This window comes from Bacillus cereus (genome assembly GCF_002577405.1).
GTDB lineage: Bacteria > Bacillota > Bacilli > Bacillales > Bacillaceae_G > Bacillus_A > Bacillus_A cereus_AU.
On record NZ_NULR01000003.1, the window covers coordinates 230316 to 287986 of the forward strand.

Genomic DNA, 57671 nt, shown 5'->3' on the forward strand with positions numbered 1-57671 from the left:
TTAAACGTTGAGTCATTAAGCTGGAATGTTCCATTCTTTAGTTTCATAATGATTGTCGCTTTAGGAGTGGATTATAGCATCTTCTTGATGATGCGCTATAACGAGCTAGAAGGGGATTCACTAACAAAAATTATAACTGCATCTCGTCACATAGGCGGAGTCGTATTATCAGCAGCACTCATTTTAGGCGGGACATTTGCAGCTTTAATACCTTCAGGTGTATTAACTCTTATACAAGTTGCATCAGTTGCTGTTATTGGACTTCTATTATTAGCTTTTATTATTATGCCAGTGTTATTACCTGCTTTAATGGGGGTAACAGGTAAAATGAAGGACTATACAAAGAAAATAAGTAATAAAAAATAGTGAAATTGTCCATCACATCTTTATATTTAACGAATTCTTCGTCTTTCATATCGCCATTCATCTGTAAAAGGAAGTTGCCTTTTGCGTATGTATGGGAAAATAACATAGAAGATGGATGAATAGCANNTGCTATTCATCCATCTTCTACTATATAATAGCTATAGTCTACAATAAGTGAATCGTAATTTGCGGTTTTTAAGACAATCGGTGAGAAAACGCTGAAATAAGCGGTATTAGTAGGAGGACACAAATGATTACAGTAAGTAACGTTAGTTTGCGTTTCGCGGATCGCAAATTATTTGAAGATGTTAACATAAAATTCACACCAGGTAATTGCTACGGTTTAATCGGAGCAAACGGTGCTGGTAAATCAACATTTCTAAAGATTTTATCTGGAGAAATTGAGCCATCAACAGGTGACATACATATTACGCCAGGTGAGCGTCTAGCAGTATTAAAACAGAACCACTTCGAATATGAAGAGTTCCCAGTATTAGAAACAGTAATTATGGGTCACACACAACTTTACAAAGTAATGCAAGAGAAAAATGCCATTTACATGAAAGAAGACTTTAGTGATGAAGATGGTATGCGTGCTGCTGAACTTGAAGGTGAGTTCGCTGAGCTTAACGGTTGGGAAGCTGAGTCAGAAGCTGCAATCTTACTAAAAGGACTTGGTATTGGTGAAGATCTTCATGATAAGAAATTGTCAGAATTAACTGGTGCAGAGAAAGTAAAGGTATTACTTGCTCAAGCTTTATTCGGTAAACCTGACATTCTATTACTAGATGAGCCTACCAACCACTTGGACTTAAAAGCGATTCAATGGTTAGAAAACTTCTTAATGAACTTTGAAAATACAGTAATCGTTGTATCCCATGACCGTCACTTCTTAAATAAAGTTTGTACGCACATGGCTGATCTTGATTTCGGTAAAATTCAACTTTATGTTGGTAACTATGACTTCTGGTATGAGTCAAGCCAATTAGCTTTAAAATTAACACAAGATGCTAATAAGAAAAAAGAAGAGAAAGTAAAAGAGTTACAAAACTTCATTGCACGCTTTAGCTCAAACGCATCTAAAGCGAAACAAGCAACTTCTCGTAAAAAATTATTAGATAAAATTACATTAGATGATATTAGACCATCATCACGTCGTTATCCATTCGTTGGCTTTACACCTGAGCGTGAAATAGGAAATGACTTATTAACTGTTGAAGGTCTTTCTAAAACAATTGATGGTGAAAAAGTGTTAGATAATGTGTACTTCACTTTAAATAAAGGTGATAAAGTTGCATTTATCGGTCGTAACGATATTGCGATGACAACATTATTTAAAATCCTTATGGGTGAAATGGAGCCAGATAGCGGTTCATTCAAATGGGGCGTTACAACATCTCAATCTTACTTCCCAAGAGATAACTCTAAATACTTTGAGAACAGTGACTCCAACTTAGTTGATTGGTTACGCCAATTCTCTCCACAAGATGAGTCAGAAAGCTTCTTACGTGGTTTCTTAGGCCGTATGTTATTCTCAGGTGAAGAAGTTAAGAAGAACGTTTCTGTATTATCTGGAGGCGAAAAAGTTCGTTGTATGCTATCTAAAATGATGTTAAGTGGTGCGAACGTAATCACACTTGACGATCCAACGAACCACTTAGACCTTGAGTCTATCACTGCATTAAACAACGGTTTAATCGCATTCAAAGGTACAATGTTATTTACATCTCATGACCATCAGTTTGTACAAACAATTGCAAACCGCATTATCGAAGTAACGCCAAACGGTGTAATCGATAAAGAGGCTACTTACGATGAGTTCTTAGAAAATGAAGAGCTTCAAAAACAAGTAGATGCAATGTATAAAGGTCAATAATATATGAAAAAACCTCGCTCTCGTTTTGAGAGCGAGGTTTTTTATGTATTATGAATAATTATTCAAAACTAACTTTAGTGGAGGTAATTGATTTTGATGTTGCATCCAGTGGAATTACCCGAACGTTAATAAACATCGAATTAATGTATCCTTTTTTATACAATGAAAAAACAAATGTTATGTATAGTGAATTTAAATACATTACAATAATGTTCCAAAACTGGAGACATATTTATTTGCGAAGCAGTGAATATAGGTTTATAGTATGTGGAGTCATAATTAGTTGGATGGACTTTGGGAGAAAACAGGAAATGTTACAAATTAATTTAGTTAAATAGAAACCAAGGTCAAAATGTTTAAAAAGAAATAGTTGAATAAATAAAGGCTTCAAATTATAATTACTAATATTCTTCATATAGTTAAATAAAAAAATCTAGTTGAAGAAGAAAAATTGAATAGAGAGACAGACTTATATCAAAATAAGCCTTGGATGATCAAAAGAGGTGGAGAGATGAAACAATTACTATTAAAGAGTAAACGAGTGTTAAGCAATCACTTTGGATTTTTCGTGTTTGCAGTTATTTTATTATGGTTAAAAACGTATGCAGCATATGTGATAGAATTTAATTTAGGGATATCAAATACAATCCAAAAGTTCTTACTGTTTTTCAACCCGTTAAGTTCAGCAGTTATATTTTTAGGGCTCGCATTATTCGCAAAGGGGAAACGAGCTTACATTTGGTTAATTGTTATTGATTTGCTAATGTCTATACTTTTATACTCAAACGTAGTATATTACCGCTTTTTCAGCGACTTTATTACGTTCCCGACATTAACACAATCGAATAACTTTGGAGATTTAGGTAATAGTATTTTTGCATTGCTACATGTATATGATCCACTATATTTCTTAGATACAATCATTTTAATTGTTTTAGTCGCAACGAAATTTGTAAACCCTAAACCAATCCGTGTTGCGAAGCATAAATTATCACTTGTGTTTATAGCAGGTATTTTATTCTTTAGTATTAACTTAGGACTCGCAGAATCGGATCGTCCTCAGTTATTAACTAGAACGTTTGATCGTAATTATATTGTGAAATATTTAGGAGTGTATAACTTTACGATTTATGATGGTATTCAAAGTGCGAAAGCATCAACAGAACGAGCATTAGCTGATGGAGATAATATGACAGAAGTTAGAAACTATCTTACATCAACATATGCAAGTCCAAATCCTGAGTACTTTGGTAAAGGAAAAGGAATGAACGTAATTTATATTCATTTAGAGTCATTCCAAAACTTTTTACTAAACTACAAATTAAATGGCCAAGAGGTTACACCATTCTTAAACTCATTTATAAAAGATGAGAATACGTTATACTTTGATAACTTCTTCCATCAAACAGGACAAGGTAAAACATCTGATGCGGAGTTTATGTTAGAGAACTCAATGTACGGATTACCACAAGGATCTGTTTTTACAAATAAAGCTCATAACACATATCAATCAGCACCAGCTATTTTAGGGCAACAAGGATACACATCAGCAGTATTCCACGGTAACTACAAAACGTTCTGGAATCGTGATGAAATTTATAAATCATTTGGTTTTAATAAATTCTTTGATGCGTCATACTATGATATGAACGAAAAAGATGTAGTAAACTATGGATTAAAAGATAAACCATTCTTTAATGAATCAATTCCATTATTACAAACGTTAAAACAACCGTTCTATGCGAAGTTCATTACGTTATCGAATCATTTCCCTTATCCTATTGATCAGGCGGAAGCAACGATTGAACCAGCCAAAACAGGTGACTCTTCTGTAGATACGTATTTCCAAACAGCACGTTATTTAGATGAATCTGTAAAAGGATTCATGGATTACTTGAAACAATCTGGTTTATATGATAACTCAATTATCGTTATGTACGGTGACCATTACGGTATTTCAGATAATCATAGCGCAGCAATGTCTCAAATAATGGGTAAAGAAATGAACGCATTTGAAAATGCTCAATTACAACGTGTACCTTTAATTATTCGCGTACCAGGAATGGAAGGCGGCGTACAACATCAATACGGCGGAGAAATTGACGTTCTTCCAACGTTATTACACTTACTAGGGACAGATACAAAAAATTATGTCCAATTCGGATCAGATTTATTATCGCCAGAGCATAAACAAGTCGTTCCGTTCCGTAATGGTAACTACGTAAGCCCAACAGTTACTGCACTGAACGGCAAATATTATGATACAGCGACTGGGAAACCTGTAGAATTTACAGATGAAATAAAACAAAATGAACAAATGGTTCAAAAATCACTAAAATACTCTGACCAAGTTGTTAACGGAGATTTATTACGATTCTACACACCGGAAGGATTTACCCCAGTAGATCCTTCAAAGTACAATTACAACAATCGTGATAAAAATAAGCCGAAGGTAAAGACGACTCCGGAAGAGGAAGCTAAATAAATACTAAAGAACGCTACTCATATGAGTAGCGTTCTTGTTTGTATATAATTCCATCGTTATTATACAGAAGGATCTTTTGTTTTTTGTTTCGCCTTTCCGAAGAATACTACACCTACAATGATAATAATGATGAATCCCCATTTAACTAAAGGGTTTCCCTCGAAAAATCCTACAAACCATTTTTCACTTACAATCATTTTCGCAGCAGTATAGGCTAAAACGGCTGCTCCAATCGTAATGATGATAGGGAAACGGTCCACCCATTTTAAAATCAATGTACTTCCCCATACGACTACAGGAATAGAAACTAATAGCCCGATGATTACTAAAGAAAAATTACCATGTGCAGCTCCTGCAACAGCGAGAACATTATCTATTCCCATTAACGCATCAGCTATAATAATGGTTTTAATAGCAGACCAGAATCCTTCTTCTGCCTTAATATCATGATCTTTGCCTTCAGCAATTAATTTGTAAGCAATCCATATAAGAAGTACACCACCAATTAGAAGTAATCCTGGTATTTTTAATAACCAAACAACAACTAAGGTGGCAGCAGCTCTTATAGCGATTGCTCCGATAGTTCCCCAAATGATGACTTTCTTTTGCTGTTCTTTCGGTAATCGTCTTGCTGCTAATCCAATTACAATAGCATTATCACCAGCTAAAACTAAATCAATTACAATAATGGCAAGCAAGGCGGACAAATATTCAGATGAAAGAAAATCCATTTATATATCACTCCTTAAGAGTAATATGTGCTAAGCTGTTAAACGGTATGAAAAATTACAAGGGTAATCTATTTTGATGCATAATTAAGAAAAGAATAGCTTAAAAAAACAATTGCTTCAAATAGTAATCGAGGATGAATTACACAATTATTATTATGATTATTAGTAATGGACATTCAAAAAGATGGCTCCGGTACAATTCCGGAGCCATCTTTTAAGTATTTAATTTTAAATGTGTAGGTTTTAGTTTTAAGATTTACTTTCATATTTTTGGATTGCTACTTTCTTAGGCATGAAACATGCAATAATCAAAGCAACAAAAGATAATACTAACATAAATACGTAGGCATCACTTGAGCTGAAGATAGAAGATAATTTTGTTACTTGCATAGCAGATATGTTTCCATTTTCACTAGATAACTGTAAAGTATGTGAAGTTGACTGGATCGTATATACGGTGATGATAACCGCTGTTCCAATCGCGCCTGCTAATTGGCGGATAGTATTGTTTACTGCTGAACCGTGTGAACCTAGTTCTCTTGGTAAAGCATTTAGGCCTGCAGTATTTAAAGGCATCGAAATGAAGCTTAACCCAATTCGTAAAAGAATAGTACGAACCATTAAATACATATAAGTTGTAGATTCTGTTAAATCAATTACACCCCACATTGAAATGATTATACATATTAAACCTGTAATAAAGAGTGGCTTTGCTCCGTATTTATCAAACATTTTGCCCGTGATAGGGGATAAGAAGGCATTAATCACAGCTCCAGGCAAAAGAAGTAGACCGGATTCAAATGCGGTAAAACCACGTCCATTTTGCAAGTAAATTGGTAAAAGAATTAAATCAGCATACATAATCATCGTAATGAGAATGTTAATGACTGAAGTAAGAGTGAAAATTTTATATTTAAATACGGATAAATTTAGTAATGGATCATTTGACTTTATTTGACGTAAACAGAATAAAGTTGTAACGAATATACCGGTGATAATGGTAGTAATAACAACCGGATGATCCCAACCTTTGCTTCCTGCACTACTAAATCCGAATATAACACAACCAAAGCCAATCGTTGATAAAATGACACTTACGATATCTAATGTGGCTTTTGTTGTCTCAGCAACATTCATTAAATATTTAAATGCGAGAATTATAACGATAAATACAAATGGAGCCAATCCGATAAATAGCCATCTCCATGATACATATTCAATGATAAAACCAGATAAAGTTGGAGCGATGGCTGGAGCGAAAATGATAGCGAAGCCGATAGTCCCCATTACACTTCCGCGCTTTTCACTAGGGTATAAATATAAAATAACTGTCATCATTAGTGGCATAATAATTCCTGCCCCAACTGCTTGAATCATTCTTCCTGTTAACAGAACGCCAAAGTTCATGGCACATGCACAGAGAACAGTTCCAATAAACAAAGAGAGCATCGAGCTAATAAATAGTTGCCGTGTTGTATAACGTTTCATTAAAAATGCAGTAATTGGTACTAGAACACCATTTATGAGCATAAAGCCTGTTGATAGCCATTGTACTGTTGTAGCTGTTACATCAAATACTTCCATTAAATTACTCATCGCCACATTTAATAAAGTCTGATTGAGTGTTGATAAAAAACAGCCAGTAATGAGGACAGCTAATATAATTTTTTTGTTTCTTTCTGATATTTCATTTTGCATTGGTAAACTCCTTCATTATTCACTTGATTTATCGACATTGTGTCGATAAAATTAATGGTAACAAAATAAATTTTCTTTGACCATGAACAGTTTTTTTGAAAATGTTCACTACTCGGCACTGAAGGTATGCACTGTCGAGTAAGTAAAGAGAAAATATATAAAGGAGTTTTAAAGTGTCTACACATAAAAAAGAAGATCCTCGTACAGTTCGTTCAAGAGAAATGTTTAAAAATGCTGTTTTTTCTCTTCTAAGTGAGAATCCTAGTATTTCAAGCTTAACGGTCCAAAAAGTCGCAACAAAAGCAGGATTAAATCGAACAACATTTTACTTACATTATCAAGACATTCAAGATTTACTAGACCAAATTACGAATGAGATTTTAAATGAACTTTCTAATAAAATTGTTGATTTAATACATGCAAAAGATTTATCAGAAAAACAAAAGCTAATACAACTACTGGATTATTTATATATTCACCGAAACTATTTATTTATTTTATTTAAAATGAATAAATTTGAGGAGCAATTATTTTTATTTATTAAGCAATTAATAGAAACGAGAAGAGAGAATACGAAAAAGGATTTACCAGATGATTATGTTGCAGTTGATATTAAAACAGCCTCATTGGTAGGTATTATCATGTGGTGGATAAGGAATGGACTTCACTTTAGTTCAGATTATATGGCAAATCAAATTTATTTCATGTATAAAGGATAATGGTTTTTAAGTATCGGAATTAATAAAATTCATTAAACAAAAGATTCATAGAAGGAAGGAGAAATTCATGAATTTTCAAAACGAAAAAATATCATTACACTTAGAGGTTGTGAAGTACGAGTTTGAAAATGCAAATGATACATATGATCGTAATTGGCTAATGGTAAAAGCGAAACTTTTAGAAGAGAATAATATTTTTGAAAAGATAGATCCTTTTTTACAAACTTCCGACTTACAGTACATGATAAAATGGTTTCAATCTTTACCAAACCCTACATATAACGAACTAGATTTCATAGAACCAAATTTAGCATTTGAATTTATGGGAGAAAAAGAAGGGGAGTTTCATATTGTTATTCGTTTATCGTTGGAACTTAATCCTTCATGGTGTAGGGAAGAGGAATACGAATTTTCTATTAGAATAACTCAAGATGAAAGAGAGAACATTATTCGTTCTATTGAAGAGCAACAAAGAAAATTCCCAAAACGATAAAAAAAGACTTGATAACCTACTAGAGGGAATCAAGTCTTTTTATTACATGCGATTATCATGCCAGAAGTTTACTGGGAAGTGTTCGTTTTCATGATAGCTTTCTAGTTCATATCCTTTTTCTTTCAGCCCTTTAATAATTCCAGGTACTGCTTTAACTGATTGTGGATGAATATCGTGCATAAGAATAACTTCTGTTGGGTTTGTTGCACCATTTAAAACGTTTTCTACAATTTTAGCTGATGCAGCATCAACAGGCATTTTGTTGTACTTCCAGTCTAATGAATCAATTGTCCAGTCCCAAACTTTTAAACCACTCTCGGCAACTTTGTTACGAAGAGCTTCATTTAAACCTGGCATTGAGCCGTAAGCAGGACGAGTTAATACTGGTGATTTTCCTAGAACACCAGCGATTAAGCCTTGGTCTTCTTTCATTTCATCAACGTAATGACCCTCTGTGTAAAGTTTTTTGTAGTTATGAGTCATGCTGTGCATCCCAACGTAGTGGCCTTCAGCATCTTCACGTTTTACAAGGTCGGGGAAAGCTTTAACGTTTGAACCAATTAGGAAGAATGTTGCTTTTGCATTTTCACTCTTTAACATATCTAAAAGCTCAGCTGTGTATTTTCCAGGACCATCATCAAATGTTAAGTAAGCGACTTTTCTAACTTGCCCATTATATTGCTTTGGAGCTTCTTTTGGTGCAAGAGAAGTTTGAATTTCGCTTACAAGTTGAACTGATTTTGCTTCATCCTCTGTACTTGCTAGAGCAGTATGTACTGATCCAAAAGCGGCTTCGTAAGTAAATAATACCCCAGCGCAAATCAACATAGCCCTTTTCACTAAAGTTGTCATCCGAATTCCATTGTGCATAATTTTCCTACTCTCTATAAAAGTTCTACTCTACTATATTAGCAATTATAGGTAGGGAAATGCAAAAAAACTTTTTTACAAGTACAAGAAAGTTTGTCCGAAAGTATGCAAGATTTTATAACAATGGTGTTTTGAGTAAATGGGACAAAAAATGGATAATTCTAATCCTTAATAGGAAACACTACAAAGGATATTAATTTTAGGAGGTGCTTTAATTGAAGTATAAAAAAATACTTTCTATTTGTATGACAAGTATATTTACAGTAGGGCTGCTTTTTGGGTGTAATACAGCTCCAAAGGATGAACAGGAACCAGATCCAACGGAGGAACCTTCTGAGCAAAGAGAACAGGATAAGAATAAACAGCAAGATCCTACGAATGAAAAAAATAATGAGTTAAATAAAAAGGATGAACAGGAGCCAGATCCAACTGAAGAGCCTTCCGAAGAAAGAAAAGAGAAAAAAGAAAATGAGTAATTATTGATCTGTAAAATTTACAGCATAAAAATGAAAAATAGAAGCAAGTAACTTTAAATTATAAAAGCCATTTCCTACATTTAAGGTAAGTGGCTTTTATATTTTAAGCATTTCTTTTGAAATGATACTCTTATTAATAGGTTTTATTACATCCATCGGTCCAACGATATAGATTGGGACAAATGATATGATATGGTATCGTTTAGGAAGTAAGATGGTTATGGGCAAAAAGATGAAAAGGATTAAAATTTCACATACCGTATTTAAAAAATAAATATAGGAAAATCAAAAAATAATGTAGAATATATCGTACATATATATTAAGTCAACATAAAACATAAATGAGGTGGACATATGTTACTTGAAGAAGTAATGCAGCAACTAGAGGAATATGGGACAGTACAAACGTGTAAGACGTATAAAAACCATGGGGCGAAAGAGCCGTTATTTGGAGTTAGCTTTGCGAATTTAAAATTGTTAAAAAAGAAAATAAAAAAAGATCATGATTTAGCAATCTCGTTATGGGAAACGAAAAATATGGATGCTATGACTTTAGCGACATATATTTTAGACCCGAAGAAAGTAACGCCAGAACAGCTTAATAGTTGGGTGCAGGATGTCGATTATTATTGTTTAATGGACGTTCTTATGACAGCGATATGTACTTCGCCAATCGCAATAGATAGGATGGAAGAATGGACAAAATCTGACGATGAATGGATTGGGAGAGCTGGATGGTCTTTATTAGCGAATATTGCAATTAAAAATAAAACGTTACATGATGATTTCTTCTTACCGTATTTAGCAGAGATTAGAATTCATATACATAATGAAAAAAATAGAAAAAAAGAAGCAATGAATAGTGCTTTAATCGCAATAGGAATTCGTAATGAATACTTAGAACGACAAGCAATTGAAATTGCACGTGAAATTGGAAAAGTAGAAGTTGATCACGGTGCAACGTCATGTAAAACGCCAGACGCAGAACCGTATATAAAAAAGGCGAGAGAAAGAGCTGAAAAAAAGAAAGTGAAATAAAAAAGGAGAATGGCTATGAAACCAATTGAAGCGGCACAAAGCATAATTACATCACAATTTCCGAATTGTGATGTAGCTTTACTCGGAGGAAGCGTCGTACGAGGAGAAGCGACTAAAACATCTGACCTTGATATTGTAATAATAGATCATAGTTTGTCATCTTGTTATAGAGAATCCTTCTATAGTAATGGTTGGCCCGTTGAAGTATTTGTACATAATTTTGAAACGTATAAAAACTTTTTTGAAATGGATTGTGATCGAGGGAGACCTTCGTTACCGCAATTAGTTTCAGAGGGGATTGTATTAAAAGGGGAAAATGAAATTGTTGAGAAATTAAAAAGAGAAGCGAATGATTTATTAAAGCAAGGTCCTGGAAAATGGAATGAAGAAACGATGAAACAGAAACGCTATTTTATTACAGATACTTTGGATGATTTCATTGGTGCAACGAAGAGAGAAGAAGAATTGTTCATTGCTAATTTATTAGCGGATTTAGTACATGAATATGTATTAAGAGTAAATAGTAGGTGGCTTGGAAATTCAAAATGGTTTATAAGAGTGCTGAAAAGATATGATGAGCAATACGCAGAACAGTTTGTAACGGCCTTTGATCATTTTTATAAAACAGGAGAGAAAAATGAATTAATTATTTTTATTGAAAAGACTTTAGAACATTATGGAGGAAGAGTGTTCGAAGGGTTTTCTATTGGCAAATAAAAAGGGGATAGTAAAATGAATGTACCAAACGTTAAATTAAGAGAACTGACACTTGATGATGTAGATGATCGATATCACTGGTCATTAGATACAGAAGTGACCGAATATTTAGTCGTACCAGATCAATATCCACCGTTTACTCGTGACGATACGAAAAAATGGATTGAAGCATGTATAAGTCGAAAGAATGGTTATGAACAAAGAGCTATCGATACAGAGAAAGGTATACATATTGGCTGGGTAGATCTTAAAAACTTTGATAAAACAAATAAAAATGCAGAATTAGGAATTGCGATTGGTAAGAAAGAGTATTGGGGAAAAGGGTTTGGAATGGCTGCTCTAAACAGCATGTTACAAATAGGGTTCTCTCAGTTCGAATTAGAGAAAATTTGGTTACGTGTAGATGAAGATAATACACAAGCAAGAAAGAGTTATGAAAAAGCAGGATTTGTATGTGAAGGATTAATGAGAAATGATCGATTGCGCCATGGTAAGTTCATTCATCGCTATCGTTACAGTTTATTAAAAGAAGAGTATGAATCGAAAGTTAATTGTATATAAAAATATTATGTAAATTAAAAAGGGGATAGATAAAATGATTCGATTACTTACAAAAGTGGATGCAAAGCAATATTGGGAGCTACGTTTACAAGCATTACAAGTAAATCCAGAAGCATTTGTAACGACATATGAAGAAGCAGTGAGTCAAGAAAAGCCACTTGACCGCGTTGCTAGTAATCTTTCGTCTAATAGTAGTTTTACATTTGGTGCTTTTAATAAAGAGAGTCGTTTAGTTGGAGTTGTTACTTTATTAACAGAAGAAAAGGAAGCATATAAGCATAAAGGGCATATCGTTGCGATGTATGTAGATGCAAGTAATCGAAGAAGTGGTCTTGCGCGTAATTTAATACGTAAGGCAATTGAAAGAGCAAGCGAAATGAAATTAGAGCAATTGAATTTAGGTGTGGTATCAACAAACGAACCGGCAAAGAAATTATATGAATCGCTCGGCTTTAAAACGTATGGAATTGAAAAGAGAGCTATAAAGATGAATGGTGTGTATAGTGATGATGAACATATGGTGTTGTTCTTTTAAGAGGGAGTTTATCATACTGCATATAAATTGAAAATTTATAATTTTAATTATATTTTCTTTGTTGTATGATATAGGAAGAAACTTAACAAGGGGTTTTAAGATGAAAGCTATTGCAGTTGGAATATTGGCATCATTTTTCTTTGCCTTTACCTTTGTGTTAAATCGGTCGATGGACTTAGAAGGTGGAAGCTGGATATGGAGTGCATCATTGCGTTATTATTTTATGGTTCCAATGCTTTTACTGATTGTCATGTATAGAGGCAATTTAAAGCAGCTCTTTCAATATATGAAAAACAATCCGAAAGAATGGTTGTTATGGAGTATTATAGGATTCGGTCTTTTTTATGCACCGCTTAGTTTTGCTGGTGCATTTGGGCCCGGTTGGCTTGTTGCGTCAACATGGCAAATTACGATCATCGCTGGTATTTTGTTAACGCCATTTTTTGCGGTAGACCCATTACATAAAAAACTTCCGATGAAGGAATTAGTTATGTCGGGCATTATTTTATTTGGTGTTGTTCTCATGCAAGTAGAACATGCGTCTTCTTTAGGAATTCGTGAAACCATTTTATGTGTAGTTCCTGTTCTCATTGCAGCGTTTGCGTATCCACTTGGAAATAGAAAAATGATGCAAGTTTGTAAAGGGGAATTAGATGTATTCCAGCGGGTTCTCGGTATGACATTAGCAAGTTTACCATTTTGGTTTATTCTATCTGGTTATGAGGTATCTACAAATGGATTACCGTCAAGTAGCCAAGTTTTTCAATGTTTTATTGTAGCAGTTAGTTCTGGTTTAATCGCAACAGTATTATTCTTCTTTGCGACAGATCTTGTAAAAGATGATCCGCAAAAATTAGCAACAGTCGAAGCAACGCAGTCTGGTGAAGTATTATTTGCGCTTGTAGGAGAGCTCATCTGGTTATCTGCCCCAATTCCGTCATCCTTATCTTGGATTGGTATGAGCCTTGTTATTATCGGGATGATACTACATAGCTATGTAGCAGTCGTTGTGAAAAAAGAAGAAAAAATAACGGCGTAAAAAGATTAGCTCTTTAAAAAAGAGTTAATCTTTTTTCATGAAAAAGGATGGATATACAATGTTACAATATGTTTAACATGAAGATATAGTTTCGATTAAAGGAGTATTCATCTTCATCTGCGATTTTAATAAATTCTCTAAGTTGAGGTACATCAATATACATAATCGGGTTTATATCTTTTCTCTTTTTTTTCGATATGTAATACAATACCAGATGTGTTTATTAGCATTTTAATAAAAATGAAAATGATTAAGTTAAATATTAAGAAAAATATGATAATATATTTATGAATAGGTTTAAATTTTAATATATAGTGTTAGTGGGGGAACCGTTATGAAAATAAATGAAATAGTAGCGAATACACGATTTCCTAATACAATTGAATCAATTACAAAAGATTTAAAGATATTAGGAGTCGAAAAAGGAATGACAATTATCGTTCATTCATCATTAAGTTCGATCGGTTGGATTTCTGGTGGAGCGGTTGCGGTAGTAGAAGCGTTAATGAAAGTCGTTACAAAAGAAGGAACGATAATTATGCCAACGCAATCTTCAGATTTATCCGATCCGAAACATTGGTCAAGACCACCTGTACCTGAAGACTGGTGGCAGATTATCCGTGATAATGTCCCAGCATTTGATCCACGCATAACACCAACAAGAGGAATGGGTGAAATAGTTGAATGTTTCCGTACATATCCGAATGTAGTGCGCAGCAATCATCCATTAGGAAGTTTTGCTGCATGGGGAAAATATGCAGAGGCAATAACGATGAATCATTCACTATCAATGAGTTTAGGAGAGGAATCACCATTAAGAAAAATATACGATTTAGATGGATATATATTATTAATTGGCGTTGGATATGATTCCAATACGTCTGTCCATTTATCTGAAATACGCACTGGTGCGCGTGAGCTAATAAAAGTAGGAGCACCAATTTTAGAAAACGGTGAAAGAGTATGGAAAGAGTTTGTTGAAATGGATTATGATTCTGATGTGTTTGTAGAAATCGGTGTAGAGTTTGAGCAAAAAGGAACTGTAACAAACGGAAAAATAGGCAACGCAACGTGCCGTCTTATGAAGCAACGTGATATAGTTGACTTTGGAACAGAATGGTTTCGTAAGAAAAATCAGTAAGGGATGGTTACAATGAAGGGGAAAAAGGTATTAATTACGAGTGGTGGTTGTTTAGAAAAATGGGATCAAGTGCGTGGTCATACGAATATGGCAAAAGGAACAATTGGTAGAATAATTGCAGAAGAACTTATAGCTAAAGAGGCACATGTAATATATTTACACGGTTATTTTGCTGAGAAACCAAGCGATGTAAATAAAGGATTAGAGTTACATCCATTTGAGGGAATTGTTGATTTGCAAGATAAAATGAAAAGTATCATTACACATGAAAAAGTTGATGCCGTCATTATGGCAGCGGCTGGATCAGATTGGATTGTTGAAAAAATTTGTGATCAAGATGGAAATGTTCTTAATATGAATGGGAAAATTTCAAGTGATATCGCACCTATTATTCATTTTCAAAAGGCACCGAAAGTATTAAAGCAAATCAAAGAGTGGGATCCGGAAACAGTACTCGTTGGTTTTAAACTGGAAAGTGATTTAAATGAAGAAGAATTGTTCGATAGAGCGAAAAAGAGAATGAAAGAAGCGAAGGCGAATGTAATGATAGCGAATTCACCACATTCTTTATATTCGCGCGAGGCTGTACACTATGTAATTGGAGAAGATGGTAAAGGGAAGTTATGTCATGGGAAAGATGATACAGCGAAAGAAATTGTCAAAAGCTTAGAAGTATTATGTACTCGTATTACTGCTTTGTAAAATTTAGTTTTTAGATAAGAATGAATCCGCATAGTATATAAATGAGTGAGACTTTAATCGAATGTGAAGCGTAAACCAATCAAGATCTATACAGAGAATAATTGGTGAGGAGTGGGTTCTATGGAACATTTATTAAAGCAAGCTATTAAACTCCGGAACGATAAGAAATATGCGCAGTCCAGAGAAATACTTATAGGATTAACAAATTTTACGAGGGATGCAGAAGTGCTTTATCAATGCGCTTGGATACATGATTTAATGGGTCTTGAAACGGAAGCAGTGCCGTATTATGAACAGGCTATTGCAAACGGTCTTGAAGGTGAATCACTTTGCGGAGCTTATATTGGTCTTGGTAGTACATATCGTTGTATTGGAGAGTATGATAAAGCAATTACTATTTTAGAAGCAGGGATACAGAAGTTCCCAGAGAATGACGCTATGAAAGTTTTTTTATCATTAGCCAAATATAATGTGAACGATCACGAATCCGCGATGAAATTATTACTTGAAACTGTCGTAAAAGTAGATACAGTAAAAGAATTTGAACGTGCCATTTCATTTTATAAAGAACATTTAAACGAGGTTTTTAAATAGAGGAGTGAACGCATGAATGTTGCCATCTCACGGAAGCGAAAAGGTATTTGGATTGGACTCGTATCTTTAATTATGTTATCAAACTATTTATTGTATGCTCTTCCAATTGTACCAGCTGCTCCAAAAGAAGTAGTGCTTGGTTCGTTATTAGATTTTATGTTTGTAATTCCAGTCATCACATATTTCTTTATTATTAGGAAAAGATACTCGTTAACGTATATATTTCCTGTAGTTATAGCTGGATACGTGTTCGCAAGATTTATAATTCCTAGTGACTATTTACAAGCTTTTTCATTCGTTACTTATATAATAGTTGCAGGAGAAATTGTATTTGTAGGCTTAGAATTATTCCTTCTATATAAAATTGTTAGAATGCTTCCTAACATAGTAAAAAGATTTAAAGAATATAGAAGTGAATATTCGTCATTTTCTTATGCAATTGATGCAGCGTTTGATGCTACTATGAAAAGAAGTAAGGCTGTAAGTATCATTCTTACTGAGTGTAAGTTAATCTATTATGCGTTTTTATCGTGGCGTGAAAAAGTACCAGATGGTGAATGCACATATTCCTATCACAAAAAGACCGGTGCAATAGGTGTGTATATCATGATTATTCACGCAACATTAATTGAAAGTATTGGTTTTCATTATTTACTTCATCAATGGAATCCAGTAATAGCTTGGATTTTACTCATATTAAACGTATATGCGATGATTTATTTTTTAGCTGAAATACAAGCGATGCGTAAAAATCCAATTGTCGTAAGAGAAGACAACATAATCATTCAGATCGGATTAGGAAAGAAAATCGTTTTGCCATTTACTCAAATTAACAACATTGTGTTTTATAAAGGTGAACTTTTAAAGAAAGAAGAAAAAGAGGTTCTTGATGCAACTGTTATGGAGTTCATAAAAGAACCTGCTACTTTTGAAATAACGTTAAAAGAGCCAGTGAAAGCGCAGTTGTTGTATGGATTTACTAAAACAGTAAGTCGTGTGCACTTAAATGTTGATGAGAAACGAAAATTTTATGATGCGGTTACTGAAAGGTTAAAACATATGAATGGTGGATAGTGAAAAACTCCTTCTAAATAAGAAGGAGTTTTATTGTGTAATTGTAGGTCATACACTTCTTTATCACTATATAAACGGATATAATTAAGACTAGAAATAGCATAAGGGGAAACAAAAAATGAATAAATTACTAACGCCTAAAAGTGAAATTATAGAAAGAAAAATTCGGTATGACTCAACAATAATAGATCACAATTGCTTAATACTTGAAAAGAAATCTCAAAGTATCATGTTATTTCATGAGGTTCAGTATTCATTTACGATGAATACAAATGATTCGAGTTTAACAATCCCAAAAGGAAGTTACACCATTGCATACTACTGGGAAAATCGTCCGTACAATTTATACATATGGAGAGATAAGAACGGAATGTATTTAGGCGCTTATTTTAATATTGTAAAAAATACGTACATAACAGACGAACTAGTGTTATTTGAAGACTTAATTATTGATATTTTGGTACTTCCAAGTGAAGAATACTATATATTAGATGAAGATGAATTACCTGAGCCCTTAGAGAATTTTGAAGGTGGCTATGTGGATGAAGCTCTGTATGTATTAAAAGAAATAATTCAAAAGTCGCTTCCTCAAATGATTGTAGAGACAGAAATGGTGCAGCTAAAATAAAATTTAATCGATTTGAAAAGAAAATACGTGTTTAATGAGAATGAGTAGTCTCAAATTATATGATCTAACTTTTTTGATAAATCTAGGGTTAGAAGCATATTTTTTTGGATTACTCTTTTTTTGTAGGAGTTTTGTTGCTTAGTTTCTAAATTGATTTTTAAATTTATCAAATAAGATTGACTGAATTAAGTTCAGTCATTTATGATTGAATCAGATTCAGTCGTGGTAAAAAACATAGTAGGAGATGACGTATGAAAAGAATATCAAAAGAACCAGATATAAGACGCCAAGAGTTAATGGATATTGGTTTTGAACTATATATGAAAAATGGTATGGGAGGATTTAGCATAAAAGATGTTGTTAGTCAGGCTGGTGTAGCGACAGGGTTGTTTTACTATTACTTTAAATCTAAAGAAGATTTTGTTGATGAGACTTTAAATAGCTTCATTGTGAAAAATATGGAGTTAATCGAAGGAATACTTATTTCAAATGAACGGTCTGTAATGCAGAAGATGAAAGATTCTCTAGATATATTTTGGACATTTATTGAAAAATTAGCACCATATAAAAATGTGAGTTCGTTTCAGACGGAACAACATTTTCAATTGGAACAGAAATTATTCACAAGAATTCAACCATTAATTCGACAAGTAATTGAAGAAGGAGTGAAAATGGGGATTTTTTATACTGAGAACTCATTATTAGCTTCTGGATTTATTTTATACGGTCTTAGCAGTATTGCTCATTCAGAAGTAAATTTGAATCTAGATACGAAGCAAGAAATGGTTAATTTAGTATTAATTACACTACGATACGATCAAAAAGAAGGTGAATGTATATGAAGATTATTATCGATGGAAACAATATTTCGCAAGAGCAACTTACAAAGTGGAAAAGAGAACGTATTAAAAAAGTATTAAATACATTAGGACATAAAGAGCCGGAATTAAATGATACAGACGTCATGATAAAAAAGCTAACGGAACTAAAGTTAAATTATTCATATAATGAAATGTATGATAAGTTGAAATCTAAACTTAAATTAAGTGAAATGGGTATGCGTATTTGTACTGTTTTATCTGGCGATAGACGAAAATTTTCAAAAACAAGTATTTATTTAGACGGGATTACGGCAGAAGAAGCGATAAATGGAATTGATAGTTTTATGCTTGAACAATCACGTGAAAATGATCAAGTGAATTTATCAGCTTGTCCGGATCACTATGTACTAAGACCCTTTGGGGAAAATGAATTAGAAGTTATTGAAACTACTGGTAATTCTCCGTTTCCGGTTCAATTTTTTATTGTTTTTGGTGACGAAACGGGATTGAAAACACCTAGAGATAAGTCTTATCCATACCAGTCAACAGGTGGTGCACGTATGAAAGACGGTACTATTATTGGTGGAGTCCGGCATCAATTTAAAGATACAGATACTGGTATAAAAGTAAGTCTAGTTGTAGAGTTCCCGGCACTTTGTCCTAATAGCCTTATTAAATCGCATCAAATGCATTTGGCATGTGAGTTTTCTTATTGGTTACAGTGGATTAAGGACCGTAAAAAATAGTTTTCAAATAAACAACAGTCAAGATGTTCAAACAAAAAAACTCGCAAGTTATTAAGCTTACGGGTTTTCATCGTAAACAATTAATAAATATGGTAAAATTAAGAGGTAACTTATGGTACGGTTGGTTGTTCAATTATCACTTCTCCAAAGTAGGAGGGGGGTGATAATACATGAGTGAAATTACGTTGTTACTGCAAGGTGGACTGTTTCTCGTTGCATTGTTAACGTTTATTGTCGTCTTAATTGACAAGCTCAAAAAATAACAACCCACCTATGCCTATAGAATGTGGGTTGTTTTGTTTGTAAGAAACAAATAGGATAAATGAACAATCCAATCTGCTAAGTTACGTGGACTAGTGTGTAGCCGCACACTAGTCTTTTTTATTTATATACAATTTATAATTAGATTATGTGATTGTATTGTTCTTTTCATAATCATTATAACACAGTGTCTTTTCATCAAGAAAGGAGACCGTATGTTCTGATTCTGATTATATAGAAGGTGTTTTTTCTTTAAATAGCCCGTCCATATATTGTTTTAAACTTTGGACATAAAATTCCTGCTTATTTACGTTATTTACGCCAACAATGGGTGATGGAAGTTCATATCGCTTTTCTGATAAATGAACGACAACGTCAAAGATATCAAATAGACGAATGAAGCAGAACAGACCGTCTCTATCGCTTAATAAAATAAAATAATGGTTATCACTCTTTGTATTTAATGTATTCCATAAAGAACTTTTGCTTAAGTCACGTACAATACTCTTTTCTTTTAATTCCATGAAATCTGCATTTAATAGAATGTTAGAAATATCAATTGCATCTTGATCTTCAAAATAGCCATCAATTGTTTGTACAGCGAAAGTATAAGCCATTTTTAATACGCTCATTTTGTATTTACGGTTATCTAGAAGTAATTCACGTTGAATAGAGCTAGCTACTTTCGTTACGCGTTCTTCTTTCCAAATTTCATTATGTAATGAAATATCGTGCTTTTTACATAGTTTCATAATTAATGCATTGGAATAAAGTATTTCATCACTTACTTCAATAACATCTGTCTCAGCCGCCGCAAGTTCCTCGCCATGTTCATTCGTATAAAGAGGGGAGTCGATTTGTTTTTTCATTTGCTCAATCTTAAATTGACTTAATTTATGCCTAATTAAAGGACGATCAATATTTGTTGTCATATGTTCATGACAAGTATCACAAATTGAGTTTGTGAAATAATATCCACATAATATTTCTGGGATGACATATTGTTCACTAAGTTCTTTCGTATCTTTTCTGCAAATGATGCATTGTGTCATATTTATCACCTTTACCTGCAAATTTGTATGTAATCTCATTGTAGTGTATTTATTGGCATTTTGGAATATTGTTAAGGAAAATATTATGTGAAATTCATGTTTATTTTGGTACAATATAGAGAAGTGCTAGTTTAAAGGAGGACGTTTTTTTGAAATCGAAAGTGCACTTTTGGACATTAGAAGTGCTGATGGTTGTAGGGATTATATTTATTTGCACAAAAATATCGTTTCTATTTCAACCAATTGGTATCTTCATATCAACATTATTTTTCCCAATTTTAATCGCGTTATTTTTATACTTTGTATTTAACCCTTTGTTAGTTTTTTTAGAGAATAAAAAAGTTCCTAGAAATTTAGCGATTTTGCTACTATACCTTTTTATTATCACATTAGGTGGGGTTGCTATTGGAGTAGTCGTTCCAACTATCTCACAACAGTTAATGGATTTAGTAAAAAATATGCCAACTTACATAAAAGAGGGGAAAATATACATACAAGAGTTATCCCATCATAGATTTTTTGAATGGATATCTACACAAAACTACGTTTCCATTGAAACAATTGAAAAAAATGTGGTTGAATCTTTAAAGGAAATACCAAACACAATTACGTCGAGTGCAACGGCTGTATTTGGTATCATCACGAATGTTGCGTTAGTTATATTTACAGTACCGTTCATATTATTTTATATGTTTAAAGATGGACATGCCTTTCCAGGGAAAGCAGTTAGCCTATTACCTGAGTCTTACCGAGAAGAAGGACTTCGTATCATAAAGGAAACGAACGAAACATTATCTGCATATATTCAAGGCCAAGCGCTCGTTTGTTTATTTATAGGTGCCTTTACATTTACTGGTTATTTAATTATCGGTTTACCGTATGCTTTCGTTTTAGGGATTATCGCAGCATTTACAAATATAATTCCGAACTTAGGTCCATTTATCGGTGCAGCACCGGCTGTCATTGTAGGTCTGTTCGTATCTCCGATGCAAGCATTGTACGTAATAATTATCGTAACAATTGTACAGCAGTTTGAAAGTAACATTATTTCACCGCGTATTATGAGTTCAAAATTAAATATCCACCCGTTAACAATTATTATTTTAATTTTAGGGGTAGGTAACTTTGCGGGAATTATCGGGATGATTTTAGCAGTGCCAGTTTATGCAGTAACAAAAACGGTTGTTTCGAACTTAGTGAGATTGTTTAAGACGAAACGAAATAATCGAAAATAGTAATTGTTGACAAAGATACACCGCTTTTTAAGTGGTGTATCTTTGTTTGTAAATTAATATTTAAAAGTGTACTAATATAGTTTTAATATATATTTTTTACATATCAAATTCAACGGTAAGCCTGTGTGATATGATCCCTATAAAACTATGTGGAATCCCTCTGAACTATCCAAATCATTTCTTTACACCGTGCTATCAACATCATAATCGACTCCTTTCAATTTGTTATATTTAAACGATTATAGGTGAGTGTAGTATTTGCTTCTACGATCACGAATTTCATCAATAATTTGTTTATATTGTTGCTCTTGTTTTAATTCATTTTGAGACATCGTTTCTTTTTGAATCGTAATAGTTAAAAAGAAAAGGTGAAACTTCATAAGTGAATTCCTCCTTTCAAATCGGAATTACAGATGACTACAGTAATGACTTTGTCTTTCTTTTACATGATCCATAGCCTGATTAATTTGTCGTTCATGAAGTATTTCAGACCCAGAAAATTTATTTTTTTGAATGGTAATGGTTAAGAAGAATACTTTAAATTTCATTAGATAATGGCCCCTTTAAGAATTATTTAGAAAAGACGGTTGTAAAAAGAGGATTGCAGCTCTTTTACTTCGTCCATAGTATTTTGAACGTGTTGATCGTGTAAAACCTCATTTTGTGAAAGCTTACGTTTTTGAATAGTAATGGTTAAAAAGAATGCTTTGAATTTCATTAAGATATTGCCCCTTTAAAATATATTTTTAACACATTTGTGTATAGTACGTACTTCTAATGTCAGTTAATTTATCAGTTGTTTGTTTTAATTGTTGTTTACGAATAATTTCATCTTCAGATAATGTTTTTTTCTGAAGTGCAGTCGTAAAAAAGAAAATATGGAAAGTCATAGACGAATTCCTCCTTTCGAAAAGGAATTACAGGTGATCACAATACAGCACTTGGCGCTCCTTAACATCATTCATAGCTTTTTCAATCTGCTCATTATGAAAAATTTCAGCTTTGGAAATTGTATTTCTTTGAATCGTAATACTTAAAAACAATACGCTAATAGTCATCGAATGTTGCTCCTTTCTTTAAAAAATAATGTAAGAGACTAAAAAATCGCACAAAAAAGCCACAGGAAGATATAGTTCTCCTATGGCTAGGCGTGAAAAAGCCACAGGAAAGTATACGACCTCCTGTGGCGAATTTATGAATTAATAGAAATAAAGTACGATTTTCAATTCTCCGTTAGGGTGGTCGAATTCATATTTAATTGTCCGAAAAACACAGGTGCAGTTAACGCTAAAGTTAAAGCATGTAAATGTAATTTCATCATTTCCTTCGACCTCCTTTTAGAATATTTTTCTTACGTTAGTAAGTATATACAATTAATGGATAATTGTAAACATAAAAATTGAAAATTTTTAATTTTGATTAAAATGCGTATATATTAAAGGGGATTATAAGGATACATTGTATTGATTGGATAATAAATAGAACTTTGGGGTGTCTAATGAAGTATATGAATGGATTAGCAGGTGTTATGCTAACATTTTTTTTATTTGTTACCGCTTGTTCTAATGGGGAACAAGTAAAAGAAATATCACATATCGAACTTGGGGCTATTAAAAAATATACCGGGACATACGTTGGAAATAATACCGATGTGTTAGCGATTGTTAAAAATTTATCTGGTGGTGAAATCGTGAAACCTACTCTAGAACAAAATAAATTAATATACATACAAATTGCAGAAACAATTGAATCTGATATTTCAAGATATGGTTCAAGACAATATATTGTTGATTTAGATCAACAAACGATTGGTTTATTATTTTAGGTCTTTGCAGTAACGTATATCATTCGGTGGAGAATTGCTTGTTATATAAAGTTTCACTTTATATAACAAGCAAAATAATTTGTTGAAGTGCAAACTGCGATACAATATGATAAATATAAAAAATGAGGGGAAGTAGGGTGGATAAAAATGCGTACAATTTTACTTTTTCTAAATAACATGTCCATCAATGAAATAGAGAGTATTAGACAAAAACATGATCCTTTATTCGGACTAATCCCACCGCATATTACAATTGTATTTCCATTTGAAAGTTCGATTTCAAATGATGAGCTGAAATTACATATTTTGTATGTGTCAAAAGGGATACAGAGTATTGAAATTGAATTTGCGAATCAAATTACGAGTGAAGGAGAATATTTGTTTTTACGAGTTGAAAAGGGAAAAGAACAAATAGAAGAACTACATGATATCCTGTATACAGGACTATTATCACAATTTTTGGAAGGGGACATTCCGTACATACCGCATATAACAGTAGGGAGAAAAGAATGTGCCGAGCGAGCTGTGGAAGTAGTTAATGATATTCCTAGTTTTCATGAGAAGTTAACGTGTGTAATTAATAGAATTAGTGTAGAACGTATTGGGGAGAACGGAGAGTCAATTATTGAATTTGAAGTACCATTGCAAAAAAGCTGACACAAGTCAGCTTTTTTAATTCGTGACATGAAGCAAAGCACCAATTGCACCGCTGTAACCATCATCTTGTAGGAAGACTGGTATTTTGTTTTGATATTCTGTATAGCTACTTATAATTCTTTGAAGATGTCCGTTATTACATAGAGTAGAACCGATGTAAATAATATGGTCAATATTTTTAGCTTCGGCGAATTGAAGGCTTAATGCAGTAACAACTTCACCTACAAGTCCTTGAATGGTAGCAAGTATATCTGAGCTATTAAAATGTGACTCTGTAATGGCTACTTTCCCGAAATTGCTAGCTGTTAAGCTATTATCAATGGGGGAAAGAATACCGTCATAAATATCTCCAACTGTAATATCTAAATCTTTTCTAGATCCTACTCTTGTTAGAGGGATTACATCTTCAAACTGATCAATATTTGTTAACAGTTTTGAAAGCCCCATAATTGTACCGCCGCCAACACCAGTTCCACCGGCACGAACATATCGCTTGTCATGAACGTAGTGAATCGATGTACCTGTACCGATATTTGTTAATACAAAATTATTGATAGTTTGCTTTTCTTTGTTTAGGATATAGTGCACACCTGTTATAGTAGCATCGAATTCATTTAATGTTACTGTCTCATATGAATCCGAAAGTAAATCTTGCAATTGGGCCGCTTTACCACCTGTAATGCATAATTTTGTAATGAATTTGTTTTGATGAAGCCATTCTTTAATCTTTTGATGGTCATATGAATAAAATTTCTCAAAAGATATTTTATTCTCTACGTTATAGTAAACAATTTTCGTTAATGTTCCTCCAGCATCAATCCCGATAGCACGCTGCATTTTTCTACTCCTAACTATGTGTTGTTTAATCAGCTTGATAAATTAATAGTTTCTCCACTGTAACAATTAGTTGATCGTTAACAGTTGCAGTTCCTTTGCCGAGAATAAAACCTCGTCGGTTACGTGTTAGCTCATAATGTAAATCAAGTTTATCACCAGGATACGCATTTTTATGAAATTTTACCCCATCTAAAGAGGAGAGGAAGCCAAGCCCTACAGATTCACCTGTACTTACAAAGGCACTAAGTTGAGCCAGTGCTTCTACAATTAGCATATGAGGCATACATCTTTGATTGTCATTAATAAACCACTCGTTATTTGTGATCAGTTTGTATCCTGTAGCTGATTGTGATTCTTTAACGTTTGTAATTTTATCAATCATTAAAAATGGATAGCGATGGGGAAGAGTATCTTTAATATTCATAGCGTACCTCCAGGAATAATAATACCCCTGCTAAAGTTAAGCAGGGGAGTTATTATTAATTTTTAACTAGTTCCTCTACTTTTCCAAGAGAGAAAATACCACTGTTTTTAATGTTTTCAACTGCTTCTTGTAATACTGCTTTATCTTGAACAAGTGCAATACGTACAAAGCCTTCACCATGAGGGCCGAAAGCATGACCTGGTGTGACAACGACATTTGCGCGATCCATTAATGCATAAGCGAATTCTAGAGAAGTCCACCCTTTTGGAATTTCAGCCCAGACGAACATACTGCCAGCTGGTCTATCGACGTTCCAGCCAAATGTTCGGAATCCATCGACTAAAGTATCTCTACGTTCTTGATAAATACCGCGGTTTTTTTCACAAAATGCAGCGCCATTTCTAAGTGCAGTACATGCTGCTTTTTGAATTGGTAAAAACACACCGTAATCTGTATTAGACTTAAATTGCGTAAGCGCGCCGACAATTTCTTCGTTACCAATCATATACCCAATACGGCTACCTGCTAAACTATAACTTTTAGATAAAGAGTTAATTTCAACGCCAACTTCTTTTGCGCCAGGTACAGATAAGAAGCTAATTGGTTTTTGGCCATCAAAATAAAATTCAGCATAAGCAAAATCATGAACAACGATAATATTATGTTTTTTCGCGAATGCGATTACTTCTTTAAAGAAATCTTCATGAGCCATTGCTGGAACTGGGTTCCCTGGGAAGTTCAAAATCATCATCTTCGCTTTATCGGCGATTTCTTTAGGAATAACTTCTAAATTAGGTAAGAAATCATTTTCTTTTTTTAATGGCATGTAGTAAGATGTTGCACCGGCCATTTGAATACCTGTTTCATAAGCTGTATATCCTGGATCAGGAACTAATATTATATCTCTAGGATTTGCATAAACCATAGGTAAATGAACGAGTCCGTCTTGTGAACCCATTAATAATAAAACTTCTTTTTCAGCGTTTAATATAACGTTATGAGTGTTGTTGTAATATTCAGTTACAGATTCGTGAAATTCTTGTATACCTGCTAATGTATATCCATAGCTTTCTTTTTCACTCGCTGTATGTACCAGTGCTTCTCTTACGAAGTCAGCAGGAGGCATATCAGGATTCCCGATACTTAAATCAATCATTTTATGCCCTGCTGCAATTTTCTCTTTTTTATAGGCCCCTAATTCACTAAAAATAGAAGATTGGAATGCTTTCATTCTAGTTGCTAACGTGTAAGTCATCAAAACCCCTCCTAAAAACTGTGTTTTCTTTCTGCGTTTTTAATTATTCTGAAAACACATGTTTATATTTTATCATTTTTTTATGAAAATTAAAACGATTGACAAATTTAGAGGAAGGATTAGAGTATTATATATTTCTTCTAAAACAGTTAAGATGTTTTATAGTTTTTGTTTATAATATCTCGGATATTTTGTATTAAAAAGAATACGAACACCACACCTATTATGCCGCTAAGCCAATAGTATGAATTCCCTGTAGTGAATTTTTCATAGAATAAAATAGCACTCCATAGAATAAGGATTACGGAACAAACTGTTGATATAATTAAAGAACTTAAGCTCCTCAAAAAAACACCTCACAATAAAAATTGTTTATTAATTAATTCTATATTATAATTAGAGGATTTAAAAGGGGAAATATTTTTAGCATCTATAGTACAAAACCGCAAAAATATATTTTGCGGTTTTGTAAAATCCCTATAGTTAATCACTTGTTTTTTTATATGTACATATTTTTTCAGCATTAGTAAAATATACAATTAATTTATTATCGACAATTTTTAAAGATTGATCCGATGTAAAGGAGTTACCATAATCAATGTGGTATAAGCTAGAGTTATTTACAAACGAACCTTTATATAAATCTTCTTTTTTATTTGTCGTTTGCATTTCCACTAAATTTTGTACAATTTCTACTTTCTTTTCCTCTTTTACAATTGTTTCAAATTTATAAGATACAGGACATTCCCCATTTTTATTGTCAACGATTTCCCAAGAACCGTATATATCATTATTGCTGCACCCACTAAGAAGAATGGCGAGTATAGGAGATATTAATAGAAATTTTTTCATTTTGTTCTCCTTTCGTATGTAATGCTTATAAAACGTACGATATGAATATTGTAAAAAATAAAGTTTAAATTTTTATAAAGAATTACTAAATTTCACATAAAAATTGGGAAAAGCGGTGGGGAAAATAATAGGCATGAATCTAGCGTGATACTAGAATTCATGCCTAACAGTATACTTTTTGTTATGATTTTATGGGGATTAATGTAGAGGAAAGAAGGATGATTATTCCATTTAAAATATATATACCTGAAATAATGAAGGCCAAGGTAGCTGATCCAAATCCACCTTTATCAAATATAGAAGCGAAGGTCAAAGTGCTGAAAAAGACTAAAGGAGTTAATAGTAAGAATACAAAACCTGCCACAATTCTTCTTTTAAAGCTATGTTGAGATAGGGAAATAGCTAAAAAATTAATGATGCCAAACATAATAATATCAAAAAGAAAAATAATAAATAACTGCATACCATCAGACATCTTTACCCCCCCTTTTTTATAGATAATATGCTATATAATGTATTCGCAAGTAAGATGGTTTACTCCTTTAAACATTTTCGATAAACGTAATAAATGGGATTATTATAAAACAAAAAGGCATGGTCCAGTATAAAACTAAATCCATGCCTAAGGTGTTTATACTATAAATTCGCAGATTGCGAAGGCTGTTTTTCATATTGTTTCTGTTTTGATAAAGAAATAAAAATAATTAACAAGGAAATGACCCCGAAAATTAAGACCATGTACTGTAATCCAATCGTGTCTAAGAAGAAGCCAGTGCCGAGTAAAACGATTTGGAACATAACCCTCTCAAACATATTACGAAACGAGAAGAGACGTCCGTGATAACTTTTTTCTACTTTCGTTTGGAAGATTGTCGACATTATTGGGAAGAAACAGCCAACACTAAATCCAAATAAACCAAATGATACAAGAGCCATCCATTTTACATCGCTAAAGAATAGCGAAAGGTGTGCGAACGCAGTACAAACTGCGAAGAAATATAGTAACTTTTCAGGTTTGAAATGATCAGATAGACGTTTAATAACGAAGGCACCTAGCATAAATGCGACACCTTCAATTGTATATATGAATCCTTTAATCGTTGGATCATGTTGCATTTCGCTAATATTAATAACCATTAAATTAAATCCAGCTATAAATAACAGAGGAATAATACTTAATATAAGTGCTGTAAAAGCAATAGGAATTCCTTTTAAAATACGAAATACTTCCATAAAGCTATTGTCTTTTGCGGCTTGTTTACTTGGTTTTGTTGATTTCTTGTCTTCAAATTGTAGGAAGAAAGTTGAGAGGAATAATAAAGCGTATGCTGCCATAGAGAAAGCATACATATACTGTAAACTCATTACAACTAAAAGAATTCCACCTAGTGAAGTACCTGCAATACGAGCGATTGTACCAACATTCATATGTACACCATTCATCTGTAATAACTCATGTTCACTAACAATTAGAGGGATTACAGATTGTAGTGCGGGAAAATAAAATGCTGCTGAAATTTGAAGTGCAACCATAAATGCAACCATAAAGGCGATACTTTCATATTGAATAGCGAAAAACATAAAAATAACACTTAAAACCCGACCAAAGCCAGCATATAGAAGAATTTTCTTCTTTTCATACTGATCGATGACACGGCCAGCCATAGGACCAACTAGAACACCTGCTAATAGTCCGATAAATAATATAACTGATTTCATGAAATCAGAAGGGACATATTTTTGCATGAATTCAAGGTTACCAAGTATACCAAGCCATAATCCTAGACCAGCAATAAATTCCCCAATTAGAACAATCCAAACGTTTTTATTACGCCACATAATATAAAACCTCTCCGTCTTTTAAAATGAAAAACTCGTATATAAAATCTCCTTATTTATGTATTATTTTTTTACGCCCTTTTTTAGAGTCAGAGTCTATAATACGTGTTTCATTAGTGGATTTCAATTTTTTTGATTTGTCGAAATGTTAGCAGGTTTATATATTGAAATAGTGTAAAAATATGAATGTGTAATCCAATTGTAAATTCTTATATAATACTATTTTTATTTAAATATCGGGATGTTGAAATGTGATTATTGATAGGAGGTGAATAGTATAGAAACGCATCTATATGAAGTAAATCCATGTAGCACATATTTGATTAGTGTAAAGTTTGAAGAGGAAGTATACAAATTTCTCCTTCGTAAAGATGAAATAGTTGGAGAAACGTTATGTTTATTAGAGAATGAAAGAGAATATATTTTATTACATGAAGAACAAGCTATGAAAACAGGAGTTTATATAACAGGTCAATTAAAAAAAGACTTGTTTAAAGCTTGGTTATGGATAATTTTTAATGAATCTGGTATATATAGAAAAAAGTGACAGAATTAGAATTAGAAACGTATCAATTTATAAAAGAATCGATAAACATCGATATAGGAAATAAAAAAGGTCAAACCCCTCTCATGTGAGAGGGGTTTGACCTTTCAATGTAAATTAGGCAGAAAATTCTTCTTTACGTACTTCGAAGAATTCATTTCGGCGTAAGTAATTATACGTCTTTTCCGAAACTTCTTCTTCTTGAGATACTAAAAAACGACGATTAAAAGCATAAAAGGATTGACCTTTAATTAATTTTACGTAATATATTTTAAACGCCTCCTCTAACTTGGTTATATCTTGCTTCATATTATGATAGCCGATATCCCTATTAAAAATACTTGGAGTTTGAAAGAGGATAAGCGGGAAGATGAAAGAGCTTACAAATTTGTAAGGTTTGTGTCACCTTTTCCGATAGTTTCAATTAATCAATTGCTACTATAATACAAATAAGTTCCATAAAATAAGGGGGTAAAAAGATGGATGAAGTAATTGGAGAAGTTGTAGCTGGAATTTGTGAATTTGTAGTAGAAGTAACAGCAGATGCTATAGGAAGTTTAGTTTCCGGAAATGATGATGAAAAAGAAACATTATAATAATTTGTAAAAGTATAAAGTTGATCAAATTATAAAGGCTGATTTCTAAAGGGAAGTCAGCTTTTTTATTTTTTACATTACATTAACTTAATCTGAATATTCATCTGTTATTATATTTAAGAAACCTATATAAGGAGGTGAATAAACAAATATGTCGAATTCGGGCTCGGATTTATCTGTTTCTCGTTTGATTGTGGCAAATGTAGAAGAAAAGGAGTATCATTTTATTGTTCGTGAACATCCGATTGTAGGGAATTGTATATCGCTATTTGAAAATGGAAAAGAATATGGTTTAATAGATAAACAAATCGCTAATAAAGATAAATTTATTACATCGGAGCTTACTAAATTAGATTATTTTAACGTAGATGTTTTATATCATACACCTGGGTGGATATGGATTGGCATGGATCAATTTGGTTTACATGCTCGTGAGGCTACTTATAACGAAGTAGATGTTATTATGAAGTTGAAAGAGGATTTATACTATATAGATATAAATAAATAAAAATTCAATAAAGATTTAGTCAGGTTATGGGACAAGTTCCCGTAGCCTTTTTTGTTTAATGATAAAACGTAAAATTATATTATTTTGATGATAGGAAATTATGATAAGAAGTGAGATGAAAAGAGGATTTGAAAATACATTAAGAGAATTGTAATAATTATATGAATCGAATATGTAAATAACAATAGAAAGAAGATGAAAAAATGAGCAAAGAAGAGCTTGTAAAGAAGCAGTTTGGTAGTAATGCAGAAAAGTATGTGAAAAGTAAAATACATGCTCAAGGACCGGATTTACAACATGTAGTTCAACAAGTTGAAACTCGCCATAATACTCGTCTTCTTGATATTGCTACTGGTGGTGGACATGTTGCAAATATATTAGCACCTATGTTTGAAGAGGTAGTTGCACTTGATTTAACAGAAAAGATGTTGGAAAAAGCGAAAGGTTTTATAAAGCAAAATGGCCATGAAAATGTGTCTTTTGTAGCTGGAAACGCAGAAAATTTACCATTTGCAGACCATTCTTTTGATACAATTACATGCCGTATTGCAGCACATCATTTTACGAATCCGGTGCAATTTATTTTTGAGGTAAATCGTACGTTACAAGATAAGGGGCTATTTATATTAATAGATAATGTATCACCAGAAAATAATGAATTTGATACTTTCTATAACTTTATAGAAAAGAAACGAGATCCGAGTCATGAGCGAGCTTTGAAAAAAACAGAATGGATTACGTTATTGGAAAAAAACAGTTTACAAATGCAGTCATGTTTCACCTTTGATAAAAAGTTCGATTTCGACTGGTGGTGTGACATGATGGACGTACCGATGCAAAAACGTGAAAAGTTAACAGAGTGTATGATGAAAACACCAAACGAAATGAAAGAATACTTTCATATTCAATTTGAAAATCATAAAGTAGAGTCGTTCTATACTGAAATGGCAATGTTTATATGTAAAAAAAGTACAACACTAAAAAGATAAAGTGAAACTTTAGTCCGTGGGAGGGTGTTCACTCCTACCGATTATCAGCCTCACCAATCGAGCTGCCCGGCAAATAGCAGAATAAATATGTTGCAGTCTTTCCGAAGTACGATATACTTAGTACAGAGAAAATGAGAATTGAGGAATAGTAATAATGATTCGTGTACGTATTGAAGGAACTGAGGAAGAAATGCTTGAATTTATGGAGAAAATGCCGGACATTCCTGGTTTTGAAAAAACACATATGAGAGAACCCAGAAGAGGCAATAATCCAAAATATGATTCCAGTAAAAATGTATTAGCATATTTATCTTATAAAAAGATAGAAGTCGCCAATAAATAGGCGGCTTTTATTATTTTGTGCGGTTTCACCACCTTGTCTTTTTCGCATAATAATGATAGTAGATTATGCTGAAGAGGGGTGAAGACACATACCCATCAAGCTAAGGGGGACAAGAGGGTATATGTGAATGTGTTTTTTGAAATTTCTACGACTACACTAAAGATTTGCATAACAAATAAACCTATTAAATAGGTGTTTTTAAAAATATTATGCAACTTGGAAACTTTGTGACAGCGTACAATCATACACAACACCTAAGATATCAAAGACTGTTTTGAATATGATTATAGTAAAGATTTTGATATTGACTTAACAGGTTATCGACTTTATGGATTTGGTGATTTTAATCAGCTGGGTTATAAAATTACACCACTTGCCCAAGCATATGAAACGAAAGAATAATGTAGGGACTTCTTTGCAGATATGTTGATGTAAGATTTCAATATAAAAAAATTGTTTTATTATGTGTTTTTTATATAATTAACAAGCGTTTTATTCGTATGAAAAATAATAGAAAAGTGGTTTAAGGTTTATGATAAAAAAATACATTCAATCAAAAGTACTTTAGTAGTTAAGTTTAGTGACAGCTTGTAATTTAGGGGTTACACTTGGAATAGATACATAAGTACGTGCGATTGGCTCTGTCAGTGGAGGGAGCAAATCCCCCGATGATTAATAGATGAAGCAAACGAATTTTTAAAATTAGATATCTAATGTCTATTTTTGAGGTGAGAGTCTTACTGTTTAATTTGGGGTTTTATGAAAATAAAAGAGCCTGTTTATGGTAGAAAAACAGGCTTTAAAACCTTAAATAAGAAGGAAAGAACATAAAAAGTATGAATATATTTTTGGTGTAACGAGGTGAGGGAATTGGGATATTTAATTTTAGCATTTATGTTTGCAGTTAGTGTATATTTCCTAGTTTTCGATAACCCTTATATAACTATATTTATTATATTTCTCATCATGGTAGGGAAGTCGTTATATGACAGCAGAAAGAAGAAGCAGTAATCAAGAATACAGGGACAATATGCGAGTAAGATAGTGGATTATTGATATAATATAAATTATAAAGTAGGTGGTTTTCGAAAATGATCCTTGAGAATGTTAGTAAGATAGGAGCACTCGCTTTTCTGTTCTTAATGGGGTACCGTCAGCTTTTTGTAAAAATCCTACGATAAGAGCCTGGTCTTCAGAAAAAGGCTTATTTTAAATACGCTAAGTCCCATTGATGTCATGGGGTGTATTTGGAAATTTAAAAATGCTGTTTACTTATAGCAGTATTTTTTATGAATGCAAAAATAGCCAAAATACGCAAGCAGTTATGCATAAAAACTTGCATATTTTAGGCTGTTTAATTGTATTCCTTATTTTGTTAAAGTTACCCGTTAGTTCAATTCCAAAGGCCTCAGCCGACGATTAACTCAAGTACCGATTTCGGATGACCTTCATGTGATGAAGTTCGTGTCCTGCGATGCCGTACGCGAGGCCGCGCGCCGTAATGCTTAGGTTGTTGGCTATGCCCTTGCGGGTCCACGCCTCCGCCGGTAGCCCGCGCAGCAATGTGATTGTTGCTTGCCGTACGGCCCGGTAGTCTTCGGCCAATTGCGCGGTTGTCCAGCTTCCGAAAGGAGGGATGAATAATTCCTGATCGAAACCGGTCAGAGGCGTCTGGTCCCCTCTTGCGAACCGGAGCAGGCGGTAGGTCATGACGCGTTCCGCGTCTACGATGTGGCCCACGACTTCTTTCAGCGTCCATTTTCCTTCCGCATACCGATATGCGGCCTGGCTTTCGGTCAACGATGCCAGGAGCTCGGTCATTTGCTTTTCCTGGGCGAGTAGAATGTCGATGATGTTACCGTCCGGCACCAAACGGATATATTCGCCGGAGCCCCCAGCGTATTCTTCTTCTGACGGTCTTTGATTCATGCGTAGTCACCTCTTTATGGAGATATAGAAAATTATAGCACTCGTCTATGTCTAATAAATTCGCGAAATGATAGAACTTTCCTTTTAATAATTGAGGATAAGCAACCATTTAGTTGGTCGCCATACTATCCTGATTCGTTAGCACAATAAGCAATGCTAATCAATAATGCATAAAAATTAGTTGTTATACAATATTTCGAAGTTATTAATATATATTGGGTTATTCCGAAACATACATAAATTAATTGCCAGTTACATCATAGGATCAAGTTAATTTGTCTATTTTACAGTCCACCATTTCGCATATGCTTATAGGCTTTCTCTCTCCTTTCTGAAAGAAAGGGCAAAGGAGGGTCTCCCCAGTTCCAGACACTACTTTCTCAACATACCGTCCTCCGTACCCCAAGGGATTCTTCGATGCTGTATTTCCAAGTTCTTCACATCTTCCATGGTTTTCGCCTATATTCACCAGGATCAACTTCCCTTTGTCCTATTGCTAGGTTCCTTTTAACGAGGTGGAAAGGTTCACTTTATGTTACGGTCTGTTGATTCGCTCGCACTATAAAATCCTGTATAAGAGATACATAGACAAAAAAACAAGAATCCCTGTACATACAAGGATTCTATGAAATTATTTGCTACCGATAATGGGACGTTATGTTAACCAAACATGTATAGAATATACAGCAGAAAATGTATCGAGGGAAATTGTTACGGAAAATGTATATTTTTTAGAAAGATATTATGCGACAGAAGTGAAAATTATTGAGGGCGCTAGTAGGCCTATGATAGCTGAAGAACCTTTATTTTTCCCTGAAATTCATGGTGATCACGGTTTAAGACCAATAATCCCTCCTGAAATGAGGATTTGTAAAAGGAAAAATTTTTGTGAATTGATTACATTAATTGAGCCGTGTCCAGAAGAGATTATTATTGTGGAGACGGGACGTTTGACAACACTTGCAACGTTATTTTTATTGTATCCAAATGTAATGAATCGTATTTCTTCATATTATATAATGGGAGGCGCTTTCCTATTTCCTAGTAATGTTACACCAGTGTCTGAAGCGAATTTTTACGGCGACCTAATTGCGGCGAATATTGTTATGAAGTATGCGCAGAACGCTACTATATATCCGTTTAATGTAACGCAAGTAGCACTTATTACACCTGAAATGGTCGATATTATAGATAAACAAGGAACCGGACAGGCGAAATTAATTAAGCCAATGATTGATTTTTACTATGAGAACTTTTATAAAAAAGAGTATCCGGGTATTGGTGGGAGTCAGATTCACGATTTACTTCCGTTCATTTCATTTATAAATGATGATATTTTTGAATATAAAGAATCAGCAATTTGGATAAGTACGACAAATGATGTAACGAGGGGGCAAAGTGTTGCGGATTTTAGAGAAGAGTTTATGAAGACGATATTAAAGCCAGATTGTCCTTAAATTTTGCAAGTACAATCTGATTGATTTGTAAAGGACGAATAACTTATGAGAAATGAAACATAACTAATGGTAAGCAATTGTTTCTGATTATAATTTTTTGTTTCTATATAAAGGAGGCTTTCATATGATTTGGTCTTTAATTGTCGGTGGTATATTAGGATGGTTTGCAGGCTTACTTACTGGAAGGGATGTACCTGGTGGTGTAATTGGTAATATTATTGCTGGTATTGTCGGTTCTTGGCTTGGTACGACGCTATTTGGTAATTTTGGACCTGTTATAGGTGGATATGCGATTGTTCCGGCTTTAATAGGTGCGATTATTTTGATTTTCATCGTAAGCTTTATATTCCGAGCAATGCGAAAATGAATAAAAGGGACTGCTTATGTTTGTAAGCAGTCCCTTTGAATTATATTGTCTAATCTGTTATGCTACTGTTATACAATCAGGAGGTGTCAGCATTGAAAACATTTACAGTAAATTTCCATCAAGAAGATAATGCAAAAGCGACAACAGTACATAAACTAAGTGAAGAGGACTTCAATAAAGCAACAGAAAAAGGTACTCGTCATTTATTTGATTTAGATACAAACGTTGGCTTCTTCGTATTCTTTGATGCAGAAGATGCAGAAGGAAATGATCAATACTTAATGTTACAATATGAAGGAGATCATGAAGAGCCAAGTGCTTGCTACGGATTTGATTTAAAACTATACTATCAATTTTTAGCACTATACTTAAATGATCTTGAATTCCACGGAGAAACAGATGAGGAAGAGGAAGAATATGGTCCGATTCATCATTTAGCACATTTACTTTATCATATTGTTGAAGATGGTAAATCAATCGAAGTGTAAAAATACATATTTGAAGCTGTCCTTAAATAGGACAGCTTTTTTAATTATACAAATAGGCAATCTTAATAGATTTCTGATGGCGACAAACAGTTTGAATAAGAATTAGAAAGCAAAAAATATTCACTTCTAGTTGGTTTTTGTAGCAGTTTATTTTAAGTTATAAAAAAGGATATAACAAGTATGGAGAGAAGGTGTATATGAAGCACTAACTTTTTGGAGCAAAATTAATTTGAAAAGTAGTGTTATGGTATGGTTACAAAAGTGAATATGATAAAGTGGGAGGTTGAAAAGTATGAAAGTACAAATGAAAACACTTATACTTTTCTTAACTTTAATATGTGTAATGGCTTTGACTGCTTGTACTAGTGCTGAGGAAAAGAAACAAACAAATCCAGCATCAGAAAATAGTACGAAAAAAAAGAATGAGGACACCGCTTCGAAAAAAGAGAAAGAGTCTGTGGAGAAACCACAAAGTCAAGATTCGGTAAAATCTTCAACGGATTCTAATTCGAAAAATACAACACTTAATCAAAAATCAATTAACCATGTTAAAGAGTTATTTGAGCAAGCAAAAGAAGGGAAAGTACCTAACGTACCATACGCAGCACATACAGGTGACATCGAGGAAATCGAAAAAGCGTGGGGAAAAGCAGATAAGACTGAGCAAGCAGGGAACGGAATGTATGCGACTTTTACAAATAAAAATGTTGCATTCGGATTTAATAAAGGATCGCAAGTATTTGATGTTCATTCTTACCATGCTGAGCTTAAATCAATTACGTTACAAGAAATCGAAAAAGCTTTAGGAAAACCGGCATCGGTTAAAGTAAATGGTAATGATAAAATATACGTTTATAAAGTAAATGACCAATTTGAATTAAAGTTTGTTATTCCAAATTCAACTGGTAAAGTACATCATATTTCGGTTTTCTCACCGGAGGATAGTATTAATAAAATGGCAGGTTAAAAGAAAGGGCTGTTCCTATAGGGACAGCTCTTTTGTTTTTGTGCGCTCTAATGATTGAACGAAAATTGCTTGAATGATCCCGCCAATTGTTAAGAAGAAGGCACAAATATAAAATAGAGTACTACCGCTAAATGTGCTTACTAATAATGCCCCTACAAACGGCCCGCAAGTTCTTGAAATATCCCAGTGTATACCGTAAATCGAAAAGTAAAATCCACGTCTATGACTTGGAGCAATTTGTGAAACGAATCGCAGTAAATGATTTAAAGCAATACTTTCCCCAATTACAAAAAAGAGTAATGTAAAGAATAATGACCATATTGTTGTAGAATAACCGTATCCAATCGCAGCTAACGTATAGCAAGTATAGGAAATCGCAATGATTTTAGGCATAGAAAATCGTTCAGACCATTTTACAAGAAATATTTGGAGAATGACTTCCATAATAGCTTTACAAGGCGAGATAAATACGAGTACGAATAAAAAATTTGGAAATACATTTTCGGCATATATTCGATAATTCGATTCTGTTTGAGCGTAGAAAAAACTAATAGGCAGTGTAGAAACCATAAGGCCAAATACTGCATAATGTTTTGAAATAAATTGTTTTGGTGAATATACTTCTTTTGTTGTTTCGGCGTTTTTCATAAGTGGAGCCGTTTCAGGAAGCTGCGTCCAAATTAGAATGGCATATAGCGCAAGGGCTACACCTTGCAGTATAAATAAATATTCAGGGTGGCTATTATAGAAAAAGGCGCCAATTAATGGGCCGATGACAGATCCAATCGCTCCCATTGTTTGCAAAACAGCAAATATTTCAGCCTGTTGTTCTTTCTTTGTTAAGTCAGCAATTTGAGCGCGCTGTGCCGGAATATATAAGGAGCGTCCAATACCATTTACGATATACAGTAAGGCGAAAAATATGACTGATTCAGCAAAAATGAACCCACTTACGGCGAAAGCTTGTAAAAATAACCCGATTAACATGATTTTCTTTCGGCCGTATTTATCTGTTACACCACCAGCAATTAATGTAAACACAATATCAGATAGCGGCTGTAATCCGAAAAGAAGCATCGTTACGATGATATTACCATTTAACGCTTTATTAACGTGAACAATAAAAATGATGGCTAACATCGCTTCTGTCGTTCGGACTAATAATTCACCAAAAAATCGAATGAGAATGGGCTTGTTATAACGTGTTATCAGTTGATTCATTTCTATGTCCTCCTCTCTATATTGAAATGATAAGATGGAAGCAAGAAATGAAAAAGGGTAGAATGAAAGTGGGAGATTTTTCATCTTTTAGGGGGCGTTTTATGACGATTTTGGAGCAATATATGCACCTATGGCTTCAGTACGGAAAAGGAAGAGCAGAGGGGGAAAAAATAGAAATAACAATACAAAATATATCTGAAACATTATTTTGTACAGAGAGAAATAGTAAACTAATCATAAAAAAATTGGAAGAACTTCATTGGATTATGTGGTTTCCTGGTAGAGGAAGAGGAAATCGTTCAAAGTTGTCCTTTGAAAAACAACCAGTATTTTTAATTTTAGAAAGAGGAAAAGAAATAACGAGACAAGGTGATGTAAAAAGCGGAAATGTCTTTATTGAAAGGTATAGCTCGTATTTTCCATCGCTTCAAACGCAATTTAAAACTTGGGTCGATTCGATATTTGGTTATCAAGTTGAACGTACATCTCAAGGGAGAAGAGATGTACTCCGTTTGCAAGTACAAATGAATTTAGATATTGCATTAGATCCTGTATACGCTACAATGCGCTCGGAATGTCATATGGTAAAACATATATTCGACACACTAGTATATGTAGACGGTAATACAAACAGTATAGAACCAAGGCTTGCATTTCACTGGGAATATAATGAGGCTGAAAAGATATGGGCGTTTTATTTACGAAAAGGAGTCCACTTTCATAACGGAAAACAACTTACTGCACATGAAGTTGTATATTCACTGAATCGATTTAAGAAAGCTGATAACAACCCACACGCATGGATGTTACAACATGTTGCAAGTGTCCGTTCAGTAGATGATTATATTGTTGAAATTCAATTACATACGGAAAATAGAATGTTTTTACATATGCTTAGTGCAGAACAGTGTTCTATAGTAAATGAAGATGAAGCAGGAAGCTTAATTGGGACAGGGCCTTTTAGGTTATATAAAAGGAATGAAAATGTATTTATACTAGAAGCTCATCATTTGTATTTTCGAGAGAGACCTTTTCTAGATCGCGTTGAATTATGGAATGTAGAACAAAGTGTAAATACATATGATGTTTTAGTAAAAGCGCAGTATAAAGATAGAGAGAAACATAATAAAGAATTGACTCGACTTGAGTCGAATGTGACATATATAACATGTAATCTTGTAAAAGAGGGACCAATGCAAAATGAGTTATTCCGGAAAGCGCTATATAAAATTATTCATGGCGATACAATCGTTCAACAACTCGGCGGAGAACGTGGAGAAGTGGCAAAGAAATTAATATTAACAAATGGCAGCGTAATAGAGAGTGAAGAAAGTATAAAGGAGTTAATTAAGCAAAGTACTTACCGCAATGAAGTACTGCAACTTTATACATTTAAAGGAAGGGACCATGTTGAAGATGCACATTGGATACAAAAAGTGTGTGCAAAATATGGCGTGAATATTGAAGTCAATTTTCTTGAAACAGAAGAGTTATTGCAAATAAATACGATACAAAAAGCCGATATTATGCACGATAGTGCAACGATTAGTGAACGGTTAGAAGATAGTCTGTTGTACATGTTTCTTACAAAAAACAGTTTCGTTCATCAGCATAGTAATATAAATTTTAATGAAGTAGTACAGCCGTATTTTACCGAAAATCAATTAAAGAAACGGATCACACGGTTGCGCGATATTGAGGACACATTGTTACGTGGAATTCACATTATTCCTTTATATCGTAACAAACAAGAGATAAGTACACATGAAAAAGTACAAAATATAATGATTAATTCACAAGGGTGGATCGATTTTTATGAAATATGGTTTAAGTCTTGATATATATGGGCTGCTGCGCATTCTTATAAGGTGTGTAAGAGCCTTTTTTTGTGTGTAAAACAAACCTTTTTTACACATTGTTACGCTATTTGTTATAAAAGTATATTTACAGCGTAACAGTGTTATGTTACATTGTTATCAGGAAGGAGTGTTATACAGTTGAGTACAGATTTAATTTCAAAAAAAGATTTATTAGAGCTTACTGGTATTTCATACGGACAGTTATATAGGTGGAAAAGAAAAAATTTAATACCGGAAGATTGGTTTGTACGGAAGTCAACGTTCACAGGTCAGGAAACATTTTTTCCGAAAGAAAAGATATTAGAGCGTATTGATAAAATCCAAACGATGAAAGAGGATTTATCACTAGATGAATTAGCAAATATGTTTTCGCCAAGTGTAACAGAGATTCTTTTAACGAAAGAAGATCTCATTCATAAAGGGATTACATCAGAACCTGTTTTACAATTCTTCATAGAGCAAACGAACAAAACGGCAGACTTTCGATTTGTAGATATTCTTTATGTGTATATGTTAGAAGAACTACTGCAATCGGGAGATGTTAGTTTAGAAGAAGGAAAAATGGTTCTGCAAGTTTTACGAGAAAATTATGAAGCAATTAAGCATAAAAATTGTGAATTAGTTATTATTCGAAAAATAGGAATTTCTACATGCTTCTTACTATCAAACGTTGAGGATTTAATTTTTGAAAAGGGAACGAAGATTGTTTTACGTGAAGCAATTATGAAGTATACCGAAGCAGTAAAAACTAAACTGTTGTAGTGGAGGAGAAGTAATGCGTACAGAAAATTTAATTATAAACGGTTATGGTACATCGAATGGTGGCGAGTTTCACAAGGTACAACTAAATGGAAAAGGGACTGTAAATGGAAATGTTGAATGCGATGAATTTCAATGTAATGGTTACGGTGCAGTTACTGGTGATTTGAAAAGTAATAATGCAAGAATTAGCGGGTCAGGTAAAATCGATGGTACGGTTCATGCAGAAATGATGCGAATTGATGGGAAAGCGACAATTACACAAGATGTAAAGGCGAATAGTTTAAAGATTGCAGGAAAAGGAACGATAGGTGGAAATATAACTGGTGAAGAACTTAAAATCAACGGTCAAGCGACGATTGATGGTAATTGTGAAGTTGATATGTTTTCTTCAGAAGGACAATTTACAGTTGGTGGATTATTAAGCGCAGATGAGATTAATATAAATATTCACGGTACATGTAGAGCGAAAGAAATTGGCGGTCAAACGATTAAAGTAAGACATAGGTTGAGTACTTTTAGTAGACTATTTAAATCAGTGTTTGGCTTGCAGTTAGAAGCTGATCTGTTAGAAGGTGACAATATCGATATTGATTATGCTCACATAAAAACGGTCAGAGGAAACAATGTTACAGTAGGACCGAACTGTGAGATTGAACTCATTGAGTATACTGGTGTTCTTACTGTTGATAAAAGTGCAAATGTAAAAGAAATTAAGCAGGTGTAAGGAAGGAGGGAATTAGTATGGAACATCAACATAGTCTTACAGTGAATGGTTCTGGTAGTTCGGCGGGTGGAGATTATAACAAAGTGAAGATTCGCGGTGAAGGAACAATTTCTAATGATATGAGTTGTAATGAATTTAAAACGTACGGCACGAGTGATGTACGCGGTAATATGAAAGTTAAAAACTATGTCGTGTATGGAGATAGTGAGGTACAAGGAAATGTAGATGCGGAATATGTCAAAGTATACGGTAATACACAAATGCATAGTGATGCTCAGATTGAAAAAACAAAAGTTAGAGGTATGATTGAAGTGAAAGGAAAGTTTTCGGGTAATTTTATAGATGTGAAAGGTGCTTTAAATGTGAAGGGAGATATTGAAGTAGAAAAATTATCACTAACTGGTGGTCTTGAAAGTGATGGCTTACTTAATGCGGAAAATATTGAAATTTCACTTCGTTATGAAGGAAGTAAAGTAAGAGAAATCGGGGGCAAAAAGATTACCGTTCGTAAAAAAGCGAGATTTATACCTTTTACAAGTCATGCCGGAAACCTTCAAACAACTATCATTGAAGGGGATGATATTTATTTAGAACATACAATAGCAGACGTAGTAAGAGGAAATCATGTTATAATTGGCCCTGGCTGTGAAATTAGTGTTGTAGAATATCATACTAGTTTTAATCAGAAAGGCAATGCAGTCGTCAAAGAACATAAACAAATATAAGTAGTTTGAGGGAGAGCAAGAGATATGGTTGAGAAGAATAATAAACTTGGCTTCGTTGTTGCCGGTTTATTGCTAGGTATTTTAATGGCATCAATGGATAATACCATTGTCGTAACAGCGATGGGAACGATTGTTGGTGACTTAGGAGGCCTTGAAAATTTTGTATGGGTTGTTTCTGCTTATATGGTCGCAGAAATGGCAGGTATGCCGATTTTCGGTAAACTATCAGATATGTATGGTAGAAAGAGATTCTTTATTTTCGGTTTAATCGTCTTTATGATTGGTTCGGCACTTTGTGGTACTGCTGAAAATATTACGCAGTTAGGTATTTATCGTGCCATTCAAGGTATTGGGGGCGGGGCATTAGTGCCAATCGCGTTTACGATCGTTTTTGATATTTTCCCTCCTGAAAAGCGCGGGAAAATGGGAGGTTTATTCGGAGCAGTATTTGGTTTATCAAGTATTTTTGGACCATTACTAGGTGCATACATTACGGATTATATTAGTTGGCACTGGGTATTTTATATTAACTTACCACTTGGCATTTTAGCACTTATTTTTATTACATTCTTTTATAAAGAGTCACGAGTTCATAGAAAACAAAAAATTGATTGGTTTGGCGCAATTACTTTAGTTGGTGCAGTAGTTTGTTTAATGTTCGCCTTAGAGCTAGGTGGCCAAAAATATGATTGGGATTCTAATTTTATTTTAAGTTTATTTGCTGGATTTGCTATTTTAATCATCGCTTTTATTGTTATTGAGCGAAAAGTAGAAGAACCAATTATTTCATTTGAGATGTTTAAACAGCGCTTGTTCGGAATGAGTACAATTATTGCATTATGTTACGGGGCTGCATTTATGTCAGCAACTGTGTACATTCCGTTATTTATTCAAGGTGTATACGGTGGTACCGCAACGAACTCAGGATTATTACTTTTACCGATGATGTTAGGATCAGTAGTTACAGCGCAGTTAGGCGGATTATTAACGACAAAGCTTAGCTACCGAAACATTATGTTTATTTCTGCTGTAATTATGCTCATCGGATTATTCTTATTAAGCACTTTAACACCAGAAACTAGTCGTATATTATTAACGGTTTATATGATTATTATCGGATTTGGAGTTGGTTTCTCATTCTCTGTACTAAGTATGGCAGCTATTCACAACTTCGGTATGGAGCAACGCGGGTCTGCGACTTCAACGAGTAACTTCATTCGTTCATTAGGAATGACACTTGGTATTACAATCTTCGGAATGATCCAAAGAACAGGTTTCCAAGGTCAATTAGAAGAAGCGTTTAAAGGTATGAGCGGGGGAATGAATACAAACGCATTAGGAGATTCAAGAGCTATTTTATCAGAATCGGCTAGATCTCAAATTCCGCCGCAAATATTAGATAAAATTATTGAAGCTCTTTCTAGTTCAATTGTTCAAACATTTATGTGGGCATTAGTCCCAGCAATTTTAGCGTTCGTATTCATTTTCTTTATGGGAAATGAGCGCATGGTAATTAAGAAAGAACAAACGAATAAAAAGAGTGAAGCATCAAAAGCATAAAAAAGCTCCTTTCAATTTGAAAGGAGCTTTTTTCGTATGTACGGTGTTAGATTAGCCTTCGATAATTTCGTATTCTTCGTCTGCTAATAATAAAATTTGTGTTTTCTTACCTTTGTTTTGAACTTCGATTACATCGTAAGCACCTAAGTCTCTTACTTTGTTTTGAGAAGCGTTAACCATAACTTCCATAGAATCAATTAAGATATCTTCTTCAATGTATGATTCAGGCAATGCCATATCTTCAGTATCTAATACACATGTGTATAGATTTTGTAAGTTTTCAGCAGTTGGATTTTGTTCTTCAACATCAATAATATTTTTTACTGCTTCCATATTTTCTTCTTTTGCTTGGTACACTTTAATTTTAGCCATTGTTTTAATCTCCTTTATAACGTAATCGTAGAGGCTACACTTCATTATAACGTTTTTTTCATGAAAGATGAAATTGTTATATGTATTTATAGTAAAAATTATGTGTTATTACTCAATATTGTTTTAATTTCCTTACTAATGTTATGAGTAGATAACTATATCCCTACGTTAAACTTATATTGTCCAAGCTTTTCTTATATTCCACTCATATTATATGTAGTAGATAAAACATATATAGGGAAGGGATTGAATGTAAGTGGACTGTGAGCCGAAACGCGATTGTGCGTGTTGCCAAAATAATATATGTGAATTTTTACAAAGTCTAGAACCCTTTACTAAAGTTGAGGGTATCGTTATAGCTGGAAAGGAAATTGTTGTAACCTATTTCCTTTCATTTAACAAGATGAAAGGTATCGTATCATTTTTACAAGAGGACAATGAAGTTATATTTGTAGATTGTTCAAGGATTGATGCGATCCGAATAGGGAAAGTGTGTAGTTGTAAAACGAAAGTTAAATTTATTGAAGAGGATTTTAGTCTACTTGGAAATATTTGTCCGCAATGTTTAACAGAGGGCAGTACACTCTTTTTTGACTTTCATAATCCAGAATTAAATTTATCTTTACAAGCAAAAACAATTGATGCACCTAGATGTATTGAATTTACAGATGAACTTGGGAATGTAGTAAAGCAAATTACTATTGTAGGTGAAGCGATTGTTTCTAAAGACTTTGTTCAAGTGCCTGAACTATTAAATTTCCGATTAGTATTATCAGATACGGCTACGAATCCTTTAAAGTTTGGAGTACTGTTCATTAATTTCCCTGATGTTACGTTTATTATTCTTTTCGCATCAAGCGGATACCTCAAAATTTCGAACTGTTTAAAAATAGAGAGCGGGACTGGTAATGCCGAAATAGAAGAGATGAAAAAAATAATAATCGATGATAATACAATGTACAAGTCAATCATTAAGTTGACTAAAATATATAAAAATGGTGCCACAGAGTCATATACTTTTAAAAATGAATTATAATATATGTATTTCAATGAACCCTCAAATTATTGTTGAGGGTTGTTACATAATAGAATAAGTAAACGGATTCTAGATTATATGTACCGTTTAGTTTGTTTGTTAATTAGTAAGAAATAAATAAGCTGTTAACCTATTTTTATAGGTCAATCATTTCATAGGCAATAGATGTTATAATCATTTTATATTCATATAAAATTTATGATAATTCAAAGTTTTAGTTTAATAGATGTATGCTTTTATGAGAAAAAATTGAATGTACATAAGAATATGAATGTTGATTGATTAATTTATGTAACTGTAAAGGCTAGTTGATTTTATAGAAAGCGGGAATGTAAATGATATATGAAGCGAATATACATACAAGAAAAAAATTAGTTTCTATGTTCGAGGATTTCAATAATGTTGTTTTACTTTCTTATTTACAAGGGCATATGGGAAAAGCTTGGGTGAACGATCTTGAAAACCCGACAGTAGCACAAATTACGGTAGGGATTTTTACATTTTACGCTGGAGATTCAAATGTGAAAGAAACAGAAGAGTTATTACGTAATATTCCCGAAAGAATGTTAGTAATCGTAAATAGTGAAGAATGGAAAAAGCGTTTAGAAACATTTTATGAAAGAAAAATAGATAAGTTTTTACGCTATAAATTCAAACGTAATTCGGAAGTTTTTGATCGTTCAAAATTACAATCTTTTATATCAACTTTTCCAAAAGGATACGAGTTACGAAGAATAGATGAACATATCGCAAACAATCCTAAACTACACAAGCTTTCTGAAGATTTCACAAGTCAATTTCAATCAATAGAAGATTATATAAAACGAGGTATAGGTTATAGTATTTTGTATAAAGGAGAAGTTGTATGTGGTGCATCGTCGTATAGTATTTATGATGATGGAATTGAAATTGAAGTTGCAACTGTTCAAAACCATAGAAGAAAAGGGTTGGCGACTGTAGTAAGTGCGGCGTTAATATTGGATTGTTTAGAAAAGGGTAAATATCCAAACTGGGATGCAGCGAATACTACATCTGCCAAACTAGCAGAAAAGCTAGGTTATGTTTTTGATAAGGCGTATGATACTTATTTTGTGGATAATAGGTAAATGAACGGAGATTTGTAAGAATTGTATAACGTAAAAAAACTAGTAAATCTTATTAAATTAATATTAATTAGTTCCTTTTTAAAATTACAAATTGGGTATAAAAACCGACTTAAAAAAGTCGGTTTTTATTTTTTTACAATAAGGTAAGGTGCTTCCAATATTAATTTGCTGGTGCATGGATATTTTGAAAGTTTCTTCGGAAATATTGTTATCTTTTTACTATTGAACTTACTCAACATATTATGGTATTTTTCCGCGATGATAGTTAAGAAATTTCATTTTTAATAGGTAAATATTCATGAAAACAAGTATATTAAATTTGCATATTTGACTATTAAAGAGAGAATACTCTTTATATTTGTAAATGATAAAAGTGACTATGATACAAGCCCGCGCATTAATAGAAAAAGTACATATACAGTAAAGAGAGTTAAAAAACTCTAAATTCTTTTAAAGGAGATTATAAAATATGAGTGAACAATGCCCAATTAATGTACCATGTCAAGTAGAAGGACAAACTCAAACACCATTAAGTGATGCAGCTGCAACACCAATTACTACTCCGGGAGCACCGATTGTAAAAATACCAGTTGTATTAGCAGAAAGAACGATTCAAATTGTTGTAGAATCTGATGTTTCATTAGATCCTCCAGCAGTTGAAATTAAACGTATCTTAAAAAATGCATTTTTAACACAATGTAAGTTAGTTCCTGTAGCATTTACTCCAGTACCAGGTACAAATTATCGCCGAGTTACAAGAGCGAAATTATTTGTACAAGGATTTATTCGTAAAAACATTGAATATGCAAATGACGAGTGTAATGGAGTGCTATATGACCGTATTGCTAATGTTCCATTTTCTGGTTTTGCTGATTTAACAGCTGGTGATTTTCTATCACAAGCTATAGTAGCTGCTTCCTCAGATACTACTTCTCACTTTATTAATCCTAAAAATGGTGATCTACCACGTTTAGATAAATACTTCTTCGAAAATACAGTTTTTTATAATGAACAACCGTATTGTGAATTAGTCAGCGCTCAATTTTTCGAATTAGACTTTTCACCTTGTCCAACAGCCCTAAACGAACCATTTGATACTCTTCGTGAAAAAATTGTACTAGATCTTACTTTAAAAGTGTTGCAAGTACAACAAGTACAAGTATAAAAATAAAAAAGGCATTGTCTTTAATGAAAAGACAATGTCTTTTTTATTATTATAAAACATATATAATGATGAAATGCTCGCGTGCAAAAAACATATTTTTTGAATTTCATCAGATGGGGGGATGGTGATGAAAAATCCATGGATGGGTAAGGGGAAATGGAACAAAGTTTACAAAGGGAAAGTGCTGGATGTTCAAGATGATTCACATGAAAAAAGAGAAAAGAAGATAAGTGTAGAAACAGAATCAGAGAAAGAAGGTATAGCAATTGAATTAGAGAAGATAAGTGAAGAAACAGAGTCCCAAAAAGAAGAAGCAATTGAATTAGAGAAGGAAAGTGAAGAAACAGAGTTCCAAAAAGAAGAAGCAATTAAATTAGAGAAAAAAAGTCAAGAAACAGAGTCAAAGAAAGAAAGTATAGATTCAGGATCGAAAATAGAGACTTCAGTGCGTTCAATAGTAGTGAAAACCCCATTTTCTATTATTTCAGATGTGACTAGTTTTATAAGATTTCCTAATATTAATGTGAAAAATCAAGAAGTATTTGTATTTCGGAATCAAAAAGATGAAAGAGGTCGTGAATTGGATGCTAAGTTATTAACTACAGTGCAACATTATCATGGAGAAGTTAATTGTAATTTAGTTTCTTCAAACCTTTATGAAAAGAGAGTGCTTTTAGAACTTTCAAATCAAAAAATAAAAGGGAATACGGAAGAGAATTGGGTAGGCACATCTTCGTGGATTCCTATCCACGGTATAATATTAGAGAAGGAAGATGAAGTAGGAGTAAATAATTATATACCTGCGAAATTCCCAATAGAAATAGGGAAGTATAAAGGTGAAATTAATTTACGAGAAAAAGTGGTATTTAAAGAAAAAGTTATAGAAATAAAAGAGATGTCACAGGAAATTATTTTAACAAAAAAAGAATTCTCATTGCCAAAAATAATAAAGAAAGGAAATAATCTATCTATAATTGAAAAAGGGAGCTTACTTGTAGAAGGTTATATTTCTCAATGTATTGAATTTATATCGGAACGAAGTACGCCGCATGATAACGCGTATCAATTAATGCAAAACATTGTATTGGAATTAACTGTACAATTATTACAAGAACAGGAAGTTTGGGTTCGGATTAAATAAATGATCATCTCTCCATTTATTAGCTGAAAATTTCTTCAGGAATATGTAATAGAGAAACTTAAAAATAGTGCTAGAAAATTTGTAAACGAGCTTACAAATAAAGGATGGCAAAGATGCGAAATACAACTGATGGATTGATTGAAACAATTATTTGATAGATGAAACTGATAAATTTTCGTTAAAACATGATGTGTATTAGAGGTGTGTTCTCTACAAGTAAAGAAAACTCACAACTTAAATAGTAATACATGTTTATCGTAAGTTTTTAAACACCAATTATACTTTTTTAGAATAATTGGATGGACAACCTCTTGTGTAGTATCTATTTCAGTAAAACCATATTTTTTATAAAAGTTTTTTAATTCCTCGAAAGGGAGACAGAATACATTTTGAATATGTGATTCCAGCGCTGTTTGCACTAAAAATGAAACGAGTGCTCCTGCTAATTGTAACCCTCTAAATTTAGGTACTATGAAAATACCACCCATTTCCATAGTCTCTCCATCAATTTGGACTAAACGACCTACACCTGCATACTCACCCTTATATGTAATAATCGCAACTTTATCCCGCTTTAAATCACTTGGTACAAATCCTATTGATTCGTATTGTTTATTAATCCATTCTAAATCTTTAGATGTAGCTAGTTGTATACTCATGAGTAACCTCCTTTGGAAGAGTATTAATATTCTCATTATATATAGCTCAATAACTGGTGAAAAGAGGATAAATCGAAATGATTTTTTTCTGTGGTTCAAGTTTTGAAGAGTAGTGCATACAATATAAAGTCTTTTCCTTTCTTCATTTAAGTTTTACGTATATAATTTAAAAGTACTATTATTTATTTTTATTTTATTTTTTTATATTTTTAACAGAATAGAGGTTTAAAAATGGATGTTAAAATCATTACGGATAGTGCGGCGGATTTACCGGTAGAATTGCTGCAGGCATATGATATTGATTTAATTCCACTCCGTGTATATGATGAAGCAGAAACAGAGTATTTAGATGGAGTTACATTAAATTCAGTTACATTATTGCAAAACATGAGAGAAGGCGCTGCTTATAGAACGTCATTGCCTTCACTTGAAACATTCCAAGAAAAATTTGTTTCTTATGCAAAAGAAGGTAATCCTTGTATATATTTAGCTTTCTCATCTGAACTATCAGGTACATATCAATCGTCAGTTCTTATTAAAGAAGAAGTGAAAGAAACATATGCTGACTTAGATTTAGAAATTATCGATACGAAATGCGCTTCGCTAGGTCAAGGGCTTGTCGTATTAGAAGCTGCTAAAATGGCAAAAGAAGGCGCAACAAAAGAAGATATCTTAAGCCGTGTCGCTTTTCTAATGAAGCATATGGAACACATCTTCACTGTAGCTGACTTACAGTACCTAGTAAGAGGTGGACGTTTAAGTAAAGTAGCGGGATTCATCGGTGGTTTATTAAACATTAAGCCGATCTTAAATGTGGAAGAAGGAAAACTTGTACCACTTGAAAAGGTAAGAGGGAAAAAGAAAGTATTAAGCCGAATTGTTGATATTATGGAAGAGCGTGGGAAAGACCTTAAAGGTCAAACAATCGGTATTACTCATGGTGATGATTTAGAAACAGCCGAGGCATTAAAAGTATTAATTACTGAAAGATTTGGCTGTGAAGTATTCATTGTAAATACAATTGGAGCAGCAATCGGGGCACATACTGGACCTGGTGTTATCACGTTATTTTTCTTAAATGAAGTAGAGTAAAGGATTGATCTTTTGATCAATCCTTTTTGTTTTTAGTCTATGATAATCGATCGATACGGTATTCGTGAAGATTATATCATCGAAGTTTTAACTGTACCAAATGGAATGATAATATTGATTAATTATTCTGATTATTAGCTCTGAAAACGAGAATACAATCCGATAACGACAGTAGCGTCCAGTTCCTCATCTCTAGCCACTTTCGTAGTGAGACCAGCACGAGCAAAAATTTCAAAGGTCTGAGGTGCCTGCATTTCACTTGTCTCCATCAAAAGATGTCCTCCTGGTGCTAGCCAGAGAAATGCTTCTTCTGCTACTCGTCGCTGAATGTCAAGTCCATCCATTCCTCCGTCAAGCGCCACCTTTGATTCATGTAGGCGAGCCTCCTGTGGAAGTAGCTTAATTGCTTCGGTAGGTACGTAAGGTACATTCGCAACTAAGGTGTTCACATGACCTTTAAGTGAGAGGGGAAGAGAGTTATACAAATCACCTTCAAAAACATGGCCACCGAAATCTGTTACGTTGCGGCTAGCGCATTGTACTGCGATAGGGTCAATGTCAACAGAATACAATTCAACTCGTCCTAAAGTTGCCGCCAGTGCTACACCGACAGCACCCGACCCGCAACATAGGTCAATGACGATATCATTAGAACGTGATAGGGCTTTTGCCTGGTGAACAAGAAACTCGGTACGTTGGCGAGGCACGAAAACACCTCGATCCACTTCTATCCTCAAACCACAGAACTCAGCGTATCCAACAACATATTCCAAAGGCAAACCATCGACTCGCATTTCCACCATTTTTTTTAGTTCCTCTGGAGTTCGTGCCTCTGAGATAAGTAAGCGAGTCTCTTCTGCTGCGAAAACACAACCCGCGCTCCAAAGCTTGTTAATTATACATTTTTCCGTTTTATCGTCTAAAAAGATATTAAATTGTTTTCCTATTTATCTCACCACTTTTGATTAGCTTATTTATAATCCTGTATTCGTTAAAGGTTGAAGATATCCTTCTGTTGAATTGGTTAAATAATGAATAAGGAAACGTTAAAATAAATTTTAAAAGAAGGAGTAGGTGGCAAAGCTGAAAGAAATACAAATGAAGAAATTTGAAGATGTATTAAAATATGAGATTAATCACCTTGTCCAAGAAAGTAAAGAAGAAGGTTTTAACTTCCTAACCAAATTAGTAAATGAATATGAAACCGAAATAAATACATTTAATAAAACTGGTGAATGTTTATATGGCATTTTTCAAGGAGAAAATTTAATTGGAATTGGAGGGTTCAATGAGAATCCATACACAGAAAATAATAAGATTGGCCGATTAAGGAGATTTTATATTTTAAAGGATTATCGTCGTATAGGGTTAGGGAACTTGTTATTAAACCGACTATTATCTCATGCAGAAAAGTATTTTGAAGTTGTTGTTTTACATACAGATACAAAGCAAGGTGATGCGTTTTATACTGCAAATGGGTTTGTGAAAGGGGAATTATATAAAAAATCTAGTCACTATAAAGTATTATAGAAGTAGCTGTCCAAAAAAAAAAAATTGGGCAGCTATTTTAATTGTCGATTTTTGTTGGTAAATCGATATATTTTGACAATCGCTGATATATTTCAAGTGGGGCTCCTGTATTTGAAAAATACAAATATAATTTCATTTACCGAATTGTTAGTACAAAAAAGAGACCTCAGCTTCTACAAATAAGCTTATGAGATTACTCTTCTTCAGTCAACTAGGTTTTTACATTCATTTGTTTTAATAAAATTTTCGGATCACCTTTTACATAATAAAAATGCGGATTATTTTCATCATCGTAAAGCATAATATAAGGTTTTTCATTCAGAGGAAGTAAAATAAGTACTTCATCAATCGTTGAATGTAACCATTGATTTACAATAGAAACGGGTTTAGTTAAAGGGATTTTTATCATATGACCATCTTTCGGAACGACGTTTAAGTTTTTAAATGGGCCAGTGATTGCTTTAGCGTATTGGACAGCTTCTTTTTCAATCGCTAGATCTAAAGATTGTTTTTGAACGACCATTTCTTTTTGACAATCAAATACTTCGATTTGTTTATTTGTATTTGCGAACGCATTTGTTGATAATAAGAAGAAAAGAAGAGTAATGACCCCGATTTTTTTTATCATAATAAAACACCTCATCATTACTATACCCTCAAATGTTATAAATATTTTTCTGTCACATTCATGTAACAAAGAAGTCGTATGATACAATTGGTTTTTTGTTTAAAAGTAATGGAGGAATAAGCATGAAAGTATTAATCGCAGATGATGAACAAGATATGTTAAAGATTTTAAAAGCTTATTTTGAAAAGGAAGGCTTCGAAGTTTTGTTAGCGAAAGACGGAGAGGAAGCACTTCAAATTTTTTATGATGAGAAAATAGATTTAGCTATTTTAGATTGGATGATGCCTGTATGTAACGGTATTACTGTCTGTCAGGAAATAAAAAAGAATTCAAGTGTAAAAGTGTTAATGCTTACGGCGAAAAGTGAAAGTGAAGATGAATTAGCTGCTTTTCAAAGCGGAGCTGATGAATATGTGAAAAAGCCGTTTCATCCCGGGGTATTACTTACACGTGCAAAAAAACTAGTACAGCATGATGATGTAATTCAAGTACAAGATGTAAAGATAAATTTCGCGAAAAATAAAGTATATAAAAATGATATAGAGTTAGATATTACAAAAACAGAGCTAGAGTTAATAAAGTGTTTTTTGCAACATAAAGGAATGATTTTAACTCGTAAAAAATTGTTAGATATCGCATGGGGATTTGACTATTTTGGAGAAGAGAGAACTGTTGATACACATGTAAGAAGACTGCGTCAAAAAATTGGAGAGAATATTATAAAGACGCACCGGGGGCTAGGATATAGTTTGGAGGAACGAAGTGAATAAACTTGGAAAAAAGCTATTTCTCAGCATTTCTTTAACTGTTGTTCTCATCTTTACGATTTCATTATTATTAATTAACTATCTACTACCAAAATATAACATTTATAAAACACGTGAAAATTTAAATGAATTAACAACGCAAATAAAAAAAACACCGGTTAAAGATTTAGAAGATGTTATTCATACAATCGAAAGTGACAATAACGTTACAATTGCGTATACGCCAATCAATCAGTCAGAAGATGATATGAACGAAGCGTTACGGATGCAACTAGTGAAAAAGAAAGTAACGTTAAATAAACTGTGGATTACGAAAGATGAAGTCATGAAAGTGAGTACGGAAGGGCAATCGAATAAACTGTATGATCAAGGGAAGTTAAAAGCGAGTTTTTTTACTAAATATATTGCGAAAGATGATATATTAATTTTAATAGGTTCTTCTATTGCACATTCAAATGAAATTATAAAAACGTTAAATACATTTTATTTATACATTTTATGTTTCTCACTCCTACTTATTATTTTACTTGTTTGGGTACTTTCAAAAATAATAACGACTCCACTGAAAGAGCTAAGTGATGTAGCTCAAGATATTTCACGTTTGAAGTTTAAACGAACGAAAGTGAAAACGAATGATGAAATAGGCGACTTAGCCAATAGTATCAATATTATGAGTGATAAGTTAAATGAGGCACATCAAGATTTAACAGATCGGAATGAACATTTAAAACGATTTATGGGTGATGTAACTCATGAATTAAAAACACCAATCGCATTAGTGAAAGCATATTCTATAGGAATAAAAGATGGTTTAGATGATGGTACATTCGTGGATACAATTATTAAACAAACAGATCAAATATCCAACTTAATTGAAGAGTTATTGCGATTTTCTAAACTAGAAAGAGATATTTTACAAAAAGAAGAATTCCCTATTAAACCACTTGTCCAAAGTATTATAGATAAGTATAAGATCGAACTAGAATCGAAAGAAATTAACTTGCAGGTGAATAGTAATATTAAAAATCAGGTCATTTATGCAGATTTGAATAAAATGGGAATGGTGTTTCAAAACTTTATTTCTAATGCGATTAAATATACAACGAATCAAAATATAAAAATTAATTTAGAAGAGAGAATTGACGGTATATACTTTAAAATTCAAAACGGCATTGATGCTGAAAGAATTAAAAATATCGATAAAATTTGGGAGCCTTTTTACGTATTAGAATCTTCTCGTAGTAAAGAAAAGTCAGGGACTGGATTAGGACTAGCGATAGTAAAAAGCATATTAGAAAGGCATGAATTTGAATATGAAGTCTCTATTATAGATGGAGAAATACAATTTTATATTTATATGAAAAAGGGCTAATAGAAATATTAGTCCTTTAAATCATATAAAAGTATTAGTGTGAAATTTTATTTTAGTTTCGTGAAATCCTTCTCTAACCTCCAAGTTAGTTGTACAATCTTACCGTTTTGTTCATATGAAATTCAAGGCAATCGATAGAAATATTGATTGTCTTTTCTCGATTGTACAAGCAAAGAGTGAATGAAAAAACACTTTTACATTTGCAGTGAACTTTACATAATAAGAAATCTCTAAGTTTCTCAACTTTTATATAAGATTAAAACTGAATTTTCAGTTATTTTGTTATATAGTAAAAGAGAGCAATTAAGGGGAGGGGACATTTTGAGTAAAAAGAAAATAGCAATTACACTTTCGGCAATGTTATCTGCAACATGTATACCTAGCTTTACAATGGACGTGCATGCAGAGAAGAAGGAAGAGACAAATAATACGAAATTCGAATTAGAAAATGGGATGACAAAACCAATTTATTCTCTTGATGAAGCAATTATTGAAAATTTATTTGTAGAGACAGAAGTCGATAGTGATCGCGATGGTAAAAAAGACCGTGTATCGATAAAAGTAATGCGTCCAAAGACAGATTCAAATGTGAAGGTTCCTGTTATTTATGAAATGAGCCCATATCGAGCAGGGTTAAAAGATGTTCCAGTTTATAATGTAGATGAAGAATTGTATGCGTATGAAGGAAAGCCGTATGGAGCGGTTAATCTTGGCTCATACGGAAACTATTACGTGCCAAGAGGTTATGCAGTGATTTTAGGAGAAAGTATCGGTACTGGAAAGTCAGATGGATGCCCTACAACTGGAGATGAACAAGAAATACTTGGGACGAAGTCTGTCATTGACTGGGTAAATGGTCGTGCGAAAGCATATACAGAAAATGGTGAGGAAGTTAGGGCTGATTGGTCTACAGGAAATGTAGGTATGACAGGGGTTTCTTACAATGGTACATTACCAAATGCTGTTGCAACGACTGGAGTAGAAGGTTTAAAAACAATTATTCCAATTGCAGCAATTAGTAGTTGGTATGACTATTATCGTGCAAATGGTGCAGTCATTGCTCCAGGTGGATATCAAGGGGAAGATACAGATAATATGGCAGAAGCAGTACTGACAAGAAAGAACCCAGAAGTTTGTGGTCCGATAATTAAAGAACTTACTGCTGGACAAGATCGGAAAACAGGTAATTATAATGATTTTTGGGATAAACGAAATTATGTAAAAGATGCTAAAAATATAAAAGCAAGCGTATTTGTCGTTCATGGTTTAAACGATTGGAACGTTAAAACGAAGCAATTTTCACAATGGTGGGATGCGCTTGGAGAAAATGATGTACCTCGTAAAATGTGGTTACATCAAGGTGGACACGGCGGAACATCAAGTAATAACTGGCAGCAAACACAAAATAAATGGTTAGATTATTGGTTGTACGGAATTGAAAATGGAATTATGGATGAACCAATGGTTGATGTACAACGAGAAAATAAAACATGGGAAAAGTTGAAAAATTGGCCAGATCCAGCAGCTGTGCCATCAAAAATCCGTATGTATTTAAGTAATAAAGCAGTTAATTTACCATTAAGTATGGGATCTGTTAATAAGGTTTTCTCATTCGTAGATGATGCAAAACTTAAATCAAATCAATTAGTAGCAAACCCAGAATTAGAAGTTGCAAATCGATTAGTGTATACAATGCCTGTACTGCAAAAAGATATGCGTATAAGTGGTACACCGAAGATTTCATTTAAAGGAAATATTGACCGTTCTGTATCGAATTTAACAGCATTACTTGTAGATTACGGCGGAGCAAAGCCTGAAATCGTAACGAGAGGTTGGATGGATCCGCAAAACTTGAATAGTATAAAAGACTCAACAGCACTTCAACCTGGAAAAGATTATACATTTACATGGGACATGCAGCCAGATGATTATGTATTTAAAGCGGGGCATCAAATTGGAGTCGTTTTAATCGCAAGTGACTACGACTATACAATTAGACCGAAAGCCGGCACGAAGCTTACGGTGAAATTGAGTGAAGTGACTTTGCCAATTGTGAAGTAGGGTTTATGAGAGAAATGAGTTAGGGGAGCTTACTAAGGTAAGCTCTTTTATATTGAGTTGTTTTGTTATGTAATAAATAGTTATATCATTTTATGCTTCATTTTGCATGTTCTTCATACCTAGCCCAAGATTTTGCACGTCCAACATAATATTTCC

Annotated in this window: 66 protein-coding genes and 2 pseudogenes (1 of these 68 only partly in view); 45 read left to right on the forward strand and 23 right to left on the reverse strand. The window is 33.2% G+C overall.

The window, feature by feature from the left end; translation table 11 throughout:
* A protein-coding gene (locus COC96_RS05985) for an MMPL family transporter (RefSeq protein ID WP_098768486.1) crosses the window boundary here: on the forward strand, positions 1–366 show its final stretch. 2751 nt of this gene lie to the left of the window's left edge; only the last 366 of its 3117 coding nucleotides appear in the window; its start codon lies off the left edge, out of view; its stop codon occupies positions 364–366.
* Between the two features lie 7 nt (positions 367–373).
* Here the strand turns inward: COC96_RS05985 and COC96_RS28445 are convergent.
* Positions 374–472 (reverse strand): annotated as a pseudogene (locus COC96_RS28445) (stress protein); the annotation flags it as partial.
* Positions 473–616: 144 nt separating this feature from the next.
* On the opposite strand from COC96_RS28445, the gene COC96_RS05995 reads away from it, so the two are divergent.
* Both COC96_RS05995 and COC96_RS06005 read left to right on the forward strand, forming a co-directional pair.
* Positions 617–2242, forward strand: coding sequence for an ABC-F family ATP-binding cassette domain-containing protein (locus COC96_RS05995; protein ID WP_098266388.1), 1626 nt, complete (start codon positions 617–619; stop codon positions 2240–2242).
* Positions 2243–2753: 511 nt separating this feature from the next.
* Positions 2754–4727, forward strand: a complete 1974-nt coding sequence (locus COC96_RS06005; RefSeq protein ID WP_098266390.1) for an LTA synthase family protein — start codon at positions 2754–2756, stop codon at positions 4725–4727.
* Between the two features lie 59 nt (positions 4728–4786).
* Here COC96_RS06005 and COC96_RS06010 read toward each other — a convergent pair whose 3' ends face one another.
* Together COC96_RS06010 and COC96_RS06015 are read right to left on the reverse strand one after the other, a co-directional pair.
* Positions 4787–5458, reverse strand: a complete 672-nt coding sequence (locus tag COC96_RS06010) for a TerC family protein (protein ID WP_098266391.1) — start codon at positions 5456–5458, stop codon at positions 4787–4789.
* A gap of 249 nt (positions 5459–5707) precedes the next feature.
* Positions 5708–7156: a DHA2 family efflux MFS transporter permease subunit gene (locus tag COC96_RS06015; RefSeq protein ID WP_098768487.1), complete on the reverse strand. Its 1449-nt coding sequence runs from the start codon at positions 7154–7156 to the stop codon at positions 5708–5710.
* A gap of 173 nt (positions 7157–7329) precedes the next feature.
* On the opposite strand from COC96_RS06015, the gene COC96_RS06020 reads away from it, so the two are divergent.
* Positions 7330–7875, forward strand: a complete 546-nt coding sequence (locus COC96_RS06020) for a TetR/AcrR family transcriptional regulator (protein ID WP_098768488.1) — start codon at positions 7330–7332, stop codon at positions 7873–7875.
* A gap of 67 nt (positions 7876–7942) precedes the next feature.
* Positions 7943–8368: a WapI family immunity protein gene (locus COC96_RS06025; protein WP_098266397.1), complete on the forward strand. Its 426-nt coding sequence runs from the start codon at positions 7943–7945 to the stop codon at positions 8366–8368.
* Between the two features lie 42 nt (positions 8369–8410).
* On the opposite strand, the gene COC96_RS06030 is transcribed toward COC96_RS06025, so the two are convergent.
* On the reverse strand, positions 8411–9238 hold the full coding sequence (locus tag COC96_RS06030; RefSeq protein WP_098768489.1) for a peptidoglycan-N-acetylglucosamine deacetylase: 828 nt from the start codon (positions 9236–9238) through the stop codon (positions 8411–8413).
* 215 nt (positions 9239–9453) lie between these two features.
* Between COC96_RS06030 and COC96_RS06035 the strand changes: the two genes are divergently transcribed.
* The 14 genes from COC96_RS06035 (at position 9454) to COC96_RS27925 (ending at position 19573) form a co-directional block, all read left to right on the forward strand.
* Positions 9454–9714 (forward strand): hypothetical protein, encoded by a 261-nt coding sequence (locus COC96_RS06035; protein WP_098266399.1) that lies wholly within the window; start codon positions 9454–9456, stop codon positions 9712–9714.
* Between the two features lie 354 nt (positions 9715–10068).
* Positions 10069–10752 carry a DNA alkylation repair protein gene (locus COC96_RS06040; protein ID WP_098768490.1) on the forward strand — a complete coding sequence of 228 codons (684 nt, stop codon included), beginning with the start codon at positions 10069–10071 and terminating at the stop codon, positions 10750–10752.
* A 15-nt stretch (positions 10753–10767) separates the two neighbouring features.
* The gene (locus tag COC96_RS06045; protein WP_098768491.1) at positions 10768–11469 is read left to right on the forward strand and encodes a nucleotidyltransferase domain-containing protein; all 702 of its coding nucleotides are present in this window, start codon (positions 10768–10770) and stop codon (positions 11467–11469) included.
* 15 nt (positions 11470–11484) lie between these two features.
* A complete protein-coding gene (locus COC96_RS06050) occupies positions 11485–12030 on the forward strand; it encodes a GNAT family N-acetyltransferase (protein WP_098768492.1) in 546 nt (181 codons plus the stop codon).
* A 34-nt stretch (positions 12031–12064) separates the two neighbouring features.
* Positions 12065–12565, forward strand: coding sequence for a GNAT family N-acetyltransferase (locus COC96_RS06055; protein WP_098768493.1), 501 nt, complete (start codon positions 12065–12067; stop codon positions 12563–12565).
* Positions 12566–12665: 100 nt separating this feature from the next.
* Positions 12666–13604 (forward strand): DMT family transporter, encoded by a 939-nt coding sequence (locus COC96_RS06060; RefSeq protein WP_098768494.1) that lies wholly within the window; start codon positions 12666–12668, stop codon positions 13602–13604.
* Positions 13605–13944: 340 nt separating this feature from the next.
* Positions 13945–14745: an aminoglycoside N(3)-acetyltransferase gene (locus tag COC96_RS06065; RefSeq protein ID WP_141436353.1), complete on the forward strand. Its 801-nt coding sequence runs from the start codon at positions 13945–13947 to the stop codon at positions 14743–14745.
* 12 nt (positions 14746–14757) lie between these two features.
* Positions 14758–15447, forward strand: a complete 690-nt coding sequence (locus tag COC96_RS06070) for a phosphopantothenoylcysteine decarboxylase domain-containing protein (RefSeq protein ID WP_098768495.1) — start codon at positions 14758–14760, stop codon at positions 15445–15447.
* A gap of 120 nt (positions 15448–15567) precedes the next feature.
* Positions 15568–16041 carry a tetratricopeptide repeat protein gene (locus tag COC96_RS06075; RefSeq protein ID WP_141535988.1) on the forward strand — a complete coding sequence of 158 codons (474 nt, stop codon included), beginning with the start codon at positions 15568–15570 and terminating at the stop codon, positions 16039–16041.
* 12 nt (positions 16042–16053) lie between these two features.
* A complete protein-coding gene (locus tag COC96_RS06080) occupies positions 16054–17115 on the forward strand; it encodes a hypothetical protein (RefSeq protein ID WP_098768496.1) in 1062 nt (353 codons plus the stop codon).
* Between the two features lie 118 nt (positions 17116–17233).
* The gene (locus COC96_RS06085; protein ID WP_098768497.1) at positions 17234–17743 is read left to right on the forward strand and encodes a DUF402 domain-containing protein; all 510 of its coding nucleotides are present in this window, start codon (positions 17234–17236) and stop codon (positions 17741–17743) included.
* 251 nt (positions 17744–17994) lie between these two features.
* The gene (locus COC96_RS06090; protein WP_098266409.1) at positions 17995–18585 is read left to right on the forward strand and encodes a TetR/AcrR family transcriptional regulator; all 591 of its coding nucleotides are present in this window, start codon (positions 17995–17997) and stop codon (positions 18583–18585) included.
* A complete protein-coding gene (locus COC96_RS06095) occupies positions 18582–19310 on the forward strand; it encodes a hypothetical protein (RefSeq protein WP_098266410.1) in 729 nt (242 codons plus the stop codon). The genes COC96_RS06090 and COC96_RS06095 overlap by 4 nt, the downstream gene beginning before the upstream one ends.
* Before the next feature lie 170 nt (positions 19311–19480).
* Positions 19481–19573, forward strand: coding sequence for a putative holin-like toxin (locus COC96_RS27925; protein WP_001290205.1), 93 nt, complete (start codon positions 19481–19483; stop codon positions 19571–19573).
* Positions 19574–19801: 228 nt separating this feature from the next.
* Here COC96_RS27925 and COC96_RS06105 read toward each other — a convergent pair whose 3' ends face one another.
* Positions 19802–20623, reverse strand: a complete 822-nt coding sequence (locus COC96_RS06105; protein ID WP_098266411.1) for an HNH endonuclease — start codon at positions 20621–20623, stop codon at positions 19802–19804.
* A gap of 149 nt (positions 20624–20772) precedes the next feature.
* Here COC96_RS06105 and COC96_RS06110 point away from each other — a divergent pair, with 149 nt between their 5' ends.
* Positions 20773–21858 carry an AI-2E family transporter gene (locus COC96_RS06110; protein WP_098768498.1) on the forward strand — a complete coding sequence of 362 codons (1086 nt, stop codon included), beginning with the start codon at positions 20773–20775 and terminating at the stop codon, positions 21856–21858.
* Positions 21859–22097: 239 nt separating this feature from the next.
* Here COC96_RS06110 and COC96_RS06115 read toward each other — a convergent pair whose 3' ends face one another.
* The 5 genes from COC96_RS06115 to COC96_RS06135 are packed head-to-tail and all read right to left on the reverse strand — an operon-like array spanning position 22098 to position 22916.
* The gene (locus COC96_RS06115) at positions 22098–22238 is read right to left on the reverse strand and encodes a YrzI family small protein (RefSeq protein WP_088229391.1); all 141 of its coding nucleotides are present in this window, start codon (positions 22236–22238) and stop codon (positions 22098–22100) included.
* Between the two features lie 27 nt (positions 22239–22265).
* Positions 22266–22406 carry a YrzI family small protein gene (locus COC96_RS06120; protein ID WP_098266412.1) on the reverse strand — a complete coding sequence of 47 codons (141 nt, stop codon included), beginning with the start codon at positions 22404–22406 and terminating at the stop codon, positions 22266–22268.
* A 26-nt stretch (positions 22407–22432) separates the two neighbouring features.
* Positions 22433–22576 carry a YrzI family small protein gene (locus COC96_RS06125; protein WP_088229388.1) on the reverse strand — a complete coding sequence of 48 codons (144 nt, stop codon included), beginning with the start codon at positions 22574–22576 and terminating at the stop codon, positions 22433–22435.
* A gap of 28 nt (positions 22577–22604) precedes the next feature.
* Positions 22605–22748 carry a YrzI family small protein gene (locus COC96_RS06130; protein ID WP_000142705.1) on the reverse strand — a complete coding sequence of 48 codons (144 nt, stop codon included), beginning with the start codon at positions 22746–22748 and terminating at the stop codon, positions 22605–22607.
* A gap of 27 nt (positions 22749–22775) precedes the next feature.
* On the reverse strand, positions 22776–22916 hold the full coding sequence (locus COC96_RS06135) for a YrzI family small protein (RefSeq protein ID WP_000156185.1): 141 nt from the start codon (positions 22914–22916) through the stop codon (positions 22776–22778).
* Between the two features lie 440 nt (positions 22917–23356).
* Here COC96_RS06135 and COC96_RS27930 point away from each other — a divergent pair, with 440 nt between their 5' ends.
* Positions 23357–23683 (forward strand): hypothetical protein, encoded by a 327-nt coding sequence (locus COC96_RS27930; protein ID WP_225316025.1) that lies wholly within the window; start codon positions 23357–23359, stop codon positions 23681–23683.
* Between the two features lie 147 nt (positions 23684–23830).
* Positions 23831–24340 carry a 2'-5' RNA ligase family protein gene (locus COC96_RS06150; protein WP_098266415.1) on the forward strand — a complete coding sequence of 170 codons (510 nt, stop codon included), beginning with the start codon at positions 23831–23833 and terminating at the stop codon, positions 24338–24340.
* A gap of 15 nt (positions 24341–24355) precedes the next feature.
* On the opposite strand, the gene coaW is transcribed toward COC96_RS06150, so the two are convergent.
* From coaW to COC96_RS06185, 6 genes are all read right to left on the reverse strand, one after another.
* Positions 24356–25177: a type II pantothenate kinase gene (gene coaW / locus COC96_RS06155; protein ID WP_098266416.1), complete on the reverse strand. Its 822-nt coding sequence runs from the start codon at positions 25175–25177 to the stop codon at positions 24356–24358.
* Positions 25178–25202: 25 nt separating this feature from the next.
* The gene (locus COC96_RS06160) at positions 25203–25601 is read right to left on the reverse strand and encodes a 3-hydroxyacyl-ACP dehydratase FabZ family protein (RefSeq protein ID WP_098768499.1); all 399 of its coding nucleotides are present in this window, start codon (positions 25599–25601) and stop codon (positions 25203–25205) included.
* A 55-nt stretch (positions 25602–25656) separates the two neighbouring features.
* The gene (locus tag COC96_RS06165; RefSeq protein WP_142339960.1) at positions 25657–26856 is read right to left on the reverse strand and encodes an LL-diaminopimelate aminotransferase; all 1200 of its coding nucleotides are present in this window, start codon (positions 26854–26856) and stop codon (positions 25657–25659) included.
* A gap of 483 nt (positions 26857–27339) precedes the next feature.
* Entirely contained in the window at positions 27340–27708 is a 369-nt protein-coding gene (locus COC96_RS06175) for a hypothetical protein (RefSeq protein WP_098768501.1), read from the reverse strand.
* Positions 27709–27889: 181 nt separating this feature from the next.
* Positions 27890–28183, reverse strand: coding sequence for a hypothetical protein (locus tag COC96_RS06180; RefSeq protein WP_098266420.1), 294 nt, complete (start codon positions 28181–28183; stop codon positions 27890–27892).
* 161 nt (positions 28184–28344) lie between these two features.
* Positions 28345–29547 carry an MFS transporter gene (locus COC96_RS06185; RefSeq protein WP_098768502.1) on the reverse strand — a complete coding sequence of 401 codons (1203 nt, stop codon included), beginning with the start codon at positions 29545–29547 and terminating at the stop codon, positions 28345–28347.
* Between the two features lie 319 nt (positions 29548–29866).
* Here COC96_RS06185 and COC96_RS27935 point away from each other — a divergent pair, with 319 nt between their 5' ends.
* Positions 29867–30094 carry a hypothetical protein gene (locus COC96_RS27935; protein WP_225316026.1) on the forward strand — a complete coding sequence of 76 codons (228 nt, stop codon included), beginning with the start codon at positions 29867–29869 and terminating at the stop codon, positions 30092–30094.
* 114 nt (positions 30095–30208) lie between these two features.
* On the opposite strand, the gene COC96_RS06195 is transcribed toward COC96_RS27935, so the two are convergent.
* Positions 30209–30361, reverse strand: a complete 153-nt coding sequence (locus COC96_RS06195) for a YqbF domain-containing protein (protein ID WP_071712142.1) — start codon at positions 30359–30361, stop codon at positions 30209–30211.
* A gap of 477 nt (positions 30362–30838) precedes the next feature.
* Here COC96_RS06195 and COC96_RS06205 point away from each other — a divergent pair, with 477 nt between their 5' ends.
* The 4 genes and pseudogenes from COC96_RS06205 to COC96_RS28675 all read left to right on the forward strand — a co-directional run.
* Positions 30839–31195 carry a hypothetical protein gene (locus COC96_RS06205; RefSeq protein WP_098266423.1) on the forward strand — a complete coding sequence of 119 codons (357 nt, stop codon included), beginning with the start codon at positions 30839–30841 and terminating at the stop codon, positions 31193–31195.
* 203 nt (positions 31196–31398) lie between these two features.
* The gene (locus tag COC96_RS06210; protein ID WP_098266424.1) at positions 31399–32184 is read left to right on the forward strand and encodes a class I SAM-dependent methyltransferase; all 786 of its coding nucleotides are present in this window, start codon (positions 31399–31401) and stop codon (positions 32182–32184) included.
* A 154-nt stretch (positions 32185–32338) separates the two neighbouring features.
* A complete protein-coding gene (locus tag COC96_RS06215) occupies positions 32339–32527 on the forward strand; it encodes a DUF3970 family protein (RefSeq protein WP_071711923.1) in 189 nt (62 codons plus the stop codon).
* 294 nt (positions 32528–32821) lie between these two features.
* Positions 32822–32914: pseudogene (locus COC96_RS28675) on the forward strand (DUF3888 domain-containing protein); the annotation flags it as partial.
* A 1032-nt stretch (positions 32915–33946) separates the two neighbouring features.
* On the opposite strand, the gene COC96_RS06225 reads toward COC96_RS28675, so the two are convergent.
* Entirely contained in the window at positions 33947–34456 is a 510-nt protein-coding gene (locus COC96_RS06225; RefSeq protein ID WP_098266425.1) for a DinB family protein, read from the reverse strand.
* A gap of 647 nt (positions 34457–35103) precedes the next feature.
* Here COC96_RS06225 and COC96_RS06235 point away from each other — a divergent pair.
* The 4 genes from COC96_RS06235 (at position 35104) to COC96_RS06250 (ending at position 37735) form a co-directional block, all read left to right on the forward strand.
* Positions 35104–35913: a nucleoside hydrolase gene (locus tag COC96_RS06235; RefSeq protein ID WP_373604883.1), complete on the forward strand. Its 810-nt coding sequence runs from the start codon at positions 35104–35106 to the stop codon at positions 35911–35913.
* Between the two features lie 124 nt (positions 35914–36037).
* On the forward strand, positions 36038–36280 hold the full coding sequence (locus COC96_RS06240) for a GlsB/YeaQ/YmgE family stress response membrane protein (protein WP_098768503.1): 243 nt from the start codon (positions 36038–36040) through the stop codon (positions 36278–36280).
* A gap of 92 nt (positions 36281–36372) precedes the next feature.
* On the forward strand, positions 36373–36768 hold the full coding sequence (locus COC96_RS06245; protein ID WP_000847585.1) for a hypothetical protein: 396 nt from the start codon (positions 36373–36375) through the stop codon (positions 36766–36768).
* A 292-nt stretch (positions 36769–37060) separates the two neighbouring features.
* A complete protein-coding gene (locus COC96_RS06250) occupies positions 37061–37735 on the forward strand; it encodes a YjgB family protein (protein WP_098768504.1) in 675 nt (224 codons plus the stop codon).
* Positions 37736–37750: 15 nt separating this feature from the next.
* Here the strand turns inward: COC96_RS06250 and COC96_RS06255 are convergent, their stop codons facing one another.
* Positions 37751–38956: an MDR family MFS transporter gene (locus tag COC96_RS06255; protein WP_098768505.1), complete on the reverse strand. Its 1206-nt coding sequence runs from the start codon at positions 38954–38956 to the stop codon at positions 37751–37753.
* 101 nt (positions 38957–39057) lie between these two features.
* Between COC96_RS06255 and COC96_RS06260 the strand changes: the two genes are divergently transcribed.
* The 5 genes from COC96_RS06260 (at position 39058) to COC96_RS06280 (ending at position 44586) form a co-directional block, all read left to right on the forward strand.
* Complete coding sequence (locus COC96_RS06260; protein ID WP_098768506.1) at positions 39058–40794, forward strand: SgrR family transcriptional regulator; 1737 nt, start codon at positions 39058–39060, stop codon at positions 40792–40794.
* Positions 40795–40953: 159 nt separating this feature from the next.
* On the forward strand, positions 40954–41577 hold the full coding sequence (locus COC96_RS06265; RefSeq protein WP_098266430.1) for a YhbD family protein: 624 nt from the start codon (positions 40954–40956) through the stop codon (positions 41575–41577).
* Between the two features lie 13 nt (positions 41578–41590).
* Complete coding sequence (locus COC96_RS06270; RefSeq protein WP_098266431.1) at positions 41591–42301, forward strand: bactofilin family protein; 711 nt, start codon at positions 41591–41593, stop codon at positions 42299–42301.
* 17 nt (positions 42302–42318) lie between these two features.
* Positions 42319–43026, forward strand: coding sequence for a cytoplasmic protein (locus COC96_RS06275; RefSeq protein WP_098768507.1), 708 nt, complete (start codon positions 42319–42321; stop codon positions 43024–43026).
* Between the two features lie 24 nt (positions 43027–43050).
* On the forward strand, positions 43051–44586 hold the full coding sequence (locus COC96_RS06280; RefSeq protein WP_098768508.1) for an MDR family MFS transporter: 1536 nt from the start codon (positions 43051–43053) through the stop codon (positions 44584–44586).
* 51 nt (positions 44587–44637) lie between these two features.
* Here COC96_RS06280 and COC96_RS06285 read toward each other — a convergent pair whose 3' ends face one another.
* Positions 44638–44958 carry a hypothetical protein gene (locus tag COC96_RS06285; protein WP_097903749.1) on the reverse strand — a complete coding sequence of 107 codons (321 nt, stop codon included), beginning with the start codon at positions 44956–44958 and terminating at the stop codon, positions 44638–44640.
* Positions 44959–45214: 256 nt separating this feature from the next.
* On the opposite strand from COC96_RS06285, the gene COC96_RS06295 reads away from it, so the two are divergent.
* The 4 genes from COC96_RS06295 to COC96_RS06315 all read left to right on the forward strand — a co-directional run bounded on the left by COC96_RS06295 (position 45215) and on the right by COC96_RS06315 (position 49406).
* On the forward strand, positions 45215–45994 hold the full coding sequence (locus tag COC96_RS06295; RefSeq protein ID WP_098768509.1) for a BC_2878 family exosporium-associated protein: 780 nt from the start codon (positions 45215–45217) through the stop codon (positions 45992–45994).
* 335 nt (positions 45995–46329) lie between these two features.
* Complete coding sequence (locus COC96_RS06300; RefSeq protein ID WP_098266435.1) at positions 46330–47100, forward strand: GNAT family N-acetyltransferase; 771 nt, start codon at positions 46330–46332, stop codon at positions 47098–47100.
* Positions 47101–47569: 469 nt separating this feature from the next.
* The gene (locus tag COC96_RS06305; RefSeq protein ID WP_098266436.1) at positions 47570–48265 is read left to right on the forward strand and encodes a CsxC family protein; all 696 of its coding nucleotides are present in this window, start codon (positions 47570–47572) and stop codon (positions 48263–48265) included.
* Positions 48266–48392: 127 nt separating this feature from the next.
* Positions 48393–49406, forward strand: a complete 1014-nt coding sequence (locus tag COC96_RS06315; protein WP_098768510.1) for a BC_2427 family protein — start codon at positions 48393–48395, stop codon at positions 49404–49406.
* Positions 49407–49633: 227 nt separating this feature from the next.
* Here the strand turns inward: COC96_RS06315 and COC96_RS06320 are convergent, their stop codons facing one another.
* Positions 49634–50065, reverse strand: coding sequence for a GNAT family N-acetyltransferase (locus COC96_RS06320; protein ID WP_098266438.1), 432 nt, complete (start codon positions 50063–50065; stop codon positions 49634–49636).
* Between the two features lie 231 nt (positions 50066–50296).
* On the opposite strand from COC96_RS06320, the gene COC96_RS06325 reads away from it, so the two are divergent.
* Positions 50297–51157: a DegV family protein gene (locus COC96_RS06325; protein WP_098768511.1), complete on the forward strand. Its 861-nt coding sequence runs from the start codon at positions 50297–50299 to the stop codon at positions 51155–51157.
* A gap of 134 nt (positions 51158–51291) precedes the next feature.
* On the opposite strand, the gene COC96_RS06330 is transcribed toward COC96_RS06325, so the two are convergent.
* Complete coding sequence (locus COC96_RS06330) at positions 51292–52086, reverse strand: putative protein N(5)-glutamine methyltransferase (protein ID WP_098266440.1); 795 nt, start codon at positions 52084–52086, stop codon at positions 51292–51294.
* 169 nt (positions 52087–52255) lie between these two features.
* Here COC96_RS06330 and COC96_RS06335 point away from each other — a divergent pair, with 169 nt between their 5' ends.
* Positions 52256–52687 carry a GNAT family N-acetyltransferase gene (locus COC96_RS06335; protein WP_098768593.1) on the forward strand — a complete coding sequence of 144 codons (432 nt, stop codon included), beginning with the start codon at positions 52256–52258 and terminating at the stop codon, positions 52685–52687.
* A 211-nt stretch (positions 52688–52898) separates the two neighbouring features.
* Here COC96_RS06335 and COC96_RS06340 read toward each other — a convergent pair whose 3' ends face one another.
* Entirely contained in the window at positions 52899–53315 is a 417-nt protein-coding gene (locus COC96_RS06340) for a hypothetical protein (RefSeq protein WP_098768512.1), read from the reverse strand.
* Between the two features lie 122 nt (positions 53316–53437).
* Between COC96_RS06340 and COC96_RS06345 the strand changes: the two genes are divergently transcribed.
* The 3 genes from COC96_RS06345 (at position 53438) to COC96_RS06355 (ending at position 57515) form a co-directional block, all read left to right on the forward strand.
* Positions 53438–54085 carry a response regulator transcription factor gene (locus COC96_RS06345; RefSeq protein ID WP_098768513.1) on the forward strand — a complete coding sequence of 216 codons (648 nt, stop codon included), beginning with the start codon at positions 53438–53440 and terminating at the stop codon, positions 54083–54085.
* Positions 54078–55454: a HAMP domain-containing sensor histidine kinase gene (locus COC96_RS06350; RefSeq protein ID WP_098266443.1), complete on the forward strand. Its 1377-nt coding sequence runs from the start codon at positions 54078–54080 to the stop codon at positions 55452–55454. Before COC96_RS06345 ends, COC96_RS06350 begins: the two co-directional genes overlap by 8 nt.
* 321 nt (positions 55455–55775) lie before the next feature.
* The gene (locus tag COC96_RS06355; protein ID WP_098768514.1) at positions 55776–57515 is read left to right on the forward strand and encodes a Xaa-Pro dipeptidyl-peptidase; all 1740 of its coding nucleotides are present in this window, start codon (positions 55776–55778) and stop codon (positions 57513–57515) included.
* Positions 57516–57671 lie beyond the last annotated feature (156 nt).

Bases quoted from the DNA above. Each gene is read 5' to 3' on its own strand.
- COC96_RS06040 (WP_098768490.1), top strand. From the start codon at position 10,069: ATGTTACTTGAAGAAGTAATGCAGCAACTAGAGGAATATGGGACAGTA.
- COC96_RS06075 (WP_141535988.1), top strand. From the start codon at position 15,568: ATGGAACATTTATTAAAGCAAGCTATTAAACTCCGGAACGATAAGAAA.
- COC96_RS06105 (WP_098266411.1), bottom strand. From the start codon at position 20,623: ATGACACAATGCATCATTTGCAGAAAAGATACGAAAGAACTTAGTGAA.
- COC96_RS06260 (WP_098768506.1), top strand. From the start codon at position 39,058: ATGACGATTTTGGAGCAATATATGCACCTATGGCTTCAGTACGGAAAA.
- coaW (WP_098266416.1), bottom strand. From the start codon at position 25,177: ATGCAGCGTGCTATCGGGATTGATGCTGGAGGAACATTAACGAAAATT.
- COC96_RS06085 (WP_098768497.1), top strand. From the start codon at position 17,234: ATGAATAAATTACTAACGCCTAAAAGTGAAATTATAGAAAGAAAAATT.
- COC96_RS06270 (WP_098266431.1), top strand. From the start codon at position 41,591: ATGCGTACAGAAAATTTAATTATAAACGGTTATGGTACATCGAATGGT.
- COC96_RS06235 (WP_373604883.1), top strand. From the start codon at position 35,104: ATGGGACGTTATGTTAACCAAACATGTATAGAATATACAGCAGAAAAT.
- COC96_RS06250 (WP_098768504.1), top strand. From the start codon at position 37,061: ATGAAAGTACAAATGAAAACACTTATACTTTTCTTAACTTTAATATGT.
- COC96_RS06135 (WP_000156185.1), bottom strand. From the start codon at position 22,916: ATGACTATTAGCGTATTGTTTTTAAGTATTACGATTCAAAGAAATACA.
- COC96_RS06335 (WP_098768593.1), top strand. From the start codon at position 52,256: ATGAAGAAATTTGAAGATGTATTAAAATATGAGATTAATCACCTTGTC.
- COC96_RS06010 (WP_098266391.1), bottom strand. From the start codon at position 5,458: ATGGATTTTCTTTCATCTGAATATTTGTCCGCCTTGCTTGCCATTATT.
- COC96_RS06015 (WP_098768487.1), bottom strand. From the start codon at position 7,156: ATGCAAAATGAAATATCAGAAAGAAACAAAAAAATTATATTAGCTGTC.
- COC96_RS06165 (WP_142339960.1), bottom strand. From the start codon at position 26,856: ATGACTTACACGTTAGCAACTAGAATGAAAGCATTCCAATCTTCTATT.
- COC96_RS06175 (WP_098768501.1), bottom strand. From the start codon at position 27,708: ATGAAAAAATTTCTATTAATATCTCCTATACTCGCCATTCTTCTTAGT.
- COC96_RS06255 (WP_098768505.1), bottom strand. From the start codon at position 38,956: ATGAATCAACTGATAACACGTTATAACAAGCCCATTCTCATTCGATTT.
- COC96_RS06120 (WP_098266412.1), bottom strand. From the start codon at position 22,406: ATGAAATTTAAAGTATTCTTCTTAACCATTACCATTCAAAAAAATAAA.
- COC96_RS06275 (WP_098768507.1), top strand. From the start codon at position 42,319: ATGGAACATCAACATAGTCTTACAGTGAATGGTTCTGGTAGTTCGGCG.
- COC96_RS06045 (WP_098768491.1), top strand. From the start codon at position 10,768: ATGAAACCAATTGAAGCGGCACAAAGCATAATTACATCACAATTTCCG.
- COC96_RS06060 (WP_098768494.1), top strand. From the start codon at position 12,666: ATGAAAGCTATTGCAGTTGGAATATTGGCATCATTTTTCTTTGCCTTT.
- COC96_RS06305 (WP_098266436.1), top strand. From the start codon at position 47,570: ATGAGTGAACAATGCCCAATTAATGTACCATGTCAAGTAGAAGGACAA.
- COC96_RS06030 (WP_098768489.1), bottom strand. From the start codon at position 9,238: ATGCACAATGGAATTCGGATGACAACTTTAGTGAAAAGGGCTATGTTG.
- COC96_RS06225 (WP_098266425.1), bottom strand. From the start codon at position 34,456: ATGAATCAAAGACCGTCAGAAGAAGAATACGCTGGGGGCTCCGGCGAA.
- COC96_RS06055 (WP_098768493.1), top strand. From the start codon at position 12,065: ATGATTCGATTACTTACAAAAGTGGATGCAAAGCAATATTGGGAGCTA.
- COC96_RS27930 (WP_225316025.1), top strand. From the start codon at position 23,357: ATGAAGTATATGAATGGATTAGCAGGTGTTATGCTAACATTTTTTTTA.
- COC96_RS06210 (WP_098266424.1), top strand. From the start codon at position 31,399: ATGAGCAAAGAAGAGCTTGTAAAGAAGCAGTTTGGTAGTAATGCAGAA.
- COC96_RS06280 (WP_098768508.1), top strand. From the start codon at position 43,051: ATGGTTGAGAAGAATAATAAACTTGGCTTCGTTGTTGCCGGTTTATTG.
- COC96_RS06325 (WP_098768511.1), top strand. From the start codon at position 50,297: ATGGATGTTAAAATCATTACGGATAGTGCGGCGGATTTACCGGTAGAA.
- COC96_RS06080 (WP_098768496.1), top strand. From the start codon at position 16,054: ATGAATGTTGCCATCTCACGGAAGCGAAAAGGTATTTGGATTGGACTC.
- COC96_RS06005 (WP_098266390.1), top strand. From the start codon at position 2,754: ATGAAACAATTACTATTAAAGAGTAAACGAGTGTTAAGCAATCACTTT.
- COC96_RS06285 (WP_097903749.1), bottom strand. From the start codon at position 44,958: ATGGCTAAAATTAAAGTGTACCAAGCAAAAGAAGAAAATATGGAAGCA.
- COC96_RS06125 (WP_088229388.1), bottom strand. From the start codon at position 22,576: ATGAAATTCAAAGCATTCTTTTTAACCATTACTATTCAAAAACGTAAG.
- COC96_RS06185 (WP_098768502.1), bottom strand. From the start codon at position 29,547: ATGTGGCGTAATAAAAACGTTTGGATTGTTCTAATTGGGGAATTTATT.
- COC96_RS06300 (WP_098266435.1), top strand. From the start codon at position 46,330: ATGATATATGAAGCGAATATACATACAAGAAAAAAATTAGTTTCTATG.
- COC96_RS06095 (WP_098266410.1), top strand. From the start codon at position 18,582: ATGAAGATTATTATCGATGGAAACAATATTTCGCAAGAGCAACTTACA.
- COC96_RS06240 (WP_098768503.1), top strand. From the start codon at position 36,038: ATGATTTGGTCTTTAATTGTCGGTGGTATATTAGGATGGTTTGCAGGC.
- COC96_RS27925 (WP_001290205.1), top strand. From the start codon at position 19,481: ATGAGTGAAATTACGTTGTTACTGCAAGGTGGACTGTTTCTCGTTGCA.
- COC96_RS06345 (WP_098768513.1), top strand. From the start codon at position 53,438: ATGAAAGTATTAATCGCAGATGATGAACAAGATATGTTAAAGATTTTA.
- COC96_RS06070 (WP_098768495.1), top strand. From the start codon at position 14,758: ATGAAGGGGAAAAAGGTATTAATTACGAGTGGTGGTTGTTTAGAAAAA.
- COC96_RS05995 (WP_098266388.1), top strand. From the start codon at position 617: ATGATTACAGTAAGTAACGTTAGTTTGCGTTTCGCGGATCGCAAATTA.
- COC96_RS06050 (WP_098768492.1), top strand. From the start codon at position 11,485: ATGAATGTACCAAACGTTAAATTAAGAGAACTGACACTTGATGATGTA.
- COC96_RS06130 (WP_000142705.1), bottom strand. From the start codon at position 22,748: ATGACTTTCCATATTTTCTTTTTTACGACTGCACTTCAGAAAAAAACA.
- COC96_RS06205 (WP_098266423.1), top strand. From the start codon at position 30,839: ATGTCGAATTCGGGCTCGGATTTATCTGTTTCTCGTTTGATTGTGGCA.
- COC96_RS06160 (WP_098768499.1), bottom strand. From the start codon at position 25,601: ATGAATATTAAAGATACTCTTCCCCATCGCTATCCATTTTTAATGATT.
- COC96_RS06150 (WP_098266415.1), top strand. From the start codon at position 23,831: ATGCGTACAATTTTACTTTTTCTAAATAACATGTCCATCAATGAAATA.
- COC96_RS06025 (WP_098266397.1), top strand. From the start codon at position 7,943: ATGAATTTTCAAAACGAAAAAATATCATTACACTTAGAGGTTGTGAAG.
- COC96_RS06115 (WP_088229391.1), bottom strand. From the start codon at position 22,238: ATGAAGTTTCACCTTTTCTTTTTAACTATTACGATTCAAAAAGAAACG.
- COC96_RS06180 (WP_098266420.1), bottom strand. From the start codon at position 28,183: ATGTCTGATGGTATGCAGTTATTTATTATTTTTCTTTTTGATATTATT.
- COC96_RS06340 (WP_098768512.1), bottom strand. From the start codon at position 53,315: ATGATAAAAAAAATCGGGGTCATTACTCTTCTTTTCTTCTTATTATCA.
- COC96_RS06320 (WP_098266438.1), bottom strand. From the start codon at position 50,065: ATGAGTATACAACTAGCTACATCTAAAGATTTAGAATGGATTAATAAA.
- COC96_RS06315 (WP_098768510.1), top strand. From the start codon at position 48,393: ATGAAAAATCCATGGATGGGTAAGGGGAAATGGAACAAAGTTTACAAA.
- COC96_RS06090 (WP_098266409.1), top strand. From the start codon at position 17,995: ATGAAAAGAATATCAAAAGAACCAGATATAAGACGCCAAGAGTTAATG.
- COC96_RS06215 (WP_071711923.1), top strand. From the start codon at position 32,339: ATGATTCGTGTACGTATTGAAGGAACTGAGGAAGAAATGCTTGAATTT.